Origin of the sequence: Leucobacter alluvii (assembly GCF_039530485.1) — a bacterium.
GTDB lineage: Bacteria > Actinomycetota > Actinomycetes > Actinomycetales > Microbacteriaceae > Leucobacter > Leucobacter alluvii.
This window is the reverse complement of sequence record NZ_BAAAOP010000005.1, coordinates 344,473-393,899: the sequence shown is the minus strand read 5'-3', so window position 1 is coordinate 393,899 and position 49,427 is coordinate 344,473. Positions and strand designations below refer to the sequence as shown.

Sequence of the window (49,427 nt, the reverse complement as noted above, 5' to 3'; positions counted from 1 at the left end):
CCGCATTCGCAGGAGAGTTTCTGCGCTCAGCTCTCGTAGACGAAATCAGCGCCGAGCAGATGCAGCTTCTCGATGAAGTTCTCGTACCCGCGCGAGATGATGCCGAGGTTCGTGACCTTCGACTGGCCCTCCGCGGTCAGCGCAGCGATGAGATGACTGAAGCCGCCGCGCAGGTCGGGCACCTCGATATCGGCTCCGTGGAGTGGTGTTGGTCCGGTGATGACGGCGGCCTGCTCGAACTCCCGTCGCTTCACGCGACGAGTCGCGTCGTGCAGGCCCTCCTTGTACACCACGATGTCGGCACCCATCTTGACGAGGGCGTCGGTGAATCCGAACCGGTTCTCGTACACCGTCTCGTGGATGGTCGACTGGCCCTCGGCCTGCGTGAGCGCCACGACGAGCGGCTGCTGCCAGTCCGTCATGAATCCCGGGTGCACATCGGTCTCGATGGTGACCGGCTTGAGCGCACCACCCGGGTGCCAGAAGCGGATGCCGTCGTCGTGCACGTCGAAGTCGCCGCCGACCTTGCGGAAGACGTTGAGGAAGGTCATCATCTCTTCCTGCTCGACGCCGCCGACGAAGACGTCGCCCTTCGTCGCCAGGGCTGCTGCAGCCCAGCTGGCGGCCTCGTTCCGGTCGAAGATGGCCCGGTGATCGTACCCGCGGAGCTCCGGTACCCCCTCGATGAAGATCACCCGGTTGGGCTCCATCGAGATGATCGCGCCCATCTTCTGCAGGATGCAGATGAGATCGACGATCTCCGGCTCGATCGCCGCATTGCGCAGCTCCGTCTGCCCCTCGGCGAGGACGGCCGTCAGCAGCACCTGCTCCGTCGCTCCGACGGAGGGGTACGGCAGCTCGATGTTGGCTCCCTTGAGACCGTCGGGCGCGGTGAGGCTGATGCCGCTCGGCAGCTTCTCTATGACGGCGCCGAAGTTGCGCAGCGCATCGAGGTGGAAGTCGATCGGGCGATCGCCGATCCGGCATCCGCCGAGATCGGGGATGAACGCCTCGCCGAGGCGGTGCAGCAGCGGTCCGCAGAAGAGGATCGGAATGCGCGACGAGCCGGCGTGCGCATCGATGTCGGCCTGGTGGGCCACCTCGACGTTCGACGGGTCCAGGCGCCACTCGCCGCCCTGCTCGCCGCGCGTGATGAGCACACCGTGGAGGGCGAGCAGCCCGGCCACGACGCGCACGTCGGAGATGTTGGGGACGTTGCGCAGCACGCTCGGCGTCTTACCGAGTAGTGCGGCGACCATCGCCTTCGTCGCGAGGTTCTTCGCGCCGCGCACCTCGATGCGGCCCTTCAGCGGGCGGCCGCCGTTGATGATGATCTCGTCAGAGGTCAGGCCCACACGGGCGCCCGCCTTCTGCGCGTCGAGCTTGCGCCCGGCGGCTTCCGATTCTTCCGTCGACACGGCGGCCGCCTCCTCGGGCGCCTCCGCTTCCGTCTCCAGCTGGGCCTCGTTCACTGTGTGCTTGGTCATTCGGCCTCCACGGGGGTCGTTGTCGGCATCCAGTTCGGGCGGTTCGCCTCGAACCTGGTGATGGCGTCCGCGTCGCGGAGCGTCAAGGAGATATCGTCGTGCCCTTCCATCAGGCGCCAACGCGTGTATTCGTCCACTTCGAAGGGAATCGTGAGCGCGCCCGCGGTGATCGTGCAGTCCTCGAGACTCACCGTGACGCTCATTCCGGGATCGGCGTCGATCGCGGCCCAGATCTGCTTCACTTCGTCCTCGGTCACCTGAGCCGCGAGCAGCCCCTGCTTCCCCGAGTTGCCGCGGAAGATATCCGCGAAGCGGGGCGAGATGACGACCCTGAAACCGTAGTCGCGAAGCGCCCACACCGCGTGCTCGCGCGACGAACCCGTGCCGAAGTCGGCGCCGGCGACGAGGATCTCAGCGCCTTGGAAGGCGGGCTGGTTCAAGACGAAGTTCTCGTCCTGCCGCCAGTGGGAGAACAGCGCGTCTTCGAAGCCGGTCTTCGTGACCCGCTTCAAGAACACTGCGGGGATGATCTGGTCGGTATCGACGTTCGATCGCTGGAGCGGCGCGGCGATGCCAGTGAAAGTCGTGAACTTCTGCATGGTTCAGGCTCCCGCCTTCTCGGAGACGGGCATGATCGGAATACGGCGACGCACGGGGAGGTCGGACCCCTCCGGAGCGTCGTGGGAGATGCCCTTCGCGAGGTCGTCCTGCAAGTCCCACGGGCTCGACAGCGTGCCTCGGATCGCGGTCGCCGCTGCCACGAGCGGCGAGACCAGATGCGTGCGCCCGCCCTTGCCCTGACGCCCCTCGAAGTTTCGATTCGACGTCGACGCGCATCGTTCGCCCGGCGCCAGCTGGTCCGGGTTCATGCCCAGGCACATCGAGCAGCCGGCGAATCGCCACTCGCCGCCGAACGCCTCGACGATGCGGTCGATCCCCTCTGCTTCGGCCTCGGCGCGCACGCGGGCCGACCCGGGGACCACCATGAGCCGCACGCCCTCGGCCTTCTGCTTGCCCTTGATGATCTCGGCGAAGGTGCGCAGATCGTCGAGACGGCTATTCGTGCACGATCCCATGAAGACGGCGTCGACGGGGATCTCCTTCATCGGCGTCCCCGCCTCGAGATCCATGTATTCGAGCGCGCGCTCGGCGGCGGCGCGCTCGTTGGGATCAGCGATCGCATCGGGATTGGGCACCGATTCGCTGAGCAGCACGCCCTGCCCGGGGTTCGTGCCCCACGTCACAAACGGTTCGAGCGACTCGGCGTCGATGAACACTTCCTTGTCGAACACGGCGCCCTCATCGGTCGGGAGCGTCTTCCAGTACGCGACCGCGTCGTCCCAATCGGCGCCGCGCGGGGCGTGGGGGCGGCCCTTGACGTACTCGAACGTCGTCTCGTCAGGGGCCACCATGCCCGCACGTGCGCCGGCTTCGATCGACATGTTGCACATCGTCATGCGACCGTCCATCGAGAGACCGCGGATCGCGGACCCGCGGTACTCGAGCACGTAGCCCTGGCCGCCGCCGGTGCCGATCTTCGCGATGACGGCCAGAATGATGTCCTTCGCGGTGACACCGGGCCGCAGCTCTCCCTCGACGTTGATCGCCATGGTCTTGAACGGCTTCAACGGCAGGGTCTGCGTCGCCATGACGTGCTCGACCTCGCTGGTGCCGATGCCGAACGCCAGAGCGCCGAACGCCCCGTGGGTCGAGGTGTGGCTGTCACCGCACACCACGGTGATTCCCGGCATCGACAAACCCAACTGCGGTCCGACGACGTGCACGATGCCCTGTTCGCGGTCGCCGAGGGGGTGCGCCCGCACACCGAACTCGGCGACGTTCTGCCGCAGCGTCTCGATCTGGAGACGGCTCGTCGGGTCCTCGATCTGCCGCGTGATGTTGACGGTCGGGGTGTTGTGATCCTCCGTCGCGATCATCAGGTCGACGCGGCGAAGCGGTCGCCCTGCGACGCGCAGACCGTCGAACGCCTGCGGACTCGTCACCTCGTGGATGAGGTGGAGATCGATGTAGATGAGATCTGGCTGGCCGTTCTCCCCCTTGACGACGACGTGGTCGTCCCAGAGTTTCTCAGCCAGGGTGCGTGGCCGTACGGTCGACTCCGACGCAAACTGCTCGCTCATGTGTGCTTCTCTTCCCGGTTCTGTGCACTCAGCACTGTGCTGTTCAACACCGCGCGGCACGAATGTATTTCGCGAGCTTCGACGCGGTGGATCGACCATGCGAGAACTCCGCGACGGGCGGCCGATGGACTAGACCCCGTCGCGGCTGTGAAGAAGCAGAGCCCGCGAACGCATGGCGAGAGTCTATCACCGCGCGATGCGGAGTGCCCGATGCGGCCGAGAAGGTGGCGGCGCCGATGACGAGCCACCACCGCTTTCCTAGTGGCGGTTGGCGCGATCGTGGCCCTGCGACGGCTTCTCCATGGGCTCGGCGGCGCCGAGGTGCAGGTGCTCGCCGCGCGCACGAGCCTCGCGATTCGCCTTGATCACGCTCGCCACTGTAGCCACCAGCATCGCCGCGACGATGAAGCCGAGCGACATCCACGTATTGATCTCGGGCACCGGCACGTGCTCGCCGCCGTTGATGAACGGCAGCTCGTTCTCGTGCAGCGCGTGCAGGATCAGCTTCACGCCGATGAACGCCAGGATCGCCGCGATGCCGTACTTGAGGTACTCCAGCCGCTCGAGCAGACCGCCGAGCAGGAAGTACAGCTGCCGGAGGCCCATGAGGGCGAACACATTCGCCGTGAACACGATGAAGGGGCTCTGCGTGATGCCGAAGATTGCGGGAATGGAGTCGAGGGCGAAGAGGAGGTCGGTCACGCCCAACGAGATGAGCACCAGCAGGAAGGGGGTGAACATGCGCTTGCCGTCAACCGTGGTGCGCAGCTTGCCGCCGTCGTAGTGGTCGCTGAAGGGCAGCACCTTCTTGACCTGTCGGATGACCCAGCTCTCGCCCTGCTCGTCGTGCCCGCCCGGCTTCACCTGCTGCCAAGCCGTCCAGATCAGCCACGCGCCGAAGATGAAGAAGATCGCGATGAAGCGTTCGATGATCGCGGCGCCGACCAGGATGAACGCGCCGCGGAAGATCAGTGCGAGCACGATGCCGATCATCAGCGCGCGCTGCTGGTAGGCGCTCGGCACCTTGAAGCTGGCGAGGATCAGCACGAACACGAAGAGGTTGTCGATCGAGAGGCTGTACTCGGTGAGCCAGCCCGCCAAGAACTCCGTGCCGTGCTGCACATCGCCCAGCAGGAAGATGGCGCCGGCGAAGATCAGTGCGAGCAGCACGTAGAAGCCGACCCACAGGCTCGCCTCGCGCATGGAGGGGACGTGGGGACGACGAACGATCAGGGCGAGGTCGATGACGAGGATCACGACGAGCGCGATCATCGAACCGATCTCGAACCAGAGCGGGAGAACTGAAGTCACCGTTGTGTACTTCCTTACGGCTGGGGCGCGGGGCGCACGGCTGGGCCGAAAGTCTCTTCCCGGCGCCCGACTTCCGTCGCATGCGCCGCGCCCGCACCGGCGCCGCTGCGGAGCGACGCGTCTTGACGACACGGGCGAAGTGGAATACTCCCTTTCGCTCCCGCCATCCTAGCCGCGTTGCGGCTCGGTGCCGATCCCCCGGCCCCCGAATCCACATCCGTGCTGCGCTAGCATATGGTGCACTTCATCAGCATGCGGTGCACTCCACCAGCACGAGAGGGCCACCCACGTGAGCAAGCGACCCAGCATCACCGAACGCAGCGCGCAGGCCGGTCCGGGGCCTGCTTCGCGCACACTCGCCGCCTTCATCTTCGCGAGCCGCTGGCTCCAGGCGCCGCTGTACCTCGGCCTCATCGTCGCGCAGGCCGTCTACGTCGTGCTCTTCTTCGTCGAGCTCTGGCACCTCGTCGAGAACGTCATCGCCACCGGGCACATCACCGAGACCGACGTGATGCTGAGTGTGCTCGCACTCATCGACATCGTCATGATCGCGAACCTGCTGATCATGGTGATCATCGGAGGCTACGAGACCTTCGTCTCGAAGATCCGCGTCCAAGGGCACCACGATGAGCCCGAATGGCTGTCGCATGTCAACACGAACCTGCTCAAGGTCAAGCTCGCCGTATCGATCATCTCGATCTCCTCGATTCACCTGCTCAAGACATTCATCGAGGTCGGACGGATGGACAACGGCGTCGTGCTCAACGCGGACGGCAGCGTGCTCTACTCGTCGGATGGCGTGATGTGGGAAGTCGCGATCCATCTCGCGTTCATCGTCTCGGCCATCGCGCTCGCGTGGATCGACCGCATGAGCCAGCACCACCCCACCGGAGAGACGGGCGGCCTGAGCGTCGGCAAGATCGAAGCCGGCCTGCGCGGCGACGAATCCCCGGCCGCCGTTCCCGTCGGCGCTCCTGCTCCTGCTCCTGCGCCTGCAGATGCAGGCTTCGTCACGGTTCGCCTCCCCGCAGGAACTCGCCTTCCCGAGGGCGCCGAGGTCCTGCCGAACGACCGATAAGGTGGTTCTCGGCCGGTCCCGCCGGCCCACGCGCGAGTGGCGGAATTGGCAGACGCGCTGGATTTAGGTTCCAGTGTCTTCGGACGTGGGGGTTCAAGTCCCCCCTCGCGCACGAATGGAAAATGGCCTCTGACCTGGGGTTTAGATCACCAGGTTGGGGGTCATTTTCGTGCCATGTGCTGAGATATGTGCTAAGCGTTCCCGAGATGGGCCGCGAAGCGGTCTGCTGCGGCTTTCTGCATCGTCGGGGTGACATGGCTGTAGATGTTCATCGTGGTGGTGATGGTGGAGTGCCCGAGGCGCTCTTGCACCACCTTGGGATGCTCGCCCAACTCCAACAGGAGTGTGGCGTGCGTGTGGCGCAGCCCCTTGATCGTGATCCTGGGGAGCGTCTTGTGTACCGTGGCGGTCCACTTCATGCGGCGATCCCACCGGCTCGTCATGGCGTCGGGCGAGCGGAGCTTGCCCTCGTCGTCACCGAAGACGTAGGCGTCGGCTTTGGCGAGGTCGAACGACACTTCGGCACGTGCGACCTTGTAGGAGGCGAGCACTTTGAGGGTCGCGGCGTCCACGTCGATCACGCGGGCGTTGCCCGTCTTCGTGGTCTTGGTGGTCGTCCAGTCCTCCGTGTTCACCGCCCGCCGGATGCTCACCCGCCCGGTTCTGGCGTTCACGTCGTTCCACTTCAACGCCAGCGCCTCGCTGCGCCGCATCCCCGTGTAGGCGATGAGTCGCCACAGCGGGAACAGCTCGTCTTTCAACTCGTCACGGTTCCAAGCGAGGAACGTGGCGAGCTGGTCGCCCGTCCACGTCACGATTTCCGGTTTCTGTGCGCGTACCTGCGAGGACTTGGGCGCGTTCACCGTGCGCTTCTTCTTCGCCGGGTTCACACTCAGCAGTCCGTCGTCTATCGCTGCGTCGAGCATCGCTCCGAGGACAACATGCACCTTGTGGATGCTGTTGGCCGACAACGGTTGCCCCTTGCCGTATTCGTCCTTGCGACCTGATTGTTCCAACTGGCGGTAGTGCGCGCCGATGCGGGTGGCGGTGAGCTTGTCGATCCTGATCTTCCCGAGGTCGGGCGTGATGTGGTTGCGGATGATCTTCCGGTACCCCTTGATCGTGGAATCAGCCAACCGCAGCGACGACGCCCAATCCTCGGCATACACCGCGATGGTCGGGGTTTTGCCTTGGAACTTCTCGTTCCGTGCCCGCTTCTTGAGCGCTTCGGTGAGCGCGGCCTGTGCTTCTTCGAGGTCGGTGAACCCGCCACGGGTCAACCGCTTCTCGCCCAGCTCGGGCTTCTCGGGGTCGATGAGCACATAGATCTGGAACTTCCACCGCTTCCCCTTACGGGTCTGATAGTCGCCCAGCGAACCCGCGTGCCGCGACCTCGAACGCCGCTGCTGTCTCTGTGTCACCCCCTCAGCGGGGTCTGCCACCACACTCGGCGGCGGGTCGTTGACTTGTGCCATAGCCCGGCTCCTTTTTCTCCTTGGGTTCACCCGCACCCCTGCGACACGGGTAGCTCTGCGACCCGGCTTACTCGAATGTGAGGGAAGCGTTCGGGTCGATCTGCAACAGCCTGCCGGTGGCCTCGGCTTCGCGTGCGGTCTGCCGGTCGTAGCGCTGCTGGTACACCTCGCGCGGGGTGACACCAACCTGGCCACGGTCGTACTTGGCGAGCATTTCCTCAGCCCAGTGCCCGGAACTGATCGCCAGGAACCGCTGCTCTTTCCAGTAGCGCACGAGGTCGTCGGTGGTGAGCTTCACGCTGCCTGCGACCCAGGCCTGTATCTCTTCGGGAATGAACAACTCCGGCACCCCCGTGAGCGTCACGGCCTCTGCGGGCGGGGTGAGCAACGCGGCGGGGGTGGTGCGGAAGATATAGGCGAGGGCGGTGAGGTCATCCACGTCCACGCGCCGGTCGCCGTTCTCGATCTTGCTGATCCCCGACGGGGCGAGCTTCCGGCCCGCCTCGGTCATGAGGCGGGCGGCGGTGCGCACGTCCATGCCGATGGCCTGGCGCGCGGTGCGGATGTTCTGGGCGACGTGCTCGTGGGTGATGCCAGCGGGATTCCCCCGCACTCTCTCTGTTTCCATACTAGGAACGTATATGCCGACTCTTGACTCGTCAAGTTCCATGATGTACTTTATTGGGATCATATGAATCTTGTTTAGGAACGGCTGGTGTGTGATGAGATCGGTGACGGTGACCCTGGATGATCTGCGGGCCTCGCGCAGCGCGGTCGTAACACGCGCGGAGGCAGCAGCGGCACTCGGCGTTGATCCGCGCACGATCACCGCGAGCATCGAGAACGGGGCTATCCCCTCCGTGAGACTCGGCCGTCGGGTCGTGATCCCGCGCGAGAAGTTCCTGCGCCTCTTCGACGCCGACGACACCCCCACGACGTAAAACTCTGCGGCGGTGCCGAATCGGCACACCCGCGCTATCTGAGTATTCACCCCGCCCACTCGACAAGGTAACTTGCGGCAAGTAAACTTGTGACATGGAATCAGACCCGCTCATCCTTGACAGTGCCCACCGGCACGGCGTCACGGATGCGGCGATGCTCCATGCGCTCCGTTACCCAGTCCGGCACTTCGTGCAAGACGACGCGATGACCATGTTCATCGGCCCCGACGAGACCGGAACCCTGGTCGAAGTCGGAGTCATCGAATGGCACGGCATCATCGCTATCGCTCACGCGATGCGTCCGGCCCGATCCAAGTATTTGAGGTGAACATCATGGCTCCACGCTCTATCGAAGACATCAAGGCACGCGCCGACGAGTTCGCGGACGCGTTCGAGAACTACGACCCCAAGCCCGGCGACGCCGACGCTCCGCTGCCCCCAGTCATGGCGGTCAAGCTCGCCGCCTGGCGGCGCGACTCCGCAGAACGAGAACTCGCCGAAGCGGTACGCACCGCACGCGAACAGCGGCTCTCCTGGCGCGAGGTCGGTGAAGCGATCGGCACCAGCGGCGAAGCCGCCCGCCAACGCTACGCCAGCGCCTAAGCTCTGCTCGTGGGGCGATGGGAGCCGGGTGGCGGCATTGTCGAGTTACCCGATGGTCGCCGCGTTCGAGGTCGCGGGCTTCGCGCGGCGCGCCATGACACCCTCGATCCTGAGTTCGGGGTCTATCTGACGGGTCGCGCTCCCCGTGTCGGAGATTGGCCGCACCAATGGGTGCGATGGCGTGACTTCCGACGACCGGACGGGACCCCGGAGACAGTCGCGGCGCTTCGTGAAGCGTATGAGCGAGCCGCCACGGAGCGAGTCGAGATTGCCTGCGGTGGGGGTATCGGGCGCACGGGAACCGCATTAGCCGTGCTTGCGGTGATGAGCGGTGTTCCCGCGAGCGATGCCGTTGCCTGGGTGCGAGCGCACTACCACCCGCACGCGGTAGAGACTCGCGGGCAACGACGCTGGGTGAGCGAAGTCGCAGCCGCCCTCATCGACTGACGCGAACGGCGTCGGCTCACAGGCCGCGCGCCGGGCCGCTCTGCGGGGGCGTGTGGCGGTACCCGTAGTCGTAGCGGCTGGCGCGCTCCTGCGCCGCCCGTCGGGCTTCTTCGCGGGCGGCTTCGGCGGCTCGGGTCTGCCCGATCCGCGCGACCGCCTCGGCGGGCGTGAGCGAGCGCAGTAGCTCGGCCTCTGCGCGTGCGTACTTCGCCGTCTGAGCGGCGCTGGTGGCGCGCTGTGCGGGGTTGGTGCTCAGGTAGGCGTCGCGGTTGCGGAGGACGCGCTCTGCGCCGAAGACGCGACCGAACGCCGCCAAGCGTGCGGTCTGTGCCCGCTCGGGCCTGCTCAGGACTTCATCACGCGCCGCCCCGTGTGCTTGCTCTGCTTGGATCAGGCGCGGGTCGGTGTTGATCTTCGGGCGGGTGACTCGCTCTACCCAGGCATCGGGGCGTTCGTTCCACCTCGGCGGCTCGCCCCACTCGTTCGCCAACTGCTGGCGCACGTCATAGGTTCGCGCCTTGGCGCTATCCTGCTCGTCGCGGGCGCGCCGCCTACCGAACCACGACGCGGCCCGCATTTGCTCGCCTGCCATCTGCTCGGCGGCTTCGGCCTGCTGCCATTCGGCAAGTGCCGTCCTCGCCGCCGAGACGATGGGCGCAGTGACCTCGACGCGCACCTGCTCGGCGCGCGACCTCGCCTGCCGCTCAGTCTTGCTTGCCGCTTCGCGTATCGCTGTCTCGCGCTGGTTCAGGTCAGCAAGAGCAGCGCCGATCTGCTGCCAGCGTTCGGCCTGCGCCTCAGCAGTCACCGCCCGTTGCATGAGCGCGGCTATCTCGTCGCTCACGAACTGCGCCGGGCCGTGCTCGATGAGCCCGGCGACTTCCTCGGCCGCGCGACGGGTCGCGTCGGCAAGGCCACGGTCGGCCCGGTCGCGTTCCATCGCCGCCACGAACTGCACTCGCGCTTGATCCAAGTCCTCGGCCACGACATGCAACAGATTCGACTCGCGGCCTCTCGTCATGCCGACATAGACGCTCGCGGCGCTGGTCGAGCCCGTGAGGATCGTGTGCGAGGCGGGCACGGTCGCGCCCTGCACCCCGTAAGAAGTCGCCGCGTACGACAGATGGGCGTGCTCGGCCACATACTCGGCAGGCAGGCGCACGGTGCGCGGTCGCTTCCGCCCGCTCCCTGCTTCCCTTGCGGTGACGGTGCCGTCGTCTGCGACATGCTGCACGATCCACTGCTGCCGGTTCGCCACCCCCAAGCGGGTGTTGTTCTTGCGGGTTTGGATCAGGTCGCCCGCGCCGATGGGGAGGCCATCGTTCCCGTAAGCAGTGCTGCGGTCGTCGACCTCGCCGCGTGCCACGCGCTTGTCGCGAATACTCGAGTTCACGGCGCGCGCCTCGTCGTTCGAGGTCCCCGTCACAGCTTCGTCGTTCTGCCGCTCCTGGGCGATGTGCTCTCTCAACTCATCGCCGCCCGTATGGAGGCGCACAAGCCCAAGTTCTGCGAGCTGGTCGAAGACCGCGCCGGGATTCCTGCCGTCGCGCATCTGCAACGTGACCTCGGCATAGGCGGGATCGGCGAAACGGTGAACTTCGGCCATGTCGAACGTGCGCGCTCTGAGCTGCGCGGCCATGTCGAGCACCCCGCCGCGCCCGACGGCTGCGAGCTGCGCACGATCCCCAACCAGCGCGACCGTCGCACCTGCCTCGGCGCAGACGGTCAGCAGGGCGATTGCGGTGTCTTGGTCGAGCATCCCCGCCTCGTCAACGATGACCCGCTCGCCGTGTGCGAGCCGCGCGCTTTCGGATGGGCCGCGATAGGCGTTGCCGGTCTCGGGGTCAGTGTCGCCCGGCGCGAGGCGCGACCATACGCCGTCACGATTCCACCGCCACCCGTGCGCATGCACGAGCGCCGCAACGCTCGCAGTCGGCACCCCGAGTTCGTCGCGCGCCACCAGTGCGGCACGCTTCGTCGGCGCAACCACCCGCGACGGCCTACCCTGCTCGGCCGCGACTTCGATTACAACGCCGAGCATCGTTGTCTTCCCTGCGCCCGCTGCTCCCTCAACGATCACCAACGGGTCGGCGGATGCGACGGCAGCGGCGGCGCGCTCCTGCCCCGCATCAAGACCCCGCGCCTCGGCCGCTGCGCGCACGTCAGCGGGTTTCGGCTCGCGGTCTGGCACTCGTGCGGCGATCAGGTCGCGCAGTTCCGTCTCGGCCTGCACCACGCGCAGGCTCGTGAGGTGCGCCACATGCTCCGGCGTCGGCGCACCTGGCGCGAGTACCGAGAAGCAGTCTTCGAGCGCGAGGCGTGTTGCAGCGGTGATGAGGTCGCGCAACTCTTGGCTGGTTGCGCGCACCCCGGCCTCGGTGATGATCTGGGTTGCATGCTCCTGCACCGTATGGCGATTCCACGCCGATGCGCCAGCCGCGCAACGATCCAAGGCGCGCGAGGCGATCCGCTGCACCGATAGCTCGTCCGGCGACGCCGGCACAGGGCGTGCAGGCCGGCGCAGCGTTGCGGGGTCGTAGCCGGCTTCTCGGAGTTCGGTCAGCCAGGCTTCCTCTTCCCTGAGCGTGGTCGGCTTCTTCGCGGGCCGTTCGTGCGCCCATGCCTGCGCCGTGAGCCGCGAGAATACGACCGGCCCCATCGTCTCACCAGGGTGCGCCGCGTTCCATTCGGCTTCGAGCCGGTTCAGGTTCCGATGCACCTGCTCACCCCGCTTGCTCATCAAGGCGTTGAACGGCTCCAACTCGACTACCTCGCCGGTAACGGGGTCGAGCGTGAGGCCGTGACGATCCAGCACCTCAGCAAGCTCCGGGTGCGCGGCGATGACCGCCGTGCCGAGAGCACGGATCGCGCCTTGCTGCTTGATGAGCGCCCCGGTATCGAGTGCGCGCCACTTCCCGACAGCCCACACCCTGGTGCCGATCTGCATGTGAATGTGCCGGTGCGGGTCACCAGCGCGCGACGTGCGGTGCGTAATCCCGACGACCTGCATGTACTCGACCGGCACGACCTCTTGCTTGCCGCGCCCGCCGACGCGAGTCACGGAGTGCTGGCCGAGCCACCGCTGAATCTCCGCCAGCGCGTCCTGCTGCGCACGATCCAACGCCTCAGACACGTCAGGGTGGAGGGCTGCTGCGATAGAGAGTGACTTCGGGCCGTTGATCGTCATTTCACCAAACCGCGCCGAACCCTGACGATCAGGGCCAGCCGCGCGGGGTCGCCCCATCCGCTCGCCCGTGTCGGGGTTGATCCAATCCACCCACCCGTTGTACTCCTCGCTACTCAGGTCACGGGCACTGACCGTCTCGCCTGTGGCGTCGAGCACCGCGTACTGGATGCCGCTGGTGCCGTCGCTGCGGTAGTAGTCGTCAGCACGCAGGCGGTCGGCCTCGACATAGCGCAGCGCATCAGCCCCGGTTCCCCGGAAGAAGACCACACCGCCATGCATCGCGCTCACCCTCCTTATGTTCCTAAACTAGCAACATATGTATCTACTACAGTAGTGTACGTTCATTCAGAAGTCAGCAGAGCGATCTTAGAATCGCACTGTGCGACACGGAAGGTTCGCGTAAGTCGGTGACGGCTTGTGAGCCGCGAGTGAACACTGCGTGAATGCAGCGCGGCGAGTAGCGCCAGTCCCGGATGGTGCCCCATTCTGAGTAAGAAATGTTATCCGCAGAAGGTGGCCGTCGAACCGACTTTGGCGCGCCATTGCTGGTCCTTCTGGTGTTCTTGAGGTTAGGGTGCACGTCGTTCGGTGGCCCGGTCGCTCATCTTGGATATTTTCGAGCAGAGTTCGTCGAGCGACGCAGATGGCTGGGTGATCGCGCGTATGCGGATCTTGTCGCATTGTGCCAGTTTCTTCCCGGCCCGGCATCAAGCCAGGTCGGCATGGCGATCGGTTTGCAGAGAGCTGGAATACTCGGTCTTGTCGCGGCATGGCTCGGGTTCACACTGCCATCTGCGGTATTGCTGTTCGGGTTCGCGCTCGGCGTATCGACCCTTGGCGACGTATCGCAGGCTGGATGGGTGCTGGGCCTGAAGGCTGCGGCGGTCGCGGTCGTGGGTCATGCTGTGCTCGGGATGGCAAAGTCACTCACGCCTGATGCGCGACGAGCGACGATTGCTGTCGGGGTGCTCACTGTCGTGCTGCTCGTACCCGGCCCGCTGACGATGTTCGGCGCGATGGCCTTGGCCGGGATCGCGGGGTTCTTCGTCTGTCGATCCCCGAGCACGACCGAGAACGATGAACCGCGTTTCCGGGTGCGCCTGCGGCCCGCAGTCGGATGGTTGAGCCTGGCTGTGTTCGTCATGCTGCTCGCAGGGTTGCCGATTCTTGCTGTGTTCACCGGCAACGCCACGGTAGGCCTGATTGACACCTTCTATCGTGCGGGGTCGTTCGTGTTCGGCGGCGGGCATGTCGTGCTCCCGCTTTTGCAGGCTGAGACAGTGCAGACTGGACTGGTGGAGCCGGGTGCGTTCCTCGCGGGGTATGGTGCCGCGCAGGCGGTGCCAGGGCCGCTGTTCACCTTCGCCGCGTTTCTCGGAGCGGTCACCACGGGCGGCCCGAGTGGGCTGTTCGGCGCATCCATTGCGCTGCTCGCGATCTTTCTGCCGTCTGCGCTGCTCGTGATGGGGGTGCTGCCCTTCTGGGAGCGGTTGCGTCGTGCGCCGAGAGTGCAGCGTGTGCTGACGGGCGTGAACTCCGGAGTCGTCGGGCTGCTCGCCGCCGCGCTGTACGACCCCGTATTCACCGCGGGTGTCACGAACGCCGCATCACTCGTCGTCGCGGCACTCGCGTTTGTCGCACTCACGTCCTGGAAAACACCGGCATGGGCGGTAGTGCTCGGGGCCGCAGGAGCCGGGGCATTGCTGCTCTGAACGCGCTACGCGGATACTCAGGCGAGGCTGGCCTGCAATGCGAGAAGCGTGCCCGCATGGGAGGATTGAAGCATGAGCCGTTTTTCATCTCTGGTCAGGGCATATCCACTCGTGATCGCAACACTGTTGGTGGCTATGATCGGGTTGGTTCTTTTAGCGACTCCGGCCATTGAGTCGGCCAGCTGGATTGTGGGTGCGTATGCGCTCGTGATTGCCGGGTGGGAGGCGGTCGGGATGATCCGGCAGCTCATCCGAGGGCACGCCGGGCTCGACATTCTTGCGGTGACGGCAATCACCGCTGCAGTGCTCGTTGGGGAGCCGTGGGCGGCGCTCGTGGTGGTGCTGATGCTCACCGGCGGGGCGGCCCTCGAAGATTACGCTGAGAACCGTTCGAAGCGGGAACTGACCGCGCTGCTGCGTAAGGCACCCCAGCAGGCCACGCGCATCCTCGCCCCAAGCGCACCCGGCGCGGACATGCACGGGCATACTGCCGAGGTCACGACCGAGGACATACCGGTCGAAGAAGTCGAGGTGGGTGATCTGTTGTTGGTGCGGCCGGGTGCACTCGTGCCTGTGGACTCGATCCTCGTCTCCGAGCACGCCGTGTTCGATGAGTCGTCATTGACCGGTGAAAGTCTGCCCGTTGAGCGTGACGCGGGAGAGAAAGTGTCGAGCGGTGCGGTGAATGGACAAGCCGCAGTCACCATGCGGGCTGCGGCTCCGGCCGCCGAGAGCGAGTATCAGCAGATTGTTCGGCTCGTCGAACAAGCCGCGGGGAGCAAAGCCAAAGTCGTGCGGCTCGCAGATCGGTACGCGGTGCCGTTCACAGTGCTCGCGCTCGTGATCGCCGGGATCGCGTGGGCGGTCAGTGGAGAGGCTGTCCGGTTTGCCGAGGTGCTGGTGGTGGCGACCCCATGCCCGCTGCTGATCGCCGCGCCGGTCGCGTTTCTCGGTGGCATGAGCCGTGCCGCGAGGTTCGGGCTGATCGTCAAGGGCGGCGGCACCCTCGAACAGCTTTCACGAGCCCGCTCGGCGGCATTCGATAAGACCGGCACCATCACTACCGGCAAGCCAGTGCTCGAACGCCTTCTGCCCGCCGACCGCGCCAGCGAAGACGAGCTGCTGCGTTTCGCAGCCTCAGCGGAGGTGTACTCCTCTCACGTGCTTGCGGACTCCGTCGTGCAGGCCGCGAAACAGCACGGCTTGTCGCTCGTCGAAGCCGAACATGCCGAGGAGATCGCGACAAACGGAGTCGCGGCTGTGTTCCGCACTCCTGACGCACCTGAGGCAGTGACGGTTCGTGTCGGCAAGCCCTCCTGGGTGCGCCACTCCGCGCCGGACCTCGTGCTGGCAGACCTTGCTCCAGGGGAACTCGCAATCTACGTCTCAGTCGATGGCCGTTTCGCCGGAGCCATCGTCATGCGCGACCAAGTGCGCGAAGAAGCAGCCCAGGCTCTCCGTCAGCTGAGCGCACTCGGTATCGAGCGTACGCTCATGGTCACCGGAGACGTTGCAGCCACCGCCGAACCCATCGCGCGGCGCCTTGGAATCAGCGAGGTGCACGCGGAGTGCCGCCCCGGCGACAAAGTTCGCATTGTCAGTAGCGTGCAGCCCCGCCCGCTCATCATGGTCGGTGACGGCCTCAACGATGCCCCGGTGCTCGCTGCTGCGGATATTGGCTTCGCAATGGGGGCGCGCGGTGCAACCGCAGCATCGGAGTCTGCGGACATCGTGAACCGCTACGACACGCTCTCGGCCCTGCCGCGCGCGGTGAGCATCGGCAAGGACACCGTGCGGATCGCACTGCAAAGCATCTGGCTCGGCATCATCATCAGCGTCGGCCTCATGCTCATCGCCGCCTTCGGGTTCCTCCCAGCACTCCTCGGCGCGTGGCTGCAAGAAGTCGTTGACCTGGTGGCCATCCTCGGCGCACTCCGTGCAGTCGGCCCACGATCTGAGCGAATCACACGATCATCACCAGTCGCATCGACGGAACAACTTCACTTCAGCACGACCCAAGACAGGAAATGAACAATATGGCATCCGACTCAAGCACCACGCCGCATCCCGGCGAAGCCCACCTGCAGAACGTGGGCCAACGTTTGAACTGGCTACGTGCAGGGGTGCTCGGCGCAAACGACGGCATCGTCTCTACCGCGGGTGTCGTCGTCGGTGTCGCTGCCGCTACACCAAACAACGTACTGGCAATCGCGACGGCCGGTATCGCCGCCGTAGTTGCCGGGGCGTTCTCAATGGCTGGCGGAGAGTATGTTTCGGTGAGCACCCAACGCGACACAGAGAAAGCGCTCATCGCAAAAGAACGGTGGGAGCTCGAAACCATGCCCGAGGAGGAGCTTGAAGAACTCACCGAGCTCTATCGACAGCGGGGCCTCTCAGATGACCTCGCACATCAGGTCGCGGTGCAGCTTACCGAGACGGACGCTCTCGCCGCTCACGCAGAGGTCGAACTCGGAATCGACCATGAAGAGTTCACAAGCCCGTGGGCAGCCGCCGTGTCATCGTTCATTGCGTTCGCCGTTGGAGCGCTGATCCCACTCATCATGATCTTGCTCCCCGTCGGCGGACACCGAGTTTGGATCGCAGCCATCGCAGTTGTGATCGGCCTCTTCCTCACCGGTTGGATCAGCGCTGCGCTCGGTGGCGCGCCGCGCGGTCGCGCAATTCTCCGGAACGTGGTCATGGGCTCAGCGACCATGATCGCCACATACGCCATTGGGGCACTCTTTGGCGTGGCCATCGGATAGGCCGCTTCTCGTGATCCGGCCCGCTTTCATGTGCTAACTCATGTGCTACCGACGCTGCTAGGTTGTGAATCGCGGTGCAGTTATCCACAGGTGGGCCTCGCAGAAACCGCGGAATCATGCGGCAGAACGCCGATTCACGATTTCGTGTGCGAGGGGGAACGGATCAGTTCAAGTCCCCCCTCGCGCACGTACGAGGTTCCTTCGTGGCGCGGCCGCGCACGCAGCAGCGGGGTCACTGTTCGTGCGTGTCGGACATGCGACACCCACGAACAGTGACCCCGCTCGCAGATTTGGGGAGCTGCGCGGCTACTCGGCCCGGCGGCGACGCGTGTGCAGCACCGTGACCGCGCCTCCGACGAGCATCATCGCGAGCGCCGCCGTCGTCGCGGCAATCACGGGAGCGCCGCCCGTCTCAGCGAGCTTCGCCGCCGTGGGTGGCGCCGGAGCGGCTACGGGAGTCGCTCCGGCCCCGGAGTTGCCGCCGGCTGCGGTGCCACCGGCCTCGCCCGGTCCACCGGCACCACTGCCACCCGCGCCGGCCCCGGCACCGCCATCAGCCCGTGCGTCGGCTTCGATCTGCACCTCGGTGGCGCCGACCTCGACGCCGTTCCAGAGCAGGGCGATACGGTGCGATCCTGTGCCGGCTGCCATCGGAAGCGTCACGGTCGCGGCGAATGCGCCCGTCTCATCCGTGGATACTTCGGCGAGCTGCACCGGCTCCGACCGCATTTCGAGCGCGTACCCCGTGGTCGACGGCGCGAATCCGCTTCCGCTGACCGTGATCTCGCCGCCCGGGCGCAGATCCCCGCTCACAGCGAGGGCCCCGTGCACAGTTCCGGGATCCACAGGCGGCTCTTCACCACCGGGCTCCTCTCCTGAGGGCGACAGCTGCGACTTGTATGCCATCGCGTAGGCGAGCTTGCCGGGCTTCTCGGCATCGTAGGGCTGCGAGAGCTTGTTCCACTCCCCCTTCGCCTCCGCCTTGCCATCGTTCCATGCCGGCAGCACTCCGAGGTCTGCTGCCGTGAACCCACCGGCGATGGGTGCCGCCGGGTCGAGCGCGACCTGCGCTTCGGAGAGCGAGCGGACGGTCGCGAGGTAACTGTCGCGATCATTCGCGTTCCATCCTGAGAGATCGACGGGCTGCGCATCGCGCACCCACTCGCCCCAGTAGAACTCCTGGAACGGGATCGTTCCGGATGCGAAGCCGATGTCGCGCGCGAAGTACAGGAGGCTGCGGTTGGGGTCGTCGGCGAAGTTGCCGAGACCGACCGAGGCGGGCAGGTCTGCGGGAGTGATCGGTGCCCCGTCGACCTGCTCGAGCCACGTCCACTGATTGGCGATCATCATCTGCCAGAACTGCGCGGGCGCCTGGTCGCTCAGGTTCGCCGTGACGCGAAGCCGCACGTGCAGGTCGAGGCCGCCATCAGCGGTTTCCGCGAACGAGGTCAGCGTGTGGTGCCCGTCGGTGAGGTACAGGGCGCCCTCGGGTCCGATGACGACGGTCTTCATCTCGGCGATGCTCTGCTCGGTCTCGCCGCCGAGCGGCAGCTCGCAGGTGAAGGACGCCGGGTCGTGCAGTGTCGCGTCGGATTCGGCAGCGACAGCGTCCAATTGCCCGTTGGCCTCGCACCAGTCGCCGAAACGCTTGTTGACTGCGTCCTTCCCGAGTTCCGAGTAGCGACCGAGCTTGTAGTACACCTCGTCGTATCCGACGGAGGGCTGGGTCGGGTGCACGTCGCCGATGCGCACGTCGACCAGGTCTCCGACCTGCGCATCCGCGTAGGACGCACCGGTGGTGACAGCAGAGGGTTCGGGCTGGTCCAGGGAGTGCGCCGTTGCGGGGCCGATGGAGGCGATGACGAGCGGTACCGCGAGCAGGGCGCCGGCAAGCCCGAGCGCAGCGAGCCGGAGGCGCGAATAGGACTCGGGTGAGGTCGAGGAGATCAGCACGGAAGCCTTCCGATAGGGGTTCGAGACGGCACGTCCGCAGACGTCGGGGCGGGCCTCGTTCATCCTCCCGATCGACGATGAACCGCTGGTGGCGCCGACGGATCCGGCACATGAACGGTCTCGAGCCACGAGCCGCGGGTGCGTTTGGGGATCGCGCATCGGACTGTTAGGGTTCCCCTGATCAGCCCGATCCCGAACCGAAGCGAGGTGAGCCCGATGTCCAGTGACAGTTGCAGTCATCAGCCGGGTCTCGCGCACGCTCCGACGCGTTCCCTTTAGCGGTCGTTCTCGTCGCCCGCCGCGCACGCCCGGCTCCGCACGTCCCATACGTTTCAGGGCGCGCCCGTGCGCCCGCCGAGCGGCGCCAGCGGCGCCCATGCGAGGAGACCCGTCATGACCACTCAGCAGATTCCGATCATCGAAGCCTCGTTCGACGGCATCCTGCAGCATCTCGCTGCAGGCGATCTTCCCGCGCTCACCCGCGATCTCGCCCCCTTCTCCGCTACGGAGCTCGTGCCGCTCTTCGAGCGACTCGATCTGCGGCAGCGCGCCGTGCTCTTCAGGCTGCTCTCCAAGCAGCGCGCAATGGAGCTCTTCGAGGCGCTGCCGCCCTCATTGCAGGGTGATCTGCTCGCCGGGTTGCAGAACACCGAGGTGAGTCGGCTCTTCACCGAGCTCGACCCCGACGATCGGCTCTGGCTGCTCGACGAGGTGCCGTCGGTGCTCGCGACCCAGATGCTTCGCGGCTTGCCCGAGCAGGATCGCCTGCAGACCGCCGAGCTGCTCGGGTATCCGCAGGGCAGCGTGGGCCGGCGCATGACGCCCGAGTACGTATCGACTCGCGCTTCGCTGACCGTCGCTGAAACGCTCGAACGTGTTCGCGCCCACCTCTCGGACGCCGAGACGGTGTATACGATTCCGGTGCTCGACGGCACGCGGGTCGTGGTCGGCATCATCAGCCTGCGCGAGCTGCTGGCCGCGAACCCCGACGACTTCGTCGCCGACTTGATGCAGTCGGCGCACACGGCCGTCGCGACCGAGTCGGATGAGTTCGCCGCACGTCGATGCGCGGATCTCTCCCTGCTGGCGCTGCCGATCGTCGACAGCGAGGAGCGGCTGGTCGGCATGCTGACGATCGACGACGCGATCCGGATCATCGAGCACGTCGAGAACGAGGACGCGGCGCGTCAGGGCGGCTCCGAGCCGCTGCGCCGCCCGTACCTGTCCACGCCGGTGCGCACGCTCGTGCGCTCTCGCGTGGTGTGGCTGCTCGTCCTGGCCGTCGGCGCCACACTCACCGTTCAGGTGCTCGAGATCTTCGAGGCGACGATCGAACAGGTCACCGTGCTCGCGCTCTTCGTGCCGCTCCTCATCGGAACCGGAGGCAACACGGGCAATCAGGCCGCGACCACCGTCACACGCGCGCTTGCGCTGGGAGACGTGCGCCCGCGCGACATTCTCCGCGTGCTCGCGCGCGAGTTCCGCACGGGGGCACTGCTGGGCCTGCTGCTGGGCTCGCTCGGATTCGGAATCGCCTGGGCGTTCTACTCCGTTCAGATCGGCATGGTGATCGGGCTCACCCTGCTCGCGGTCTGCACGGTCGCCGCGGTGGTGGGCGGCTGCATGCCGCTGCTCGCCCGGACGGTGCGCGTCGACCCGGCCGTCTTCTCGAACCCGTTCATCTCGACATTCGTCGATGCGACCGGCCTCCTCGTCTACTTCGGGATCGCCTCCGCCGTGCTCGGCCTCTAACCGCCGTCGGGGCCAGCAGGATCGCCGAGCCCCCGCGCTCGCGCCGAGCCCCTCCGCGCTCGACGAGCCCCAGCCCGCTGTACGCGCCTCCCTTGGGGGTTCGGCGTGCGGGCAGGGGCTCGACGAGGGGTTGCGGCGCTACCAGCCTTCGGTGAGCACCCGGTCGAGGGCTGCGAGCACGGCGTCAGCGCTCTCCTCGGTGAGGCAGAGCGGCGGCTTCACCTTCAGCACGTTCGAACGCTCGGAGGTCGTGAGGACGATCACGCCGAGTTCTCTGAGCCGCTCGCAGATCGCGGCCGCCTCGGCTGTGGCGGGCTCCAGCGTTTCGCGATCGCGCACGAGTTCCACGCCGAGATACAGCCCCTCGCCGTGGATCGGCCCGACGATCTCGTGGCGTTCCGCGAGTGCGCGGAAGCCGGCGGCGAGTCGCCCGCCGACCCGGAGCGCGTTCTGCTGCAAGCCCTCCTGCTCCATGGCGTCGAGTACCGCGATGCCCACTCGGCAGCTCAGCGGATTCCCGCCCGCCGACGAGAAGAACTGGCCCTGCATCGCGAGCGCATCGGCGATGCGCTTCGACGTGATGACTCCCCCGATCGGAAATCCGTTTCCCATCGGCTTCGCGATCGTGACGATATCGGGCAGCACGCCGGATTGCTCGAAACCCCAGAAGCTCGAACCCATCCGCCCGAACCCGACCTGCACTTCATCGGCGATGCAGAGTCCGCCCGCAGCGCGCACACGAGCGTAGACGTCGGCGAGGTACCCGTCGGGCAGCAGCACCCCGCCCGCGTTGCCCAGCACCGATTCGCAGATGAAGGCGGCCACGTCGCGCCCCTCGTCCGCGAGTCGCTGCAGGTCGGCGCCGAGATCGGCCGCGTACTTCGCACCGGTGCCCGCACCTCGGTAGGTTCCTCGAAAGCGGTTCGGGACGTCCGCGACGTGCACCCAGTCCGGTCGATTCTCGAGCGCGTGCGGGTTGTCGTACGCGCTCGTGGTCACCGCATCGGATGCCATGGTCCACCCGTGATAGGCCTCTCGCAACGCCACGATGGTGTTTCGCCCGGTCGCCGCCTGCGCCAGGCGCAATGCGAGATCGACTGCTTCCGAGCCGCTGTTCACGAGGAGCACCGTGTCGAGAGCCGAGCCTTCGGGCAGGAGTGCGAGCAGACGCTCGCTGTACTCCGCGAGCTCCCGGTAGAGGAAGCGCGAGTTCGTGTTGAGTCGCCGGATCTGCCGATTGACCGCGTCGGCGACGCCCGGATGCCCGTGCCCCAGCCCTGTCACGTTGTTGACCATGTCGATGTACGACCGACCGGTCGTGTCGACGAGGTGATGGCGCCAACCGCGCTCGATCTGCATCGGGCGTTCGTAGTACCGCTCCTGTGCGCTCGCGAAGATCTCCGAGCGGCGAGCGAGCTCGTCCGCGGATGCGTCGTGCTGGGCGAGCGATGGGAGGCCGAGCAGCCTCGCGGGATCCTGAGTGAAACGGCGCCACGCCGGAACCCGCTCGGGAGTGACGAGCGGAGCGCATCCTGCTTCCGGCTCGTCGACCGCCAGAATCGGCGCGTCGGCACCGGTCAGCGCGTCGGCGCGGACCAGGGTCACCGAGATCACTCGCGCTCCGGTCGAGCTCTGAACACGGGCGACGGAAGCGCCTGCCGCGACGGGAGCGCCGGGCTCCACCACGGCATCGACTCCGTCGATCGCGAGGTGCCAGCCGCCGGCGAGTTCGAGCAGCACGCCTTGACTCGTCGCAACCGCGACGGACCCGGAGGTCGGCGCCGAGACCCCCAGGGAGTCGCCGGGCGCCAGGTGGATCTCCGTCGCGATGGGCCAGGTCTCGCTTGCTCGCTGCGCATCGACCCGGGTCCGGGTGAGACGGTACACGCCGTACGGGAAGACGGCGCTGCCATGACCCGATTCGAACGCTGCGCGTACGAGCCGCGCTTCAGCATCTGCGTCGAGCCAGGCGCCCGATGCGAGATCATCAGATTCGACGCCAGGATCGAGTACCGCCGCATCACCGCCGAGCTCTGGCAGTAGCGAGCGCAGCGGCGGTGTCGAGACGCGGGCCGGCGCAGCGACCAGCTGCAGACCGCTACCCGCGGCGACTCCCGCGAATCCGAGCGAGGCGAGCACGGACTCCGTCGCTTCGGCGAGCGGTACCGATGTGGCCGCGTCGAAGATCGCGCGTTCCCCGTCGACGCGCTCGCGTGCGTACGCGTTGTCGCCGTCGATCTCGAGCTGCCGCCAACCGCTCGCGACGAGCAGAGCGGCACGGAGCACGATCAACGGCCATACCGCTCGAGCCTCTGCGACGGCGAGCGGCGCCGCGCGGTGGAACGCGGTGACCGTCTCGAGCACCCGAAGGGGTCGATCCGCTTCGTGATGCAGCAGAGAGCTCGCCGTCACCGCGAGCTCGGCGACGCGCCACCCGTAGGAGAGGTCGCCGAGATCCAGCACAGTCGACGGGTAGACGCGAGTGTCGGCAGCGCGTTCACCCATCACATTGTCATCGGTCAGGTCGCCGTGGATCGCCTGAATCGGCAGCGCGTCGACGAGCGGCTCCAGCGCTTCGTCGGCTGAGGTGGCGGCGAGAACGACGCGATCCCGCAGTTCTTCATCGCTGATCGAGCCGGCGAGGCGCCCGATCTCGTCGAAAGCGACACGCATGTCCCACATGTGGTCGCGATCGAGGCCGGGGTGTTCGAGGCCTGCCAGCGCGTTGGCCGATGCGGCCGACAGCGCCCCGAACGCCTCGAGCACCGGAGAAGCGAAGTAGCCGAGATCGACCATGGGCTCCCCTGCCGCGAATTCGCTCCGGCGCACGGCGAATCCGCGCCAGTGCTGCGTGAGCTCGCCGTCGAGGCCGGGCAGCACCGCGGCCGCTGTCACGCCTGCGGCGCGGTAGGACTCCAGTGCGGCGTGTTGCGCATCCCGCGCGTCGTCCGCGAAGACGGGGTTGTCGATCCGCAGCACGCTGCGGGAGCCGTCGGCGGCCGTCAACGCGAAATTGCGATCCTGATTGCTTCCGAGCTCGGTAGCGGTCACCTCCAACCCGTAGCATTCGCGTGCAATCGTTCTGGCGTCGGCCTCGGTCACGTCCGGGCGCACCAATCCACTCGCTGAAGCGTTGCTCATCGCGTGGTCTCCATCTCTGATGTCGAAGTGATGTCACTCGTGTGTTGGGTGCCGCGTCGCGACCACCACTGCGGAGCAGCAGCGGCCGCGGTGCACTCGGGCTCGGGCCGTGGGGCCGCACAAGCCGACGTCGAAGGTATGCGGGATTACTCCGCGAGCGCGCGGATCGCCGGCGCGAGGGCGGTGAAGGCGCGCGTGCGATGGGACTGCGCGTCCTTCTCGGCACCGGTCAGCTCAGCCGCAGATCGGGACTCCCCATCCGGCTGGAAGATCGGGTCGTACCCGAATCCGTGCTCCCCGGTCGGCTGACGCAGCACCCTGCCGGGCCACACGCCCAGTTCGCAGATGTCGCCGTCGCGAGAGTCGCCCGGCAGCGCGAGCGCCGCTGCGCAGACGAATCCGGCATCGCGGTGGTCGTCTGCGACATCGGTCAGCTGCCAGAGCAGGAGCTCGACGTTCGCGCGGTCGTCGCGCGCCGGCCCGCCCCACCGCGCCGAGAAGATGCCGGGGCTGCCGCCGAGCACATCGACGGCGATGCCGGAGTCGTCGGCGATCGCTGGAAGCCCGGTGCGGGCCGCAGCTGCGCGAGCTTTGATGAACGCGTTCTGCTCGAAGCTCAGGCCGTTCTCCACCGGCTCTGGCCCGTCGTATCCGACGAGTTCGACGCCGGGGATCAGCGGGCCGAGAATGCGGCGGAGTTCTTCGAGCTTGTGCGCATTGTGCGAGGCGAGTACCACGGTGGTCATGGTCGGCGCGCCTCCGCCAGGGCTGCTCGCTGCAGCTCGGCCAGCTCGGTCGTGCTCACGAGCGCGAGGTCGAGCAGCGCGTCGAGTTCGGCACGGTTGAACGGAGCACCCTCGGCGGTGCCCTGCACCTCGACGAAGTCGCCGGAACCGGTCACGACGACGTTCATGTCGGTCTCGGCGCGCGAATCCTCGACGTAGGCGAGGTCGCTCAGCGGCACGCCGCCCACGATGCCGACCGAGATCGCAGCGACGCTGTCCGTGAGCGGCTTCGCCTTCTTCGCGATGAACCCTCGCTCACGAGCCCACTCCAGCGCGTCGACGAGCGCGACGTACGCGCCGGTGATCGAGGCGGTGCGCGTTCCGCCGTCGGCCTGCAGCACGTCGCAGTCGATGACGATGGTGTTCTCCCCCAGCGCTTTCGTATCGATGACGGCGCGGAGGCTGCGACCGATGAGACGCGAGATCTCGTGGGTGCGCCCGCCGACCTTGCCCTTGATCGACTCGCGCTGCATGCGCTCGTTCGTGGAGCGGGGCAGCATCGAGTACTCGGCGGTCACCCAACCGGTGCCCTTGCCGGTGAGCCAGCGGGGCACCCCCGGCGTGAACGAAGCGGTGCACAGCACCTTCGTGCTGCCGAACGAGATGAGCGCGCTGCCTTCGGCCTGGGCGCTCCAACCCCGTTCGATCGTGACGGGTCGGGTCTGCTGCGGCGTGCGCCCGTCGGCGCGGAGGGTCTCAGTCATTCAGGTCTCCAGAGGTTGCGGCGGATCAGGTCGGCGAACGCACAGCGAACGCGAGTCAGTTGGGCAGGCGGATCGCGCCGGTCTCCAGGCGATCGACGGCATCGATGCCGATCCCGAGCATGCGGCGGGCCAATTCGACGAACGCCGCCGTATCCTCACCGGTCGCCTCGTATCGCAGCTCGGGTTCCCCAGAGCCGGGCGGACGCAGCAACTGCAACTCGGTGAGTACCTGGAACACGGCATTCGCGGTCTCGATGTCACTCGACACCAGCGCGACGTCCGGCCCGACCACCTGCCGAATCGCGCCGCGCAGGAACGGGTAGTGCGTGCATCCGAGCACCAGGGTGTCGATGCCCTGCGCGACGAGCGGAGCGAGATACTGCTGCGCGACCTCGTGCACGGCGGGACCGCTGGTCTCGCCCGCCTCGACGAGATCCACGAACCGCGGGCACGCCGCAGAGCTCAGCGCGATCTCGGGCCGCATTGCGAACAGGTCGTCGTAGGCGCGCGATTGGATCGTCCCCTGCGTGCCGATCAGACCGACGCGGCGGTTCCTCGTGATCGAGGCCGCGCTGCGCACCGTCGGGCCGATGACTTCGACGACAGGCACGTCGTAGCGCTCACGGGCGTCGCGCAGCACCGCCGCAGATGCCGTGTTGCAGGCGATCACGAGCATCTTCACGCCCTGCTCGACGAGCCCGTCGAGGATCTCGAGAGCGAATCGGCGAACGTCCGCGATCGGCCGCGGACCATACGGCGTGCGGGCGGTGTCGCCGACGTAGATCATCGACTCGCCGGGGAGCTGATCGTGAATCGCTCGCGCCACCGTCAAACCGCCGACTCCCGAGTCGAACACCCCGATCGGGGCGGACGCGTCTGGCTGCTGCGAACTCACCCGTCCAGACTACCCGAGCCGATCGCGGAGAGTTTGATCCACGTATGCCGGTGCAGTTCGGTGAGGCCGTTCGTCGCGATGCCGGCGAAGTGGGCCTTCGCGCCGTATCCCTTGTTCGACGCCCATGCGTACTCGGGGTGCGCTGCATCGGCCTCACGCATCAGGGCGTCGCGCGAGACCTTCGCCCGCACCGAAGCGGCGGCCACGCTGGCGCACTCGCGATCCGCCCCCACCCGCGTGCGGATGTCGAGCGGAGCGCGCAGCACTGCGGAGAGCCAGTCGTGCGCGCCGTCGAGCAGGATCACTGAGCGTTCGACCGGCACTCCCGTCGCACGCAGCTGGAGCAGCGCGCGACGCGCGGCATGGCCGAGCATCGTCGTGATGCCCTGCGTATCGATCTCCTCGGCGCTCGCGAAGCCGACGGCACCGGCTCCCCACGCATGCACGAGCGGCGCGATCGCGTCGCGTCGTTTCTCGCTCAGGAGCTTCGAATCGCGAAGCCCGTCCGGAAACGAGTGGGTGCCCGCCACCACGGCGTGCACGCCGACGGCGACCGGCCCGGCGATCGCTCCACGGCCCACCTCGTCGATGCCGATGACGATCTGCGCACCCGCCGCGAAGAACGCGCGTTCGACGTCGAGCGTCGGATCCTTCGTCGTAGGTGCTGCCTCGACGGGCACGGCTCAGTTCTCCTTCGCGGCGTCCACGCCGGTGAACGTTCCTTCTGGAGTCCCCAACCAGGTGAACCGGTTGAGCGGCCAGTTCAACACGAACGCACGCCCCACGACCTCTTCCTCCGGCACGAACCCCTTGCCCGGCTGATCCTGGTTGTAGCGCGAGTCCTTGCTCTGATACCGGTTGTCACCCATCACCCACAAAGAGCCCTCGGGCACCGTGACGTCGAAATCGATCGCCGACGCTCGCTCCTCGCCCGCAGGCTGCACGATGTACGGCTCGTCGATGGGCACACCGTTCACCATCACACGCCCCTGAGCGTCGCAGCACTCGACACGATCACCGCCGACGCCGATGACGCGCTTGACCACGTACTCATTGCTCGTGTCAGCCGCGAGACCGATCGACTGGAGCACCCGCTCGAACCCGCGGGGCGGCTCACTCCCGCGGGGGTACAACCACCCCCCCGGATCCTTGAACACCACGATGTCGCCGCGCTGCACATCGATGAGATCGGGCACCAACTGGTTCACGAGGATGCGGTCATCGATCTGCAGCGTGTTCTCCATCGACTCCGAAGGGATGAAGAAACTGCGCACGAGAAACGTCTTCAACAGAAACGAGACCAGGAACGCCACCACGAGGATGACCAGCAGATCTCGCAGGAACCCGAGGATTCCGCCTCGACGCGTCCGTTGCTGTGAGGTCGTGGCCTCGGCTTCACTCATGTGGGGTTCCCCTGTCGATGGGAGCGGTCGTGCGAATCCGACGCTCCGGGCCTCACCGATCGGTGAGACACTTCAGGCTCCCACCCTATTCCAGGGGGGAGCCTGAGAGCGTCGCGGGCGCGTTGATAACGGCCCGTGAGAAGTGCGACTTAGCGGTCGCGCTTCTCCTTGATCTTCGCCTTCTTGCCGGTGAGGCCGCGCAGGTAGTAGAGCTTCGCACGACGCACGTCGCCACGGCTGACGACCTCGATCTTCTCGATCGCGGGCGAGTGCACCGGGAACTTGCGCTCCACGCCCACCTGGAAGCTGATCTTGCGCACGGTGAACGTCTCGCGAACGCCCTCACCGTGGCGGGAGATCACGACGCCCTGGAACACCTGAACACGCGAGCGGTTGCCCTCGACGATGTTCACGTGCACCTTGACGGTGTCGCCTGCGCGGAAATCGGGGATGTCGCTCTTGAGCGACGCGGCGTCGACCAGGTCGAGCTTCTGCATGATTGTCTACTCTCTGCGCCCGCCGCAAGTCGGGAACGCGGATATCGAAAAGTACTGGAGTGTTCGGCTCACGGTCCGTGCGGACCCTCGCGGCAGTACCGCACCGTGGCACAAGGATCAATTATGTCACACTTCTGCCGCACGCTGGGCGCTCGACGACGACGAGCGCTCCTGATCCTCCGCGAGGGACCCGAGCACACGATGCCGCGCGACGATGAAGGCTCCGTTGCGCTCGACCTGCATCAGCTCGAGATCGAGACGACGCGGCAGCAGCGGCCGACCCGCACCGAGCACCACTGGCGCAATCGACGTCACAATCTCATCGAGCTGCCCGAGATCGGCGAACTGACCCGCCAGATCACCGCCGCCGACCACCCACAGATCGTTCGCGCCGGCGGCATCGCGCATCTCCTGTCCGAGCTCGGCGATGCCTCCCTGTCTGAAGCGGACGTCGGCTGGCCCTCCATTCGTCGTACTCCGGGGGGACGGCAGATCGCGATGCGTGAGTACGAACGCCGGCAGCTCGTAGCTCCAGACCCCCTGCTCGTGTTCGAGCAACCATTCGTAGGTGGTCGCTCCCATGACGAGTGCGCCGATCCCCCTGATGAACGAATCGTAATCACCGGCACCGCCGGCCTCCTGCGGCTGGCGCAGCAGCCAGTCGAGGGAATCGTCGGGATCTGCGAGATACCCGTCGAGGGTGGTGGCCGTGTAGTAGATGGTGCGGGTCATGCTGAGCTCCTTCAATCGATGCGGTCGCCGTCATCAGTCTGACGGGCACCGCCGACATTCACGCACGCGCGCGCAGCGCGCTGCACCGGCACCGAGACGGCGCCGGGGGTTGCATGAACGGCCAGAAATGGCCGTTCACCTGACTGCGTCAGGTCTGACAGCCACGCGCGCGCACCGCGCACCGCGCTGCACCGGCACCGAGACGGCGCCGGGGGCTGCATGAACGGCCAGAAATGGCCGTTCACCTGACTGCGTCAGGTCTGACAGCCCGGGCACCAGTAGAGCTTGCGGGCGCCGAACTCCTCCAGCGCGATGTTCGTGCCGCACCGCTTGCACGGTGTGCCCTCGAGCTTGTACACGGAGTGCCGCTCGTCGCGATCGACCAGCGCTCGCTCGTACTCCTCGCCGGCGAGACCGTCGATCGTCATCATCTGCCCGACCGTGATGCCGATCTCGAGCAGATGCGCCCAATCGTCCCAGAGCGCCTCGAGCACGGTGCGGTCGATCGTGTTCGCGGGAGTATGAGGGTTCAGCTCCGCCCGGAAGAGCATCTCGGCCCGGTACACATTGCCGATCCCCGCGATGACCGACTGATCCATGAGCACGAGGCCGATCGGCGTCTTCTTGCGCAGTGCACGCTCCACGAAGCGCTCGCGCTCCGCCGGAGTGTTCGCGTTCGCAGGATCGGGCCCGAGCTTCTGGATCACGGCATCCACCTCGGCCGGGGTGAGCACTTCGCACGCGGTCGGACCGCGCAGGTCGGCGCAGACGAGATCATTGAGCAGCCGCACTCGCACCTGCCCGACGGGCTCAGGAGGAAACGCTGCGGGTGCAGCCGTCTCACGATCGGTTTCGGCCATGCGCACGCGGGTACGACGGGGCGCCCCGATCGACGTCACGGAGTCTTCGCCATCACGATCGAGCGGGCGGGCGGGATCCGGCCGCGAGTACTCGCCCGTCTGGCCCAGCTTCGTGCGTCCCGGCGCCTGGCCGTGGATCTGAATGGATGGGTCGACGCGCACGTCTCCCGCGAAATCCCAAGCGCCGTAGATGCCGAGATGCACGCGCAGCCAACGGTCATCCGAGAATTCCAGGAACATCTGCTTGCCGACGGCCCGAGCATCGATCATCTCTCGTCCGCTCAGCAGCGCTGCGCCCTGGGCGAAGCGTCCCTGCGGGCTCGTCACCTCGGGAGCCGTGCCGACGAAGTTCACCGCGAACTGACGAGCAATGCGATGAACGCTGTGCCCCTCAGGCATTAGAGGCTGTCGACGTGCTTGCCGCTGATGGCGCCGGTGCGCTCGTACTCGCCGAGCTGCGCGATGCGACGCACATGGCGCTCCTCGCCGGTGAACGGCGTGTCGATGAAGAGATCGATGAAGCGGATCGCGTCGGCCACATCGTGCTGGCGGGCTCCGATGGAGATCACGTTCGCGTTGTTGTGCTCGCGCGCGAGCGTCGCCGTGGAGTCGTTCCACACCAGTGCGGCTCGAATGCCTGCGACCTTGTTCGCCGCCATCTGCTCACCATTGCCGGAGCCGCCGAAGACGACGCCGAGCGCTTCCACTCCGTCGCGCTCGTCACGTGCGACGCCGAGCGCGGCGTTGATGCAGAACGACGGGTAATCGTCGAGTGCATCGTATTCGGCTGGACCGTGGTCGATGACCTGGTGGCCCTGCGCGCGAAGATGATCCTGCAACTGCTGGCTGAATTCGAGCCCGGCGTGGTCCGTGGCGACGTGAATGCGCATGGATCAGATCCTATCGGAGCGAGGACTCAGAACTGGGGGCCGGAGGTGCGGCCCCGCTTCAGCTCGTAGAATCCCGGCACGCTCGCGGCCGCGACGATGCCGTCCCAGAGGCGGAGCGCCTGCTCCCCCTGAGGCGCCGGCGTCACCACGGGCCCGAAGAACGCGACTCCGTCGACCGAGATCACGGGCACCCCGACGTCTGGCCCGGCGATCTCGAGCGCGTGCGCGGTGTTCTCGCGAAGGTCGGTGTCGTACTGCTCGTCGTCTGCGGCTGCTGCGAGCTCGGCGTCGAGCCCGACTGCGGCGAGCGCCTCGGCGAGAATGCCGTCGAAGTCGTCGCGGCCGCCGGGGTGGATCGCCGTTCCGAATTCGGTGTAGAGACGCCCGACCGCGCTCGGATCCTGCGCACGGGCGACGGCCGCGGCTACGCGGCCGAGGCGATGGCCCTGGCGCATGCCCTCCTCATGGTCGCCGACGTCGTTGCCCTCGTTGATGATCTTGAGGCTGACGGGGTGCCACGCGATGTCGAACCCTCGCGCTGCCGCGACGTCGGAGACCCAGCGGCTGGTCATCCAGCACCACGGGCAGATCGGATCGAACCAGAACTCGACGACGGGCTGTGCGGATTCGGGGCGTTCGATGCTCATGCGGGTCAGCCTACTCTTCAGGACGTCGGCACCGGGAAGAGGGCTTCGATGCGTTCGCGCTGGGCGTCATCCGGGCGCCAGCGCTCACCGGCGAGCGCATTCTGACGGACCTGGTCCGGGGTCGATGCTCCCGCGATGACGCTCGCGACCGGCGCATGATCGAGCAACCAGCCGAACGTCGCTTCGAGCATCGTGACTCCCCAGTCGGCGCAGTGCGCCCGGTACGCGTCGAGGGCATCCCAGTCGGCCTGCTCCGCGACGTGGGGGCGCTGCCGCATGATGCGCGAGTCCTCGGGGAAGCGATCTCGGGCGAACTTGCCCGTGAGCAGCCCGTTGGCCAGCGGGAAGTACGGGAGGAACCCGAGTCCGAGCTCCCGGGCAGCTGGAACGACCTCTCGGTCCGCCTCTCGCTGCACCAGGCTGAGCTCGTTCTGCGCCGACACGAAGGCCGTAACTCCCCCTGCTGCCGCTGCGCCCGCGGCCTCATGCATCTGCTCTGCGGAGAAGTTCGAGTGGCCGATGCTGCGCACCTTCCCCTCGCGCACCAGTTCGTCGAGCGCGTCGAGGGTCTCGCTGATCGGGGTCTCCGGATCCGGAACATGCATCTGGTAGAGATCGATGCGGTCCGTCTGCAACCGCGTGAGCGACCCCTCGACCGAGGCTCTGATGAATTCTCGTGAACCTCGGCGTCCGAGGTACGGGGCCTGCGCGTCCGGATGCCCGAACTTGGTGGCGAGCACGATCTCGTCGCGCCGCGTCCCGAGTGCGCGTCCCATCATCTCTTCGCTGCGGCCGAAGGCGTACCCGTAGAGGTCGGCGGTGTCGAAGAATGTGATGCCAGCGTCGATCGCCGCTCCGATGACGGCGTCGGTCCCGTGCTGGTCCTCGGTGAAGGCTCCCGGCCGGCCGAAATTGTTGCAGCCGAGCCCGACGGACGAGAGGAGGAGATCTGAGGTGCCGAGTGCGCGTTCCATGCATTCCACTGTACGGCGACGACGGGGGCTGGCAGCAGCCCCAGCGCAGCGCCTCACATGCGGCGTACAGGGGTTTCATCACTGATGTCGAGGGTCGGGCCTAGGCTGGAGCCATACGTATTCCCCATCGTCAGGAGCATCAGTGCCAGGAACGAATCTCACCCGTGCAGAAGCCCAGGAGCGCGCTGCCGCCGTCTCGACGGAACGTTACGAGGTCGCGCTCGACCTCACGACCGGTGCCGAGCAGTTCGCAGCGGTTACGACCGTCCACTTCGGCGGTACGCGCGGAGCGGCCACCTTCATCGATCTGATCGCCGACTCCGTCGAGAGCATCGATTTGAACGGCGAGGCCCTCGACCCAGCTGCGGTGTTCGCGGACTCGCGCATCCAGTTGCCCCGACTCGCGGAGCGGAACGTCCTGCGCATCGCTTCGACGCAGCGCTACACGAATACGGGCGAGGGCCTGCACCGCTTCGTCGATCCTGCTGACGGAGAGGTCTACCTCTACTCCCAGTTCGAGGTGCCCGACTCCCGCCGGATGTTCCCGGTCTTCGAGCAGCCGGACCTGAAGGCGACGTTCTCGTTCACGATCACAGCTCCCGCGCGGTGGCAGATCGTGAGCAACCAGCCGACCCCCGAACCCGTCGGCACCGGCACGAAGGCCGCTGCCCAGGGCGAGGACTGGCCGGAGCAGGAGATCGCGACCTGGTCGTTCGATCCCACCCCGGTGATTTCGAGCTACATCACCGCGCTCATCGCCGGCCCGTACCACGTCGTGCGCTCGGAGCTCACGAGCCGCGACGGCCGCACGATTCCGCTCGGCGTATTCTGCCGAGAGTCGTTGGCGCCGCACCTGGACGCCGACTACATCTTCGAGAAGACGCGAGAAGGGTTCGCATTCTTCGAAGAGCAGTTCGATTACGCGTACCCCTTCGACAAGTACGACCAGCTCTTCGTCCCCGAGTACAACATGGGGGCGATGGAGAACGTGGGCGCCGTGACCTTCACGGAGGCCTACGTCTTCCGCAGCCAGGTGACCGACGCGATGCGCGAGCGCCGCGTCGTCACGATCCTGCACGAACTCGCGCACATGTGGTTCGGCGATCTCGTCACGATGCGATGGTGGAACGACCTATGGCTCAATGAATCGTTCGCCGAGTACATGTCGACGCTCGGCGTGGCAGAGGCCACTGAATGGACGGATTGCTGGACGACGTTCGCCGCCTCGGAGAAGTCGTGGGCGTACCGGCAGGATCAGCTGCCGTCGACCCATCCGATCGTCGCACCGATCCGCGACCTCGAAGACGTGCTCGTGAACTTCGACGGCATCACCTACGCGAAGGGCGCCTCGGTGCTCAAGCAGCTCGTCGCATGGGTGGGCCGGGAACCGTTCATGCAGGGCGTGCACGACTACTTCGTCAAGCACCATCACTCGAACACCGAGTTGCCCGACCTCCTCACCGAACTCGAAGCCCGCAGCGGCCGCGACCTCGCCGATTGGTCGAAGCTCTGGTTGGAGACCGCCGGCGTCAACACGCTCCGTCCCGTCTTCGAGCTCGACGACGCCGGCAGATACAGCAGCTTCACCATCGAGCAGTCGGCAGAAGCCGAGTACCCGACGATCCGACCGCACCGCATCGCCGTGGGGCTCTACGCGCTCGACGGCGGAGTGCTGCGCCGCACGCAGCGCATCGAGCTCGATGTCGACGGTGCGGGCACTGCGGTTCCCGAGCTCGTCGGGGTCGAGCAGCCCGCGTTGCTGCTGCTCAACGACGACGACCTGACGTACGCGAAGATTCGACTGGACGACCGATCGCTCGAGACCGCGGCGCAGCATCTCGGCGACGCGGAGGACTCGCTCACCCGGGCACTGCTCTGGGGCACGCTCTGGGACGCGACCCGGGACGGCGAATTCCCGGCCAGCCGCTTCATCGACATCGTTCTCGCCCACGTCGGCAGCGAAACGGGTTCGACCACGCTGCGCACCCTCCTCGGGCAGCTGTCGCTCGCTGCGGCGAGCTACGTCGCGCGCGATCGACGTGCCGCGACGCTCGAGAAGGTCGCCGACGCCCTCTGGAACCTCGCGGAGAGCGCCGACCCAGGTTCCGATCGACAGTTCCAGTTCGTGAAGTCGTTCGCCCAGCTCGCCGGAAGCGATGCACAGCTCGACACCGTGCACGCGCTATTCGAGGGAACGCGTGAGCTCGATGGCCTGGCCATCGATACCGATCTCGGCTGGGAACTGCTCGTCTCACTCTCGGCGGGCGGCCGAGTAACTTCCGAGCAGATCGACGCGCGTCTCGCAGAGGACCGCACCGCCAACGGCAACCAGTCTGCTGCTCACGCTCGGGCGGCGCTTCCCAGCGCCGACGACAAAGCACGCGCATGGGCGTCAGTGTTCGACGAGGCCGATCAGCCGAACGCCATCGTTCGCGCGACCGCCTCAGGATTCACGCGCGCACGCGATCTGACGCTGCTCGAACCGTACGTCGCACGCTTCTTCGACGCGCTGCTGCCCGTATGGGAATCCCGCAGCTACGCGATCGCCGAGGAGCTGGTCGAGGGGTTCTACCCCGCCGAACTCGCGAACACGGAGCTGGCGAGCGCGACCCGCGACTGGCTCGAAGCGAACGCGGACGCGCCTGCAGCCCTGCGACGGATGGTCTCGGAGCACCTGTCGGGCGTCGAGCGGGCTCTGCGCGTGCAGGCCGCAGACCGGGAGGTGTGAATGGAAGGCGTTGACGAGGTGGAGCAGGCGGTCGGGAATGCCTTCCAGGGCTTTCTGACGGCGTATCAGGTGCCGTTGGCCATCGCGGTGATCGTGATCGCGGCGCTCCTCGCGAATTGGCTGCTGCGCAAGCTCCTCATGCGCACCGTCACGCATGTGGTGCGCGGCGTGAAGAAGGCGCAGGACGTCGATACGACCTCTGAGATGCGCGCCGCGCCGTACGTCAGCGCGCGGGCGGTGCAGCGCACGCGCACACTAGGCACTGTTGGACGTGCCGTGATCACCTGGGTGATCGTCGTCATCGCGATGATCCTCATCCTGGGACAGCTGGGCGTGAATCTCGCAGCACTGCTCACCTCTGCCGGCATCGTCGCCGCCGGCCTCGCCTTCGGCGCCCAGAACATCGTGAAAGATCTGCTCAACGGCATCTTCATGGTGTTCGAAGACCAGCTCGGGGTCGGCGACATCGTGACCATCGGCACGATCAGCGGCACCGTCGAAGACGTGGGGATCCGCGTGACGCAGGTGCGCGCGATGGACGGCACTCTGTGGTTCATCCGCAACGGAGAGATCCTGACCCTGGGCAACGCTTCGCAGGGCTGGGGCCAGGCGATCATCGACATCACCGTCGATGCGCGGCAAGACATGACGCGGGTCTCCGATGTCGCACTCGATGCCGCGCGCGAATTGCTCCGCTCCGAGAAGTACGCGCGCAAGGTCACCGGGTCACCCGAGCTGCTCGGTCTCGAGAGCATCTTCGGCGATCGGGCGACGCTCCGGCTGCTCGTGAAGACCCGCCCGGAGGCACAATGGGAGGTGCAGCGCGGCGTGCGCGCCGAGCTGCGCCGCAAGTTCGGCGAGCACGACATCAAGCTCGCCGATGAGCTGCCGAGGCAGCCGGGAGGAGCAGTATGAACGACAGCACCCAGCCCGGCCCGCGGCTCACCCTGCGCTCGGGCGCGAGCGGCGACGCCGTCACCGAGACGCTCTGGTCGCAGGTCGGCGGAACCCCCACATTCGAGCTCATCGCGTCGGAGTTCTACCGCGGCGTGCGCGAAGACCCCGTTCTCGCTCCCATGTATCCCGACGATGATTGGGAAGGCGCGACCTGGCGACTGCGCGCCTTCCTCGAGCAGTACTGGGGAGGCCCGACAACGTACTCGGAGCAGCGCGGCCACCCGCGGTTGCGCATGCGTCACCACCCCTTCGCGGTGACGCCCGACGCGAGGGATCGCTGGCTTCGACACATGCATGCGGCACTCGACGCGGCAGGTCTCGCCCCCATGCACGACGCGGCATTCCGCGACTACGTCGAACGCGCCGCGCTCGCCATGGTCAACCGCTTCGAGTGACCTGCGTCCGCAGTACACTGACTCCATGAGCCTGCACCTCACTGACGATTCAGCCGCCGATGAGCTGCTGACCGAGAATCCGCTCGCATTGCTCATCGGCATGCTGCTCGATCAGCAGATCGCGATGGAGGTCGCGTTCGCGGGCCCGCTCAAGATCCAGGAGCGCTTCGGCAGCGTCGACGCGCGGGCGATCGCAAGCGCCGACCCCGAGGATCTCCTCGCGGTGTTCAAGGAGTCGCCCGCCATTCACCGCTTCCCCGGCTCGATGGCGGCGCGCGTGCAAACGCTGTGCCAGACCCTCGTCGACGAGTGGGGCGGCGACGCCTCCGCCATCTGGACTTCGGGCGATCCCGACGGAAAGACCGTGCTCACACGGCTGCGGGCGCTACCCGGCTTCGGCGAGCAGAAGGCGAAGATCTTCCTGGCGCTGCTCGGCAAACAGCTCGGCTTCGACGGTGACGGCTGGGAGCAGGCTGCCGGAGCGTACGGCGAGCCCGACTCATACCGCAGCGTCGCAGACATCACCTCACCGGAATCGCTGCAGCGAGTGCGCGAGACGAAGCGCGCGGCCAAGGCCGCCGCGAAGGCGGAGCGGTCCTCATGAACCGGAACGCCGAAGAGTTCACCCGCGCCACGCTCGACGAGACGCTGCCCTGATGACGGATCTGCTCAATGGAGCCGTCACCTTCACGCAGTCGGCAGAACGCGTCGTGGCCTACTTGAATGAGCACACACCACTCACCGACTGGTCCGTCTCCCGCGTCACGAACGGCGAGCAGATCCACGTGCACGTGCACCACGATCAGGTGCTCTCGGTCGGCGACCGCATCGACTGGGGTGAGTCGTTCTGCAGCCGAATGTCCGCTGGCGCCGCTCACGTCGTCCCCGATTCGCGTTCCGATCCGCACTACGCCGACCTCGGGGCCGCCGAACGGATCGGTTCGTATGCCGGGTACACGATTCGGGACGACACGGGAGCCCTATTCGGAGTGCTCTGCGGGGTGCGCGAGACCCCGCTCGCGGAGGGCGAGTCCGTCGACGAAGAGCTCATCCGCCTGCTGAGCGAACTCCTCTCGTCCCAGCTCGAACTCTCGCGAGGCATCGACCGGGGGCGGCGCAGCGTCGCGATCGCCGACGCACTCGCGCACACCGACGCCCTCACCGGGCTTCTCAACCGACGAGGCTGGGACCGCGTGCTCGTCGACGCGCAAGAGCGGGTCGACGCGTTCGGCGACCCGGTGTCGGTGGCCATCATCGATCTGAACGGTCTCAAAGGCGTCAACGACACGCTGGGCCACCTCGCCGGTGACCGTCTGCTCACGCGGGCCGCTGAAGCGCTCGCATCGGCGTCGGCCGAGGCGCACCGGGTCGCGCGGATCGGTGGCGACGAATTCGCGATCCTCGCGAACGGCGTCACCGCTCGCGAGGCAGCCGACCATTTCTCTCGTTTCGACGCGGCGCTCGAAGGCGCCGGCGTGTCGGCCGCGATGGGCGTGGCAGCCGCAGCCCCGGGTCTCGCGACGCTCGCCGATGCGATCGCGCAGGCGGACCGTGCGATGTACGCCCGCAAAGTCGGCGCGCACTCCTGAGCCGACTGCGAGCCCATCGAACTCGGTGTACGCTCGTAGAGCTGCCTCCGTAGCTCAGTGGATAGAGCAACGGCCTTCTAATCCGTTGGTCGCAGGTTCGAATCCTGCCGGAGGCACTGGGAATTCCGCGTTCGCTGCGGCGACACCGAAAGGACCTCAACGCGTGCGCACCCCGAAGCAGGCCAGGCTTCCCTTCGAAGTCTGGGCGCTCGTCGCGGGCGGCTTCACGGTCGCCCTCGGGTACGGCGTCGTCGCACCGGCCATTCCGCAGTTCGCGCTCGAGTTCGACGTCTCGAACTTCGCCGCCTCGGCGATCGTCAGCGCGTTCGCGCTCATGCGACTCGTGTCCGCGCCGCTCGCCGGCTGGGTCGTCGGCCGCCTCGGCGAGCGACGCACCTACATCATCGGCATCCTCATCGTCGCCGTCTCGACGGGCGCTGCGGCACTCGCGGGCAACTACACCCAGTTCGTCGTGCTGCGGGGGGTGGGCGGCATCGGCTCTGCGATGTTCACCGTCGCCGCGACAGCCCTGCTCATCAAGGTGAGCCCGCCCTCGGCGCGCGGACGCGTGGCCAGCGTGAACGCCGCCGGATTCCTGCTCGGCGGCCTCCTCGGACCGGTGCTCGGCGGCGCCGTCGCGATCTTCGGACTCCGCGCCCCGTTCGTCTTCTACTTCTTCACGCTCCTCGCCGCCGCCACCGTCGTCGCCGTCGCGCTCCGACGCTCCGTTCTCGCGGACCGCGCCCCACGCGGCTCGAACGACGCCGACGAGACGATGAGCCTGGGCATGGCACTGCGCGTGCCGCAGTACCGCACGCTGCTGCTGTCCGTGTTCGCGTTCGGATGGTCGTCGTTCGGCGTGCGCGTCTCGGTGATCCCGCTGCTGGTCGCGGCGACGTTCCACGGCGACGCGACCATGGCGGCATGGGTGCTCGCCGCCTATGCCGCGGGGAACGCGATACTCATCTTCCCGTCCGGCAGATGGAATGACACCCTCGGACGGAAGCCTCTGCTCATCACCGGATCGGTCATCCTGGCGGCGAGCTATGCGGTCTTCCCGTTCGCCCCTGAGCTGTGGGTCGCGTTGGCCGTGATGTTCGTCGCGGGAGCAGGGTCGGCGCTCGTCAATCCGGGCCAGCAGGCCGTGCTCGCCGATATTCTCGCCGGACGCCGAGGCGGATCGGTGGTCGCCGGGTACTCGATGACGAGCGATCTCGGCGGCGTGCTCGGTCCGCTCATCGCCGGTGCGATCGTCGACCTCGCCGGATTCGGCTGGGCGTTCGGCGTGACAGCGGCGCTCATCGGCCTGGCCGCGCTCGCGTGGGCGCTGACACCGGCGACGCGACCGCCCGCAGCATCGGCGGCGTCACCGTCGTGACTGCTCGTCAGCGTCCCTGGCGCTGCGGATCACATCTCGTCTCGGCGCGTCAGCCTTCGAGATCGTCGACACCCGGGAGCCAGCTCAGGCCCGGTGTGCCCCAGCCGTTCTTCCGCTGAGCCTTCTGCGCTCCGCGGTGCTCCGGGTGCACGAGCCGGTCGACGTAGAGCAGACCGTTGAGGTGGTCGAATTCGTGCTGCAGGATGCGCGCGAACCATCCGCTCGAAGTGATCTCGAACGGCTTTCCGTCGACGTCCTGCGCACGCAGCATTGCCCGTGGCGCCCGTCGCAGGGCGAAGCGCTCTCCGGGGAACGAGAGGCACCCCTCGACCTCGTCCTCGCCAGGCAGTCCCGGCTCGGGAGGAGTGATCCACAACTCGGGGTTGATCGCGACCCCGCGTTCCGGTCCCTCGTCCTGGTCTTCGTAGATCCACACGAAGACCCGCTTGCCGATGCCCACCTGAGGTGCGGCCAGGCCCACTCCGGGAGCCGCCACCGTGGTGTCGAACATGTCGTCGACGAGTGCGCGCAGTTCGTCGTCGAAGTCTGTGACGGGAGCGGCGGGACGATGCAGAACGGGTTCACCGGAGATCACGATGGGAAGAACAGCCATGGAGTCCAGTTTACGTCCTGCGACGCGCGCCCTTCTGCCACAGCCCCGCCGCCGACCGAACCGGGCCGGAACAGTAGACTGGACCGATTGCGGGCGCGCGCCCGCGCACTGCTACTGCACTGAGGAGCCACTGTGCCGAATACGCCAGCTGACCAGATCGTCTGGATCGACTGCGAAATGACCGGTCTCGACGTCGATCAGGACGGCCTCTGCGAGATTGCGGTGATCGTGACCGACTTCGACCTGACGCCGCTGGATTCCGGTTTCGAGATCGTGATCAACCCGGGCGACGATGCACTCGCCCACATGAACGACTTCGTGCGCTCCATGCATGAGAAGTCCGGTCTCCTCCCCCGCATCGCCGAAGGGGCGTCGCTCGAGGACGCCGAGCAGCAGGTCCTCGCCTACCTGGAGCGATTCGTGACCGCCGGCCGACGCCCGCTCGTAGCGGGGAACACGATCGGAATGGACCGCCGCTTCATCGCGAAGTACCTGCCGACGCTCGAAGAACGACTGCACTACCGCAGCGTCGACGTCTCCACGATCAAAGAGCTCAGCCGCCGCTGGTATCCGGCCGCATTCTCGGGAGCGCCCGAGAAGACCGGAGGGCATCGAGCGCTCGCCGATATCGCGGAGTCCATTCAGGAGCTGGCGTACTTCCGCGATGCCGTCATGAGTGCTGCGCCCGGACCCGATAAGGCGACGGCGGCAGCGCACGCGAAGCGGGCGACCGAGCGCTTCGCGACGCTCGTGCACGGCGATTCCGCCGAGTAGCCGCCGCCGCATCGCTCGTGCTCACTGCGACGCGCGCATCAGCGGGCCCGGTTTGGCATTGGCGCCTCGCATTGGGTTATGATGATCTGGTTGCCTGGCGCGCTAGCGCGAGTCAGGTCAGCATGGTGGCTATAGCTCAGTCGGTAGAGCACCGGCTTGTGGTGCCGGTGGTCGCGGGTTCAAGTCCCGTTAGCCACCCCAAATGGGAGAGGTTCAAACCCTCGACAAGAGTAACCACTCTTTGTCCGGTCTGAACCTCTCCCTTCTTCTTCGCTTCAGCGGCCCAGTTCAGAGCGTTCATCTGCTCCTCGGTATCGCAGAGTGAACCGAAGGGGCGTTCGTATTCGACACGGACATCCCCGTCTTCCTCGATGAAGATCCGGTGAAAGAACGCCTGATTGCACAGTCGCCGGTTTGCGTCATCAGCACGCTCATACACGCTGACGATGTTGGCAAGCAGCCCGAGCGAGTCGTCGAGGTTTGCTCTCGCTGACGCATATTCATCGTGATGCGCTTCGATTCGGTGCTGAATGTCTCCGATCTGATCCGCGATGCGATCCTGCTCCTGCTTCAACAGGTCTATCGGAACCGCACCCGCATAGTGGGCCTTCAAGAGCTTCATCCGTTCGTCATCGAGCCGGTCCCGTTCGCTTGTGAGTCGCGAGAGTTCTTTTGTCTCGTTCGCCATGAGCAGGTCGAAGTCTGCGTGGATCTTTCCAGCGAGGCCTTGCCGCATCCCGGGTGACACTTCGATCATCTCGTAGTACTTCTCGATGAGCCGCTCGACATCTTCGATAAGCATCGCCTGCCTGGTGCACTCGGTCTTGCCAGAGTGCCTACCCGAGCACACGAAGTACGGGTAGACGTTGCCGTGCCGGTTCTTTGCGTTCGTGATGATCAGCCGCTCGCCGCACTGACCGCAGTAGACGGTGCCTTTCAGGTAGTGGTCATGCACCTGCGTGGCATCAGCTGCGGATTTGTGTGCGCCGAGCACGGCCTGTACCTGGTACCAGACTTCTTTGGGCACAATCGCTTCATGGCTGCCCTTGTAGGTGGCTCCTTTGAACGTCACGTCGCCCTTGTAGTACGGGTTCGACAGCAACCGGTGCAAGGTTGAGATCGCGATCGGTTTCGAGGGGCGCTTCGGAGTTGGCAGTGTGGTGAGGCCGCGGGCGATGAGTTCGCGATGGATTTGAGAGAGCGTCCAACGGCCTGAAGCGTACACCTGGAACGCCCAGGTGATGTGGCGGGCTCGTTCTTCGTCGACTTTCACGGTGCGGCTCTCGCGGCCGCGTTCATCACGCACGCCAATGTTGACGTACCCGATCGGCGCACGATTGATGGTGCCACCTTGCGCTGCCTTTTGTGTGAGTCCCTTCACAGTCTCGGTGGCGAGGTTCCGTGAATAGAACTCTGCGATCGATGACATGATGCCGTGCAGCAGCATGCCCGACGGGGTCTCGTCAATGTTCTCGCTGGCGGAGACGAGCATGACTCCTGCGTCACGCAGTGCGAGATGGATGGCGACATCGTCAGCCCGGTTACGTGCAAGCCGATCCACTTTGTGCACGATGCAGTAGTTGACCTGGTGTTCGGCCACATACTTGATCATTCGCATCAGCTCGGGCCGGTCTGCCTTGCGTGCAGACTCGCCTGCATCAACGAACTCTTCGATGACCGTTGCACCGATCTGTTCAGCTTTGCGACGGTTCGCTTCGCGCTGGGCCGGGATCGAGTACCCCTCGTCCGTGCCGCCCTCTCTGCCTGCTCTTTCGTCGACACACGTAGATAGGTGACCGCAATTGCGCCACCAGACGGCACTGAGGGTCGCGCCAGGTCATCGACCGCGGTGCGGTTCGGTGTTGGGCTCTTCATCACACTTCTCCGCATTTCGGGGTTCTGAATGTCCACCGCGGTTGTTCAACTGTGAATGTTGATCGTGAGAAGAGCCGAAAGGCTGTAGGACTAGGCTGAAAAGCCACGTAATTTTGCCAAGCGCCGAAGCGCGAGGGTTTAAGAACCACAACATCCACCACCGCGGCGGATAACTTCATTCTACGTCTGAGCCCTGATGCCCTCCAGGGCTGCCTTCCGCGACTCTGAGGCAGAGGCACGGCCTGCTCCGGCCTCCTGCAGCGCAAAGCGAATCAACAGTTCTGCCAGCAGATCGACATCCGGTTGCTCCCGGTGCTCGGCTCGTACGGAGTACTTGCGCTCCTCGCGGCTGCGGCGCTCGGTCTTCCTCTCATATGGTCGAGACATTACTCACGCACCTCCCCAGTTTCGAAGTCGATGTTCGCGTAGAACGCGTCTTCAGCCGCTCCGCGGGCCTGCACCTGTTCGAGTACGAACTCGACGAAGTCGGCTTCGCGATCGTGAATGACCTGTTCTACGACCTCCTGGGAGTGTTCTTCGCCTGGCCAGGGTGTCTGTCTGGTAGGTCGATCGCGGTCTCGTCGAGTGCCGCTTGCAGCAACCCAATCACGGAGTCGGCCGCGAGCATCAGCGAAGTCTCGATGCCAACCGAACGGTGCCGAGCCGTCCTGTTCCGCATCGTATGCGCTGAGCCAGTGAAGGTGCAGCGCCGACAACTCCCAGGGAAGCTCTGGGTGGCGGTGCCAGAGCGGAGGAACTTCTGAGGCCGGAAGCCCATATTCCAACCTGAGCCAGTTCACCCACCGATTGAGTGCGAGAAGCTCTTGCTCAAGGTCGTGGGAGGTGAGCAGATTCCAGTTGATCGGGCGCGGCGGCGGTGTCTCGTCTTCAGGCCTGAAACTTGGTTCGGGCAAATCGTCGAATACTTCGTCAGTGCGATTGTTGTTAGTCATTGTTGCGCTCCTGCAGTTTCAGCGACCGAGTGTCGGAGCGTCAGTGCTCGGTCGCTTCTGAGGGGGTTCGAACGCACGGCTCTGACCGCGTGCCGGTGCATCGTGATCTGTGGCGCGCTGGCTTCGTTCCAAGCTGTACTGGGTGCGAGCGGTGTCGTGACCGATCTTTTTGGCGACAAACTCCACGCCGTCTGTGGCTTGGCCGTCGCGCTCGTAGCTGTACTCGTGCAAGTAGCCTTCGGCGACGAAGCTGTAGCCCTTCGAAAAGCGCTCGTACGCGCGCTCTGCGGTGGCGCGATACATCACTAGGTTGTGGAAGGTTGTTTCGAGCTTCGTAAACGTGCCATCGTCTTCGCGGCGAAAGTTCTCTTGGCCGAAGCGGGCGTAGAACCGTGCGTCGCCGCGGTCCGTCTGAGTGAGTTGAGGGCGCTGGCGATGAAACCTGAGACGGACTGCTGTGTGCGGATGGTCATGGGATCGTCCTCCTGCCTGGTTGGGAGCGGCCACGTCAGCCGCTCGTATCAGGAAGGTGCGTAGGCGCAACCAGCTCGGTAGCTCGTCACTCGCTGATGGGTCGGTTTTCGAGCAGTGTTTCGATCTCACTGCGCTCGCGTTTGAGAGAGGCTGCGTCAGAGCGCTTCGGCCAGGGCAGTAGGTCGACGATGATCGGTGGAGCTGAGCGCAGCAGATAGGACTCCTGTGCCGAATGGCATGGTGCGGATACGGTCGGGCGGCATAATCGGCACCCGGCGCACTGATCGCTGACTGCTTCGTGAACCGTAGTCACCGAGCGTGACAGAATCGGTGAACTCGTCGCGTTCACCGATCAAGGTCGAGAGATCCTGCAAGTCGCGCGAGTTCGATGCACCTTTGCATCCGCTCGAAGACGGGCGCCTTGGTCTCTACGCTTGGCAGGAAGAAGCATTTTGAATTGGCCTGGTTCTTGTTCCGACCGGTTTCCCTGTCAGCCGGTCGGTGACAGAAGCGTCTCGGTTTCAGCGTAGTACGCCTGTTCGACCTCGATCGGAGTACGCATATCGAGTTCCCCGTGGAGCCGCTCATGGTTCCACCACCACACGTATTCGAGGGTCGCAAGCTCGACCTGCTCGACCGTCCGCCAGGGCCTTGCTGACGGATCAGTTCGGTCTTGTAGACCTTCATGGCGCCCAGCAGATCAACCAAGAAGCGACTCACAGCGCCCAAGTAGCTGGTGAGCCACAGAGAGGAGCTCCGAGCACGACTTGATCTAGGTCAAGGCTGAGGCTCTGTCAACACAATAGTCTGGGTCGTGAAGGCCAGGAACCTCCTGGTCGATCCCCGTTTCGGGGTGAAGCGAAAGGACTCATCATGGCGAACGCTACTGACACCACCCACACTCTGCTGCGCGCCGAGGGTTTCTCGTGCCCGTCGTGCGTGACCAAGATCGAGAAGCAGGTCGGAAAGCTCGATGGCGTCGAGAACGTGACGGTGCACTTCGCCTCGGGTCGCGTTGAGATCGACCACGATGAGACAAGAAGTTCCGTCGACGATCTCATTGCTGCTGTCGATAAGGCCGGCTATAAGTCGAAGGCCTCCGCGTTCTAGCCAAACGGCTCCTAACGCACTAAGTTCACCAATTCGAAAGGCGGCACATTCGTGAACGCGTTCCGTAAGTGGCGGTATGGCAACTGGTTCATTCCCGTTGTCTCGGGCCTCCTCATTCTCGTGTCGTTCGGCGTCGAAAAGCTCTTCGGCGGCAGCTGGAACGTCACGGTCGGTCCGCAATGGTGGATCGACGCTGGCGAACACGCCCACGGTTCTGGTCATGTGTTTACCCTTGCGAACGCGTTCATGCTCGCCGCAGCAATTGTCGCGGGGTACGGAATCGTCGTGAAGGCCGTCCGGGCACTGCTCGTAAAGTTCATCAGTATCGACCTGCTCGTATCGATTGCAGCGATCGGCGCGACACTCATCGGCAACTTCTGGGAAGCTGCCGCCGTGACGTTCCTCTTCGCGATCGGTCACGCACTCGAAGCCGGCACGATGAACAAGACCCGTGCAGCGCTCGCTGAGTTGGTCTCGGTGGCCCCCGACGTTGCAGTCGTGATGCGCGACGGTGAGCAGGTCGAGATCGCCGCACATCAGGTGCGCATGGGCGAGATCGTGCTCGTAAAGAACGGAGCGAAAGTTCCCGTCGACGGGCAGGTCGTGTCAGGCACCGGAGCGATCGACGAGGCATCGATCACGGGTGAGTCGATCCCTGTCGAAAAGACGAAGTCAGATCACGTGTTTGCGGGCACGATCTCGCGGGGCGGATTCCTACAGGTCATGGCGACCGGCATCGGAGCCGACACGACGCTCGCGCGCATCATTCACCGTGTCGAAGAAGCGCAGGATGCGAAAGCGAAAACGCAGGCATTCATCGACCGATTCTCGAAGTGGTACACGCCCGCGGTGATGGTACTCGCGCTTGCGGCGGGCCTCATCTCTGGTGACGTAGTGCTCGGCCTCACGTTGCTCGTGATCGGTTGCCCGGGCGCGCTCGTCATCTCGATTCCCGTGGCGATCGTAGCGGGAATCGGCCGCTCGGCCCGCAACGGGATTCTCATCAAGGGCGGCGAGTACCTCGAAACCTCGGCCAAGATCTCGGCCGTCGCAGTCGATAAGACGGGGACTCTCACCGAGGGCCGCCCGGTACTCACCGACATCGTTGTGCTCAATTCTGAAGCGGATCGGCGCGAGGTGCTTCGCTGGGCAGCCGCCGCAGAAGCAGGGTCCGAGCACCCACTTGCCCGCCCGATCCTCGACACCGCACGAGAAGAAGGAGTGGCCCCCGAGGGCCTTCCGGGATCGGTCACACCGGTCGTGGGCAAGGGGATCGTGGCCGACGCTCACGGCAAGCGGGTACTCATCGGTAACGTGCCGCTGCTCGAACAGTACGGGATCGTGAACGACGCGGGGGCGGCTGTGGCTGCGAACAAACTGGCAGCGGCAGGCAAGACCCCCATGATTGTCGCGGTCGATGAGAGCGTGCTTGGCGTAATCGGTGTCGCAGATACGATCCGCGAGGATGCCCCCGAGATGATCAGGCGCTTGCACGCTAGCGGGGTGCAGAAGGTGGTGATGCTCACCGGAGATACGCGCCTTGTCGCCGAAGCCATCGGTGAGGCGGTCGGTATCGATGAGATCCATGCTTCGTTGCTACCCGAGGACAAGCTCGACGCTGTCGCGCGGTTGCAGCGCGAGGGGCACACGGTCGCGATGGTGGGCGACGGCGTGAACGACGCCCCGGCCCTCGCGACCGCCGACATTGGTGTTGCCATGGGTGCAGCGGGCTCAGCGGTGGCCGTGGAGACGGCAGACATTGCCCTGATGGGCGACAACCTCTTGAAACTGCCCGAAGCAATCAGCCTCGCCAAACGCACCGTGAACGTCATGCACCAGAACATCTGGATCGCGCTCATCACCGTTGTCGTGCTGCTCGTCGGGGTCTTCGCAGGGGGTGTCACGATGGCTATCGGCATGCTCGTGCACGAGGGATCGGTGCTCATCGTAATCCTCAACGCGATGCGCCTGCTGCGCAACACCCAAGGAGCCACTGCGTTGTCGAGGAGTGAACGCGCCCGAGCCGCACATGAAACAGGCCGCCCGGTCGAACCAGCCACGGCCCAGAGTTCATCCGAACTTCCATCTTAAGAAAGGACCACACACATGAGTGAGAACCAGTTCAGCGTCGGCGAGAAGGCGACGCACTTCATCATCGACGAGGTCGCGAAAGCAAACACGAATTTTCGTCAGGTGCTCTGGACGGGAAAGCATTCCCAACTCGTTGCGATGACGATTCCGGTGGGCGGGGAGATCGGCGAGGAGGTGCATGACACCACCGACCAGTTGCTGAGTTTTGTGTCGGGCAGCGGAGAGGCCGACCTTGACGGCGAGACGCACACCGTTGATGCTGGCGACCTGTGCGCTGTCCCGGCCGGTACTCGCCACAACTTCCGCAACACTGGCGATGAGCCTTTGGTGCTCTACACCGTCTATTCACCTCCGGAGCACGCAATTGACGCGGAGTATGCCACGAAGGAACTCGCTGATGCGGCAGAGGCTTCGGGTGAAGACGCTCCGCCACAGGCAACCACGTAAGTGTCACTCACCTGGAGAACGAGGAGAAGTCAATAATGTCGAAAGCGCTGGTCTTCGCCGCCTATGGCGGCCCCGAGACGCAGGAACTCGTTGAACGCCCGGCTCCGGCGCCTGGGCCTGGAGAGCTCGCGATCGAAGTGAAAGCGGCCGGGGTGAACCCTGCTGACTGGAAGATCCGTGCGGGGCAGATGGGCTCCCACTGGTCGCTTCCCGCACCGATGGGCCGAGAGGCCTCCGGTGCCGTCACCGCCGTAGGCGCAGAGGTCGAGAACTTCGCTGTCGGTGACATGGTGCTCGGCCTCGCGGCCAAAGGACAGGGAACGTTCGCGAAGCACACGGTGTTGGATGCGGCACAAACCGTCCAGAAGCCCGAAGAGCTTTCCTTTGCTGACGCTGCAGCACTGCCTGTCGCAGGGGCGACTGCGTATGACGTGACGCATCAGATCGAGCTGGAACCTGGTCAGACGATGCTGATTCTTGGCGCCGGAGGTGGGGTCGGGCTGATGGCGGCGCAGATCGGCAATGTGCACAAGTTCACGGTCATCGGTGTGGCCAGTGCAGCGAAGCAGGAACTGGTGGAGTCGACCGGTGCGACGTTCGTTGCCTCCGGGGAGGGTGCGGCTGACCGGGTGCGTGCCATCGCGCCGGAGGGTGTTGATGTGCTCATCGACCTGGTCGGTGGGCAGGCGCTTCGTGATCTCGCGGTCGTCGCCAAAGACCCGAGCGTCATCATCAGTACCGCAGACCCGACCACCGTGCAGCAACTCGGTGGCGTAGCGGTGGTGCGCACGCGTGAAGGGCTCGAGAAGGTCACCGGCGTCGCCCAGTACGGTCTCGTCGATCCGCAGGTGACGGACCGGTACAGTCTCGATCGGGCTGCGGAAGCCATCGCCATGGTGGAGGCCGGGCACACTGCCGGCAAAGTGATCATCGAACCATGACCCAGCGGCCTGAGGCACCGACGGACGCCGTATTCACAGCAGCACGGACGTCTGATCCTGTGGCCTCAATAAACCGGGTGGCCGATGCATACGGGTCGCCTGAGGTTGATATCGAGGGCATTCTCGGTGCCGAGATCTCACCGGATGACCCTGATCGTGCGGTCATCGAGCCGTGGGCCGCGGCAGTCGATGGCCCCATTCTCGATGTCGGCGCGGGTACCGGGCGTTGGACCGGTCACCTCGCACGCCTCGGACACGCGGTGGAAGGGCTCGAGCCATCGGATCGCCTCATCACGATTGCCCGAGCCAGACATCCCGCGGTTGTGTTCCATCACGATTCCATCGACGATCTCGCCCGTTGCGAGACCCGCTGGGGCGGGATCCTCGCCTGGTATTCGACCATTCACATGAGCTCAGAAGAGCTCCTACACGCGCTCGCAACACTGCGCACTCGGCTGGGTGACGGCGGATCGCTGCTGATGTCCTTTTTCGCGGGGCCGCGGCTAGAGGCATTCGACCATCCGATCGCCGCCGCATACCGGTGGCCGATGAACAAAATGGTCGAAGCCCTCACACACGCCGGTTTCGAGGTGATCGGGCAGCGCTCGAACCCGCGGACGCCCCACGCGCACATCACTGCACGCGCCACCCCTGGCTTCAGCTGAAGCGCGGGTGTTGTGCCACGAGTCGCCATACTAGAAGGGAAGGGAAGGATGCCGTTG

Annotated in this window: 46 protein-coding genes, 3 tRNA genes and 4 pseudogenes (1 of these 53 running past the window's edge); 26 read left to right on the top strand and 27 right to left on the bottom strand. The window is 65.9% G+C overall.

All coding sequences use genetic code 11. The features are described from left to right. Nucleotides 1–26 precede the first annotated feature (26 nt). The 4 genes from murA to ABFX18_RS06335 form a co-directional block, all read right to left on the bottom strand. The gene (gene murA / locus ABFX18_RS06350; RefSeq protein ID WP_090149698.1) at nt 27–1,355 is read right to left on the bottom strand and encodes a UDP-N-acetylglucosamine 1-carboxyvinyltransferase; all 1,329 of its coding nucleotides are present in this window, start codon (nt 1,353–1,355) and stop codon (nt 27–29) included. 128 nt (nt 1,356–1,483) lie between these two features. Next, a complete protein-coding gene (leuD, locus tag ABFX18_RS06345) occupies nt 1,484–2,086 on the bottom strand; it encodes a 3-isopropylmalate dehydratase small subunit (protein WP_090148378.1) in 603 nt (200 codons plus the stop codon). Between the two features lie 3 nt (nt 2,087–2,089). Beyond that, nucleotides 2,090–3,628, bottom strand: a complete 1,539-nt coding sequence (gene leuC, locus ABFX18_RS06340) for a 3-isopropylmalate dehydratase large subunit (RefSeq protein WP_346057769.1) — start codon at nt 3,626–3,628, stop codon at nt 2,090–2,092. Nucleotides 3,629–3,886: 258 nt separating this feature from the next. Further along, entirely contained in the window at nt 3,887–4,939 is a 1,053-nt protein-coding gene (locus ABFX18_RS06335; RefSeq protein ID WP_336661604.1) for a TerC family protein, read from the bottom strand. A 289-nt stretch (nt 4,940–5,228) separates the two neighbouring features. Here ABFX18_RS06335 and ABFX18_RS06330 point away from each other — a divergent pair, with 289 nt between their 5' ends. Together ABFX18_RS06330 and ABFX18_RS06325 are read left to right on the top strand one after the other, a co-directional pair. Further along, nucleotides 5,229–6,017 carry a TIGR00645 family protein gene (locus ABFX18_RS06330; RefSeq protein ID WP_346057768.1) on the top strand — a complete coding sequence of 263 codons (789 nt, stop codon included), beginning with the start codon at nt 5,229–5,231 and terminating at the stop codon, nt 6,015–6,017. A 30-nt stretch (nt 6,018–6,047) separates the two neighbouring features. After that, nucleotides 6,048–6,129: transfer RNA gene (locus ABFX18_RS06325), tRNA-Leu, on the top strand. 79 nt (nt 6,130–6,208) lie between these two features. On the opposite strand, the gene ABFX18_RS06320 is transcribed toward ABFX18_RS06325, so the two are convergent. Beyond that, complete coding sequence (locus tag ABFX18_RS06320; protein WP_346057767.1) at nt 6,209–7,492, bottom strand: tyrosine-type recombinase/integrase; 1,284 nt, start codon at nt 7,490–7,492, stop codon at nt 6,209–6,211. Between the two features lie 67 nt (nt 7,493–7,559). After that, complete coding sequence (locus ABFX18_RS06315) at nt 7,560–8,120, bottom strand: helix-turn-helix domain-containing protein (RefSeq protein ID WP_346057766.1); 561 nt, start codon at nt 8,118–8,120, stop codon at nt 7,560–7,562. A 103-nt stretch (nt 8,121–8,223) separates the two neighbouring features. Between ABFX18_RS06315 and ABFX18_RS06310 the strand changes: the two genes are divergently transcribed. From ABFX18_RS06310 to ABFX18_RS06295, 4 genes are all read left to right on the top strand, one after another. Beyond that, on the top strand, nt 8,224–8,433 hold the full coding sequence (locus ABFX18_RS06310) for a helix-turn-helix domain-containing protein (RefSeq protein ID WP_346057765.1): 210 nt from the start codon (nt 8,224–8,226) through the stop codon (nt 8,431–8,433). Nucleotides 8,434–8,527: 94 nt separating this feature from the next. Continuing rightward, nucleotides 8,528–8,761, top strand: a complete 234-nt coding sequence (locus ABFX18_RS06305; RefSeq protein ID WP_208098290.1) for a hypothetical protein — start codon at nt 8,528–8,530, stop codon at nt 8,759–8,761. Nucleotides 8,762–8,766: 5 nt separating this feature from the next. Beyond that, nucleotides 8,767–9,036 (top strand): hypothetical protein, encoded by a 270-nt coding sequence (locus ABFX18_RS06300; RefSeq protein ID WP_208098291.1) that lies wholly within the window; start codon nt 8,767–8,769, stop codon nt 9,034–9,036. A gap of 9 nt (nt 9,037–9,045) precedes the next feature. Further along, nucleotides 9,046–9,483, top strand: coding sequence for a protein-tyrosine phosphatase family protein (locus tag ABFX18_RS06295; RefSeq protein ID WP_341783080.1), 438 nt, complete (start codon nt 9,046–9,048; stop codon nt 9,481–9,483). Nucleotides 9,484–9,499: 16 nt separating this feature from the next. Here ABFX18_RS06295 and mobF read toward each other — a convergent pair whose 3' ends face one another. Continuing rightward, the gene (gene mobF, locus ABFX18_RS06290; RefSeq protein ID WP_346057764.1) at nt 9,500–12,949 is read right to left on the bottom strand and encodes a MobF family relaxase; all 3,450 of its coding nucleotides are present in this window, start codon (nt 12,947–12,949) and stop codon (nt 9,500–9,502) included. Between the two features lie 218 nt (nt 12,950–13,167). Between mobF and chrA the strand changes: the two genes are divergently transcribed. From chrA to ABFX18_RS06275, 3 genes are all read left to right on the top strand, one after another. Next, entirely contained in the window at nt 13,168–14,382 is a 1,215-nt protein-coding gene (gene chrA / locus ABFX18_RS06285) for a chromate efflux transporter (RefSeq protein WP_346057763.1), read from the top strand. A gap of 72 nt (nt 14,383–14,454) precedes the next feature. Further along, entirely contained in the window at nt 14,455–16,413 is a 1,959-nt protein-coding gene (locus tag ABFX18_RS06280) for a heavy metal translocating P-type ATPase (RefSeq protein ID WP_054682432.1), read from the top strand. A 5-nt stretch (nt 16,414–16,418) separates the two neighbouring features. Continuing rightward, nucleotides 16,419–17,147, top strand: coding sequence for a VIT1/CCC1 transporter family protein (locus ABFX18_RS06275; protein ID WP_054682433.1), 729 nt, complete (start codon nt 16,419–16,421; stop codon nt 17,145–17,147). A gap of 306 nt (nt 17,148–17,453) precedes the next feature. Here ABFX18_RS06275 and ABFX18_RS06270 read toward each other — a convergent pair whose 3' ends face one another. Then, complete coding sequence (locus ABFX18_RS06270) at nt 17,454–19,163, bottom strand: ParB/Srx family N-terminal domain-containing protein (protein ID WP_346057761.1); 1,710 nt, start codon at nt 19,161–19,163, stop codon at nt 17,454–17,456. A gap of 330 nt (nt 19,164–19,493) precedes the next feature. On the opposite strand from ABFX18_RS06270, the gene mgtE reads away from it, so the two are divergent. Beyond that, entirely contained in the window at nt 19,494–20,852 is a 1,359-nt protein-coding gene (gene mgtE / locus ABFX18_RS06265; protein WP_346057760.1) for a magnesium transporter, read from the top strand. 138 nt (nt 20,853–20,990) lie between these two features. On the opposite strand, the gene ABFX18_RS06260 is transcribed toward mgtE, so the two are convergent. The 12 genes from ABFX18_RS06260 to ABFX18_RS06205 all read right to left on the bottom strand — a co-directional run bounded on the left by ABFX18_RS06260 (nt 20,991) and on the right by ABFX18_RS06205 (nt 32,380). Continuing rightward, nucleotides 20,991–23,993 carry an aminotransferase gene (locus tag ABFX18_RS06260; RefSeq protein WP_346057759.1) on the bottom strand — a complete coding sequence of 1,001 codons (3,003 nt, stop codon included), beginning with the start codon at nt 23,991–23,993 and terminating at the stop codon, nt 20,991–20,993. Between the two features lie 146 nt (nt 23,994–24,139). Next, the gene (locus tag ABFX18_RS06255; protein WP_090148362.1) at nt 24,140–24,739 is read right to left on the bottom strand and encodes a non-canonical purine NTP pyrophosphatase; all 600 of its coding nucleotides are present in this window, start codon (nt 24,737–24,739) and stop codon (nt 24,140–24,142) included. Then, nucleotides 24,736–25,482, bottom strand: a complete 747-nt coding sequence (gene rph, locus ABFX18_RS06250; RefSeq protein ID WP_090148360.1) for a ribonuclease PH — start codon at nt 25,480–25,482, stop codon at nt 24,736–24,738. Before rph ends, ABFX18_RS06255 begins: the two co-directional genes overlap by 4 nt. A gap of 55 nt (nt 25,483–25,537) precedes the next feature. After that, entirely contained in the window at nt 25,538–26,377 is an 840-nt protein-coding gene (gene murI / locus ABFX18_RS06245) for a glutamate racemase (RefSeq protein WP_200329226.1), read from the bottom strand. Further along, entirely contained in the window at nt 26,374–27,057 is a 684-nt protein-coding gene (locus tag ABFX18_RS06240; RefSeq protein ID WP_346057758.1) for a ribonuclease HII, read from the bottom strand. Before ABFX18_RS06240 ends, murI begins: the two co-directional genes overlap by 4 nt. A 3-nt stretch (nt 27,058–27,060) precedes the next feature. Next, complete coding sequence (gene lepB / locus ABFX18_RS06235; protein WP_090148349.1) at nt 27,061–27,780, bottom strand: signal peptidase I; 720 nt, start codon at nt 27,778–27,780, stop codon at nt 27,061–27,063. A gap of 149 nt (nt 27,781–27,929) precedes the next feature. Further along, a complete protein-coding gene (rplS, locus tag ABFX18_RS06230; RefSeq protein WP_090148347.1) occupies nt 27,930–28,277 on the bottom strand; it encodes a 50S ribosomal protein L19 in 348 nt (115 codons plus the stop codon). Nucleotides 28,278–28,403: 126 nt separating this feature from the next. Beyond that, the gene (locus ABFX18_RS06225) at nt 28,404–29,009 is read right to left on the bottom strand and encodes a dihydrofolate reductase family protein (protein ID WP_346057757.1); all 606 of its coding nucleotides are present in this window, start codon (nt 29,007–29,009) and stop codon (nt 28,404–28,406) included. Between the two features lie 254 nt (nt 29,010–29,263). Then, on the bottom strand, nt 29,264–30,268 hold the full coding sequence (locus ABFX18_RS06220; protein ID WP_211648155.1) for an Fpg/Nei family DNA glycosylase: 1,005 nt from the start codon (nt 30,266–30,268) through the stop codon (nt 29,264–29,266). After that, on the bottom strand, nt 30,268–30,759 hold the full coding sequence (locus ABFX18_RS06215) for a ribose-5-phosphate isomerase (RefSeq protein ID WP_090148341.1): 492 nt from the start codon (nt 30,757–30,759) through the stop codon (nt 30,268–30,270). Before ABFX18_RS06215 ends, ABFX18_RS06220 begins: the two co-directional genes overlap by 1 nt. Before the next feature lie 26 nt (nt 30,760–30,785). Then, the gene (locus ABFX18_RS06210) at nt 30,786–31,406 is read right to left on the bottom strand and encodes a mycothiol-dependent nitroreductase Rv2466c family protein (RefSeq protein ID WP_090148339.1); all 621 of its coding nucleotides are present in this window, start codon (nt 31,404–31,406) and stop codon (nt 30,786–30,788) included. Nucleotides 31,407–31,423: 17 nt separating this feature from the next. Further along, complete coding sequence (locus ABFX18_RS06205) at nt 31,424–32,380, bottom strand: aldo/keto reductase (RefSeq protein WP_346057756.1); 957 nt, start codon at nt 32,378–32,380, stop codon at nt 31,424–31,426. A 142-nt stretch (nt 32,381–32,522) separates the two neighbouring features. Here ABFX18_RS06205 and pepN point away from each other — a divergent pair, with 142 nt between their 5' ends. From pepN to ABFX18_RS06170, 7 genes are all read left to right on the top strand, one after another. Further along, nucleotides 32,523–35,108, top strand: a complete 2,586-nt coding sequence (gene pepN, locus ABFX18_RS06200; RefSeq protein ID WP_346057755.1) for an aminopeptidase N — start codon at nt 32,523–32,525, stop codon at nt 35,106–35,108. Then, the gene (locus ABFX18_RS06195; RefSeq protein ID WP_200329242.1) at nt 35,109–36,023 is read left to right on the top strand and encodes a mechanosensitive ion channel family protein; all 915 of its coding nucleotides are present in this window, start codon (nt 35,109–35,111) and stop codon (nt 36,021–36,023) included. Further along, the gene (locus ABFX18_RS06190; protein WP_249290693.1) at nt 36,020–36,460 is read left to right on the top strand and encodes a globin; all 441 of its coding nucleotides are present in this window, start codon (nt 36,020–36,022) and stop codon (nt 36,458–36,460) included. The genes ABFX18_RS06195 and ABFX18_RS06190 overlap by 4 nt, the downstream gene beginning before the upstream one ends. Nucleotides 36,461–36,485: 25 nt before the next feature. Continuing rightward, nucleotides 36,486–37,064 (top strand): HhH-GPD-type base excision DNA repair protein, encoded by a 579-nt coding sequence (locus tag ABFX18_RS06185; protein WP_200329244.1) that lies wholly within the window; start codon nt 36,486–36,488, stop codon nt 37,062–37,064. Nucleotides 37,065–37,116: 52 nt separating this feature from the next. Next, nucleotides 37,117–38,049 (top strand): GGDEF domain-containing protein, encoded by a 933-nt coding sequence (locus ABFX18_RS06180; RefSeq protein ID WP_346057754.1) that lies wholly within the window; start codon nt 37,117–37,119, stop codon nt 38,047–38,049. A 43-nt stretch (nt 38,050–38,092) separates the two neighbouring features. Beyond that, a tRNA-Arg gene (locus ABFX18_RS06175) sits at nt 38,093–38,165 on the top strand. Nucleotides 38,166–38,212: 47 nt separating this feature from the next. Then, nucleotides 38,213–39,427: an MFS transporter gene (locus tag ABFX18_RS06170; RefSeq protein ID WP_176698315.1), complete on the top strand. Its 1,215-nt coding sequence runs from the start codon at nt 38,213–38,215 to the stop codon at nt 39,425–39,427. A 49-nt stretch (nt 39,428–39,476) separates the two neighbouring features. Here ABFX18_RS06170 and def read toward each other — a convergent pair whose 3' ends face one another. After that, a complete protein-coding gene (gene def / locus ABFX18_RS06165) occupies nt 39,477–40,040 on the bottom strand; it encodes a peptide deformylase (protein ID WP_346057753.1) in 564 nt (187 codons plus the stop codon). A 132-nt stretch (nt 40,041–40,172) separates the two neighbouring features. On the opposite strand from def, the gene orn reads away from it, so the two are divergent. The 3 genes from orn to ABFX18_RS06150 all read left to right on the top strand — a co-directional run bounded on the left by orn (nt 40,173) and on the right by ABFX18_RS06150 (nt 41,559). Further along, the gene (orn, locus tag ABFX18_RS06160) at nt 40,173–40,814 is read left to right on the top strand and encodes an oligoribonuclease (RefSeq protein ID WP_346057752.1); all 642 of its coding nucleotides are present in this window, start codon (nt 40,173–40,175) and stop codon (nt 40,812–40,814) included. Nucleotides 40,815–40,939: 125 nt separating this feature from the next. Beyond that, nucleotides 40,940–41,015: transfer RNA gene (locus ABFX18_RS06155), tRNA-His, on the top strand. Nucleotides 41,016–41,319: 304 nt separating this feature from the next. Further along, on the top strand, nt 41,320–41,559 hold the full coding sequence (locus tag ABFX18_RS06150; protein WP_346057751.1) for a hypothetical protein: 240 nt from the start codon (nt 41,320–41,322) through the stop codon (nt 41,557–41,559). A 78-nt stretch (nt 41,560–41,637) separates the two neighbouring features. Here ABFX18_RS06150 and ABFX18_RS06145 read toward each other — a convergent pair. The 6 genes and pseudogenes from ABFX18_RS06145 to ABFX18_RS06120 all read right to left on the bottom strand — a co-directional run. Further along, nucleotides 41,638–42,504 (bottom strand): annotated as a pseudogene (locus ABFX18_RS06145) (recombinase family protein); the annotation flags it as partial. A gap of 365 nt (nt 42,505–42,869) precedes the next feature. Further along, nucleotides 42,870–43,076, bottom strand: a complete 207-nt coding sequence (locus ABFX18_RS06140) for a hypothetical protein (protein ID WP_346057750.1) — start codon at nt 43,074–43,076, stop codon at nt 42,870–42,872. Then, on the bottom strand, nt 43,076–43,642 hold the full coding sequence (locus ABFX18_RS06135) for a hypothetical protein (protein WP_346057749.1): 567 nt from the start codon (nt 43,640–43,642) through the stop codon (nt 43,076–43,078). Before ABFX18_RS06135 ends, ABFX18_RS06140 begins: the two co-directional genes overlap by 1 nt. A gap of 18 nt (nt 43,643–43,660) precedes the next feature. Then, nucleotides 43,661–44,115 (bottom strand): annotated as a pseudogene (locus tag ABFX18_RS06130) (single-stranded DNA-binding protein). Between the two features lie 86 nt (nt 44,116–44,201). Beyond that, a pseudogene (locus ABFX18_RS06125) lies at nt 44,202–44,511 on the bottom strand (type VI secretion protein); the annotation flags it as partial. A 95-nt stretch (nt 44,512–44,606) separates the two neighbouring features. Beyond that, nucleotides 44,607–44,750, bottom strand: a pseudogene (locus ABFX18_RS06120) (IS3 family transposase); the annotation flags it as partial. A gap of 239 nt (nt 44,751–44,989) precedes the next feature. Here ABFX18_RS06120 and ABFX18_RS06115 point away from each other — a divergent pair. From ABFX18_RS06115 to ABFX18_RS06090, 6 genes are all read left to right on the top strand, one after another. After that, nucleotides 44,990–45,226: a heavy-metal-associated domain-containing protein gene (locus ABFX18_RS06115; protein WP_017791819.1), complete on the top strand. Its 237-nt coding sequence runs from the start codon at nt 44,990–44,992 to the stop codon at nt 45,224–45,226. Between the two features lie 51 nt (nt 45,227–45,277). Further along, entirely contained in the window at nt 45,278–47,317 is a 2,040-nt protein-coding gene (locus tag ABFX18_RS06110) for a heavy metal translocating P-type ATPase (RefSeq protein WP_346057748.1), read from the top strand. 15 nt (nt 47,318–47,332) lie between these two features. Further along, the gene (locus ABFX18_RS06105) at nt 47,333–47,764 is read left to right on the top strand and encodes a cupin domain-containing protein (protein ID WP_346057747.1); all 432 of its coding nucleotides are present in this window, start codon (nt 47,333–47,335) and stop codon (nt 47,762–47,764) included. Between the two features lie 35 nt (nt 47,765–47,799). Continuing rightward, entirely contained in the window at nt 47,800–48,705 is a 906-nt protein-coding gene (locus ABFX18_RS06100; RefSeq protein ID WP_346057746.1) for an NADP-dependent oxidoreductase, read from the top strand. Between the two features lie 77 nt (nt 48,706–48,782). Next, entirely contained in the window at nt 48,783–49,370 is a 588-nt protein-coding gene (locus ABFX18_RS06095; protein WP_346057745.1) for a class I SAM-dependent methyltransferase, read from the top strand. A gap of 48 nt (nt 49,371–49,418) precedes the next feature. Further along, nucleotides 49,419–49,427, top strand: the beginning of a protein-coding gene (locus ABFX18_RS06090) for a Crp/Fnr family transcriptional regulator (RefSeq protein ID WP_346058011.1). Its footprint extends 720 nt past the window's final position; only the first 9 of its 729 coding nucleotides appear in the window; the start codon lies at nt 49,419–49,421; its stop codon lies beyond the right edge, outside the window.

Excerpts from the sequence above, each read along its gene's own strand:
- leuD (WP_090148378.1), bottom strand. The coding sequence starts at position 2,086 with ATGCAGAAGTTCACGACTTTCACTGGCATCGCCGCGCCGCTCCAGCGA.
- leuC (WP_346057769.1), bottom strand. The coding sequence starts at position 3,628 with ATGAGCGAGCAGTTTGCGTCGGAGTCGACCGTACGGCCACGCACCCTG.
- ABFX18_RS06320 (WP_346057767.1), bottom strand. The coding sequence starts at position 7,492 with ATGGCACAAGTCAACGACCCGCCGCCGAGTGTGGTGGCAGACCCCGCT.
- ABFX18_RS06315 (WP_346057766.1), bottom strand. The coding sequence starts at position 8,120 with ATGGAAACAGAGAGAGTGCGGGGGAATCCCGCTGGCATCACCCACGAG.
- ABFX18_RS06305 (WP_208098290.1), top strand. The coding sequence starts at position 8,528 with ATGGAATCAGACCCGCTCATCCTTGACAGTGCCCACCGGCACGGCGTC.
- ABFX18_RS06300 (WP_208098291.1), top strand. The coding sequence starts at position 8,767 with ATGGCTCCACGCTCTATCGAAGACATCAAGGCACGCGCCGACGAGTTC.
- mobF (WP_346057764.1), bottom strand. The coding sequence starts at position 12,949 with ATGCATGGCGGTGTGGTCTTCTTCCGGGGAACCGGGGCTGATGCGCTG.
- chrA (WP_346057763.1), top strand. The coding sequence starts at position 13,168 with ATGTTATCCGCAGAAGGTGGCCGTCGAACCGACTTTGGCGCGCCATTG.
- ABFX18_RS06280 (WP_054682432.1), top strand. The coding sequence starts at position 14,455 with ATGAGCCGTTTTTCATCTCTGGTCAGGGCATATCCACTCGTGATCGCA.
- ABFX18_RS06275 (WP_054682433.1), top strand. The coding sequence starts at position 16,419 with ATGGCATCCGACTCAAGCACCACGCCGCATCCCGGCGAAGCCCACCTG.
- ABFX18_RS06270 (WP_346057761.1), bottom strand. The coding sequence starts at position 19,163 with ATGAACGAGGCCCGCCCCGACGTCTGCGGACGTGCCGTCTCGAACCCC.
- mgtE (WP_346057760.1), top strand. The coding sequence starts at position 19,494 with ATGACCACTCAGCAGATTCCGATCATCGAAGCCTCGTTCGACGGCATC.
- ABFX18_RS06260 (WP_346057759.1), bottom strand. The coding sequence starts at position 23,993 with ATGAGCAACGCTTCAGCGAGTGGATTGGTGCGCCCGGACGTGACCGAG.
- ABFX18_RS06255 (WP_090148362.1), bottom strand. The coding sequence starts at position 24,739 with ATGACCACCGTGGTACTCGCCTCGCACAATGCGCACAAGCTCGAAGAA.
- rph (WP_090148360.1), bottom strand. The coding sequence starts at position 25,482 with ATGACTGAGACCCTCCGCGCCGACGGGCGCACGCCGCAGCAGACCCGA.
- lepB (WP_090148349.1), bottom strand. The coding sequence starts at position 27,780 with ATGAGTGAAGCCGAGGCCACGACCTCACAGCAACGGACGCGTCGAGGC.
- rplS (WP_090148347.1), bottom strand. The coding sequence starts at position 28,277 with ATGCAGAAGCTCGACCTGGTCGACGCCGCGTCGCTCAAGAGCGACATC.
- ABFX18_RS06225 (WP_346057757.1), bottom strand. The coding sequence starts at position 29,009 with ATGACCCGCACCATCTACTACACGGCCACCACCCTCGACGGGTATCTC.
- ABFX18_RS06220 (WP_211648155.1), bottom strand. The coding sequence starts at position 30,268 with ATGCCTGAGGGGCACAGCGTTCATCGCATTGCTCGTCAGTTCGCGGTG.
- ABFX18_RS06215 (WP_090148341.1), bottom strand. The coding sequence starts at position 30,759 with ATGCGCATTCACGTCGCCACGGACCACGCCGGGCTCGAATTCAGCCAG.
- ABFX18_RS06210 (WP_090148339.1), bottom strand. The coding sequence starts at position 31,406 with ATGAGCATCGAACGCCCCGAATCCGCACAGCCCGTCGTCGAGTTCTGG.
- ABFX18_RS06205 (WP_346057756.1), bottom strand. The coding sequence starts at position 32,380 with ATGGAACGCGCACTCGGCACCTCAGATCTCCTCCTCTCGTCCGTCGGG.
- ABFX18_RS06195 (WP_200329242.1), top strand. The coding sequence starts at position 35,109 with ATGGAAGGCGTTGACGAGGTGGAGCAGGCGGTCGGGAATGCCTTCCAG.
- ABFX18_RS06190 (WP_249290693.1), top strand. The coding sequence starts at position 36,020 with ATGAACGACAGCACCCAGCCCGGCCCGCGGCTCACCCTGCGCTCGGGC.
- ABFX18_RS06185 (WP_200329244.1), top strand. The coding sequence starts at position 36,486 with ATGAGCCTGCACCTCACTGACGATTCAGCCGCCGATGAGCTGCTGACC.
- ABFX18_RS06180 (WP_346057754.1), top strand. The coding sequence starts at position 37,117 with ATGACGGATCTGCTCAATGGAGCCGTCACCTTCACGCAGTCGGCAGAA.
- def (WP_346057753.1), bottom strand. The coding sequence starts at position 40,040 with ATGGCTGTTCTTCCCATCGTGATCTCCGGTGAACCCGTTCTGCATCGT.
- ABFX18_RS06140 (WP_346057750.1), bottom strand. The coding sequence starts at position 43,076 with ATGTCTCGACCATATGAGAGGAAGACCGAGCGCCGCAGCCGCGAGGAG.
- ABFX18_RS06135 (WP_346057749.1), bottom strand. The coding sequence starts at position 43,642 with ATGACTAACAACAATCGCACTGACGAAGTATTCGACGATTTGCCCGAA.
- ABFX18_RS06115 (WP_017791819.1), top strand. The coding sequence starts at position 44,990 with ATGGCGAACGCTACTGACACCACCCACACTCTGCTGCGCGCCGAGGGT.
- ABFX18_RS06105 (WP_346057747.1), top strand. The coding sequence starts at position 47,333 with ATGAGTGAGAACCAGTTCAGCGTCGGCGAGAAGGCGACGCACTTCATC.
- ABFX18_RS06100 (WP_346057746.1), top strand. The coding sequence starts at position 47,800 with ATGTCGAAAGCGCTGGTCTTCGCCGCCTATGGCGGCCCCGAGACGCAG.